This is a genomic window from Salinivibrio sp. IB872, from assembly GCF_001995345.1.
In the GTDB taxonomy this organism is placed as follows: domain Bacteria; phylum Pseudomonadota; class Gammaproteobacteria; order Enterobacterales; family Vibrionaceae; genus Salinivibrio; species Salinivibrio proteolyticus.
This window is the reverse complement of record NZ_MUFO01000006.1, coordinates 1-57,671: the sequence shown is the minus strand read 5'-3', so window position 1 is coordinate 57,671 and position 57,671 is coordinate 1. Positions and strand designations below refer to the sequence as shown.

At 51.1% G+C, this 57,671-nt stretch carries 55 protein-coding genes and 1 pseudogene (1 of these 56 running past the window's edge); 47 read left to right on the top strand and 9 right to left on the bottom strand.

Going from position 1 to position 57,671, the window contains the following annotated elements:
- The 26 genes from fliF to BZJ18_RS04410 all read left to right on the top strand — a co-directional run.
- Positions 1–1,304: the 3' portion of a flagellar basal-body MS-ring/collar protein FliF gene (gene fliF, locus BZJ18_RS04535; RefSeq protein ID WP_077455514.1), read on the top strand. Its footprint begins 475 nt before the window's first position; 1,304 of the gene's 1,779 nt are visible here — the last part of the coding sequence; its start codon lies off the left edge, out of view; it ends in the stop codon at positions 1,302–1,304.
- Positions 1,294–2,349, top strand: a complete 1,056-nt coding sequence (gene fliG, locus BZJ18_RS04530) for a flagellar motor switch protein FliG (RefSeq protein WP_077455513.1) — start codon at positions 1,294–1,296, stop codon at positions 2,347–2,349. Before fliF ends, fliG begins: the two co-directional genes overlap by 11 nt.
- A gap of 25 nt (positions 2,350–2,374) precedes the next feature.
- Positions 2,375–3,364 carry a flagellar assembly protein FliH gene (fliH, locus tag BZJ18_RS04525; RefSeq protein ID WP_077455512.1) on the top strand — a complete coding sequence of 330 codons (990 nt, stop codon included), beginning with the start codon at positions 2,375–2,377 and terminating at the stop codon, positions 3,362–3,364.
- On the top strand, positions 3,361–4,680 hold the full coding sequence (gene fliI, locus BZJ18_RS04520; protein WP_077455511.1) for a flagellar protein export ATPase FliI: 1,320 nt from the start codon (positions 3,361–3,363) through the stop codon (positions 4,678–4,680). Before fliH ends, fliI begins: the two co-directional genes overlap by 4 nt.
- A gap of 3 nt (positions 4,681–4,683) precedes the next feature.
- Entirely contained in the window at positions 4,684–5,133 is a 450-nt protein-coding gene (fliJ, locus tag BZJ18_RS04515; RefSeq protein ID WP_069587140.1) for a flagellar export protein FliJ, read from the top strand.
- A gap of 94 nt (positions 5,134–5,227) precedes the next feature.
- Positions 5,228–6,850, top strand: a complete 1,623-nt coding sequence (locus tag BZJ18_RS04510) for a flagellar hook-length control protein FliK (protein WP_077455510.1) — start codon at positions 5,228–5,230, stop codon at positions 6,848–6,850.
- A gap of 33 nt (positions 6,851–6,883) precedes the next feature.
- Positions 6,884–7,372, top strand: a complete 489-nt coding sequence (gene fliL, locus BZJ18_RS04505) for a flagellar basal body-associated protein FliL (RefSeq protein WP_077455509.1) — start codon at positions 6,884–6,886, stop codon at positions 7,370–7,372.
- A gap of 8 nt (positions 7,373–7,380) precedes the next feature.
- The gene (gene fliM, locus BZJ18_RS04500) at positions 7,381–8,466 is read left to right on the top strand and encodes a flagellar motor switch protein FliM (protein ID WP_077455508.1); all 1,086 of its coding nucleotides are present in this window, start codon (positions 7,381–7,383) and stop codon (positions 8,464–8,466) included.
- Positions 8,467–8,482: 16 nt separating this feature from the next.
- Complete coding sequence (fliN, locus tag BZJ18_RS04495) at positions 8,483–8,881, top strand: flagellar motor switch protein FliN (RefSeq protein ID WP_077455507.1); 399 nt, start codon at positions 8,483–8,485, stop codon at positions 8,879–8,881.
- An 8-nt stretch (positions 8,882–8,889) separates the two neighbouring features.
- Positions 8,890–9,273, top strand: coding sequence for a flagellar biosynthetic protein FliO (fliO, locus tag BZJ18_RS04490; protein WP_077455506.1), 384 nt, complete (start codon positions 8,890–8,892; stop codon positions 9,271–9,273).
- Positions 9,270–10,109 carry a flagellar type III secretion system pore protein FliP gene (gene fliP, locus BZJ18_RS04485; RefSeq protein WP_077455505.1) on the top strand — a complete coding sequence of 280 codons (840 nt, stop codon included), beginning with the start codon at positions 9,270–9,272 and terminating at the stop codon, positions 10,107–10,109. Before fliO ends, fliP begins: the two co-directional genes overlap by 4 nt.
- An 11-nt stretch (positions 10,110–10,120) precedes the next feature.
- The gene (gene fliQ, locus BZJ18_RS04480; protein ID WP_069587148.1) at positions 10,121–10,390 is read left to right on the top strand and encodes a flagellar biosynthesis protein FliQ; all 270 of its coding nucleotides are present in this window, start codon (positions 10,121–10,123) and stop codon (positions 10,388–10,390) included.
- Positions 10,391–10,399: 9 nt separating this feature from the next.
- Positions 10,400–11,188: a flagellar biosynthetic protein FliR gene (gene fliR, locus BZJ18_RS04475; protein WP_077455504.1), complete on the top strand. Its 789-nt coding sequence runs from the start codon at positions 10,400–10,402 to the stop codon at positions 11,186–11,188.
- Positions 11,188–12,324: a flagellar biosynthesis protein FlhB gene (gene flhB, locus BZJ18_RS04470; protein ID WP_077455503.1), complete on the top strand. Its 1,137-nt coding sequence runs from the start codon at positions 11,188–11,190 to the stop codon at positions 12,322–12,324. The genes fliR and flhB overlap by 1 nt, the downstream gene beginning before the upstream one ends.
- Positions 12,325–12,490: 166 nt before the next feature.
- The gene (gene flhA, locus BZJ18_RS04465; protein ID WP_077455502.1) at positions 12,491–14,596 is read left to right on the top strand and encodes a flagellar biosynthesis protein FlhA; all 2,106 of its coding nucleotides are present in this window, start codon (positions 12,491–12,493) and stop codon (positions 14,594–14,596) included.
- Positions 14,597–14,622: 26 nt separating this feature from the next.
- Positions 14,623–16,170 (top strand): flagellar biosynthesis protein FlhF, encoded by a 1,548-nt coding sequence (gene flhF / locus BZJ18_RS04460; protein ID WP_077455501.1) that lies wholly within the window; start codon positions 14,623–14,625, stop codon positions 16,168–16,170.
- Positions 16,163–17,050, top strand: coding sequence for a MinD/ParA family protein (locus tag BZJ18_RS04455; RefSeq protein ID WP_069587159.1), 888 nt, complete (start codon positions 16,163–16,165; stop codon positions 17,048–17,050). The genes flhF and BZJ18_RS04455 overlap by 8 nt, the downstream gene beginning before the upstream one ends.
- The gene (locus tag BZJ18_RS04450) at positions 17,043–17,768 is read left to right on the top strand and encodes an RNA polymerase sigma factor FliA (RefSeq protein ID WP_069587161.1); all 726 of its coding nucleotides are present in this window, start codon (positions 17,043–17,045) and stop codon (positions 17,766–17,768) included. The genes BZJ18_RS04455 and BZJ18_RS04450 overlap by 8 nt, the downstream gene beginning before the upstream one ends.
- A gap of 55 nt (positions 17,769–17,823) precedes the next feature.
- Positions 17,824–18,192, top strand: a complete 369-nt coding sequence (gene cheY, locus BZJ18_RS04445) for a chemotaxis response regulator CheY (protein ID WP_069587163.1) — start codon at positions 17,824–17,826, stop codon at positions 18,190–18,192.
- 30 nt (positions 18,193–18,222) lie between these two features.
- Complete coding sequence (locus BZJ18_RS04440; RefSeq protein WP_077455500.1) at positions 18,223–18,957, top strand: protein phosphatase CheZ; 735 nt, start codon at positions 18,223–18,225, stop codon at positions 18,955–18,957.
- Between the two features lie 9 nt (positions 18,958–18,966).
- Positions 18,967–21,177, top strand: a complete 2,211-nt coding sequence (locus BZJ18_RS04435) for a chemotaxis protein CheA (RefSeq protein ID WP_077455499.1) — start codon at positions 18,967–18,969, stop codon at positions 21,175–21,177.
- An 18-nt stretch (positions 21,178–21,195) separates the two neighbouring features.
- The gene (locus BZJ18_RS04430) at positions 21,196–22,329 is read left to right on the top strand and encodes a protein-glutamate methylesterase/protein-glutamine glutaminase (protein ID WP_077455498.1); all 1,134 of its coding nucleotides are present in this window, start codon (positions 21,196–21,198) and stop codon (positions 22,327–22,329) included.
- 10 nt (positions 22,330–22,339) lie between these two features.
- Positions 22,340–23,122, top strand: a complete 783-nt coding sequence (locus tag BZJ18_RS04425) for a ParA family protein (RefSeq protein WP_069587171.1) — start codon at positions 22,340–22,342, stop codon at positions 23,120–23,122.
- Positions 23,109–24,305: a chemotaxis protein CheW gene (locus BZJ18_RS04420; RefSeq protein WP_077455497.1), complete on the top strand. Its 1,197-nt coding sequence runs from the start codon at positions 23,109–23,111 to the stop codon at positions 24,303–24,305. Before BZJ18_RS04425 ends, BZJ18_RS04420 begins: the two co-directional genes overlap by 14 nt.
- Before the next feature lie 34 nt (positions 24,306–24,339).
- Entirely contained in the window at positions 24,340–24,828 is a 489-nt protein-coding gene (locus tag BZJ18_RS04415; protein ID WP_069587175.1) for a chemotaxis protein CheW, read from the top strand.
- Positions 24,828–25,262, top strand: coding sequence for a DUF2802 domain-containing protein (locus BZJ18_RS04410; RefSeq protein ID WP_077455496.1), 435 nt, complete (start codon positions 24,828–24,830; stop codon positions 25,260–25,262). The genes BZJ18_RS04415 and BZJ18_RS04410 overlap by 1 nt, the downstream gene beginning before the upstream one ends.
- Here BZJ18_RS04410 and BZJ18_RS04405 read toward each other — a convergent pair whose 3' ends face one another.
- The gene (locus tag BZJ18_RS04405) at positions 25,263–25,559 is read right to left on the bottom strand and encodes an EscU/YscU/HrcU family type III secretion system export apparatus switch protein (protein WP_077455495.1); all 297 of its coding nucleotides are present in this window, start codon (positions 25,557–25,559) and stop codon (positions 25,263–25,265) included.
- Between the two features lie 2 nt (positions 25,560–25,561).
- A complete protein-coding gene (locus BZJ18_RS04400; protein WP_077455494.1) occupies positions 25,562–26,362 on the bottom strand; it encodes a flagellar hook-length control protein FliK in 801 nt (266 codons plus the stop codon).
- Positions 26,363–26,483: 121 nt separating this feature from the next.
- On the opposite strand from BZJ18_RS04400, the gene ccmA reads away from it, so the two are divergent.
- The 10 genes from ccmA to BZJ18_RS04350 all read left to right on the top strand — a co-directional run bounded on the left by ccmA (position 26,484) and on the right by BZJ18_RS04350 (position 34,273).
- A complete protein-coding gene (gene ccmA, locus BZJ18_RS04395; protein ID WP_077455493.1) occupies positions 26,484–27,104 on the top strand; it encodes a cytochrome c biogenesis heme-transporting ATPase CcmA in 621 nt (206 codons plus the stop codon).
- Positions 27,101–27,769: a heme exporter protein CcmB gene (gene ccmB / locus BZJ18_RS04390; protein WP_077455492.1), complete on the top strand. Its 669-nt coding sequence runs from the start codon at positions 27,101–27,103 to the stop codon at positions 27,767–27,769. Before ccmA ends, ccmB begins: the two co-directional genes overlap by 4 nt.
- A gap of 28 nt (positions 27,770–27,797) precedes the next feature.
- Positions 27,798–28,535 (top strand): heme ABC transporter permease, encoded by a 738-nt coding sequence (locus tag BZJ18_RS04385; RefSeq protein WP_077455491.1) that lies wholly within the window; start codon positions 27,798–27,800, stop codon positions 28,533–28,535.
- A complete protein-coding gene (gene ccmD, locus BZJ18_RS04380) occupies positions 28,535–28,741 on the top strand; it encodes a heme exporter protein CcmD (RefSeq protein WP_077455490.1) in 207 nt (68 codons plus the stop codon). The genes BZJ18_RS04385 and ccmD overlap by 1 nt, the downstream gene beginning before the upstream one ends.
- A complete protein-coding gene (ccmE, locus tag BZJ18_RS04375) occupies positions 28,738–29,223 on the top strand; it encodes a cytochrome c maturation protein CcmE (protein ID WP_069587187.1) in 486 nt (161 codons plus the stop codon). The genes ccmD and ccmE overlap by 4 nt, the downstream gene beginning before the upstream one ends.
- The gene (locus tag BZJ18_RS04370) at positions 29,220–31,190 is read left to right on the top strand and encodes a heme lyase CcmF/NrfE family subunit (RefSeq protein WP_077455489.1); all 1,971 of its coding nucleotides are present in this window, start codon (positions 29,220–29,222) and stop codon (positions 31,188–31,190) included. Before ccmE ends, BZJ18_RS04370 begins: the two co-directional genes overlap by 4 nt.
- Positions 31,187–31,738: a DsbE family thiol:disulfide interchange protein gene (locus tag BZJ18_RS04365; RefSeq protein WP_077455488.1), complete on the top strand. Its 552-nt coding sequence runs from the start codon at positions 31,187–31,189 to the stop codon at positions 31,736–31,738. Before BZJ18_RS04370 ends, BZJ18_RS04365 begins: the two co-directional genes overlap by 4 nt.
- Positions 31,735–32,235 carry a cytochrome c-type biogenesis protein gene (locus BZJ18_RS04360; RefSeq protein ID WP_077455487.1) on the top strand — a complete coding sequence of 167 codons (501 nt, stop codon included), beginning with the start codon at positions 31,735–31,737 and terminating at the stop codon, positions 32,233–32,235. Before BZJ18_RS04365 ends, BZJ18_RS04360 begins: the two co-directional genes overlap by 4 nt.
- Positions 32,232–33,443 (top strand): c-type cytochrome biogenesis protein CcmI, encoded by a 1,212-nt coding sequence (gene ccmI / locus BZJ18_RS04355; protein WP_077455486.1) that lies wholly within the window; start codon positions 32,232–32,234, stop codon positions 33,441–33,443. Before BZJ18_RS04360 ends, ccmI begins: the two co-directional genes overlap by 4 nt.
- Positions 33,444–33,514: 71 nt before the next feature.
- A complete protein-coding gene (locus tag BZJ18_RS04350) occupies positions 33,515–34,273 on the top strand; it encodes an MlaA family lipoprotein (RefSeq protein ID WP_077455485.1) in 759 nt (252 codons plus the stop codon).
- An 83-nt stretch (positions 34,274–34,356) separates the two neighbouring features.
- Here BZJ18_RS04350 and BZJ18_RS04345 read toward each other — a convergent pair whose 3' ends face one another.
- From BZJ18_RS04345 to BZJ18_RS04335, 3 genes are all read right to left on the bottom strand, one after another.
- On the bottom strand, positions 34,357–35,670 hold the full coding sequence (locus tag BZJ18_RS04345) for an outer membrane protein transport protein (protein ID WP_077455484.1): 1,314 nt from the start codon (positions 35,668–35,670) through the stop codon (positions 34,357–34,359).
- Between the two features lie 278 nt (positions 35,671–35,948).
- On the bottom strand, positions 35,949–36,653 hold the full coding sequence (locus BZJ18_RS04340) for a DUF3379 family protein (protein WP_077455483.1): 705 nt from the start codon (positions 36,651–36,653) through the stop codon (positions 35,949–35,951).
- On the bottom strand, positions 36,640–37,158 hold the full coding sequence (locus BZJ18_RS04335; RefSeq protein ID WP_069587200.1) for a sigma-70 family RNA polymerase sigma factor: 519 nt from the start codon (positions 37,156–37,158) through the stop codon (positions 36,640–36,642). Before BZJ18_RS04335 ends, BZJ18_RS04340 begins: the two co-directional genes overlap by 14 nt.
- 485 nt (positions 37,159–37,643) lie before the next feature.
- On the opposite strand from BZJ18_RS04335, the gene fadI reads away from it, so the two are divergent.
- Both fadI and fadJ read left to right on the top strand, forming a co-directional pair.
- Complete coding sequence (gene fadI / locus BZJ18_RS04330) at positions 37,644–38,954, top strand: acetyl-CoA C-acyltransferase FadI (protein WP_077455482.1); 1,311 nt, start codon at positions 37,644–37,646, stop codon at positions 38,952–38,954.
- A complete protein-coding gene (gene fadJ / locus BZJ18_RS04325) occupies positions 38,954–41,083 on the top strand; it encodes a fatty acid oxidation complex subunit alpha FadJ (RefSeq protein ID WP_108743115.1) in 2,130 nt (709 codons plus the stop codon). The genes fadI and fadJ overlap by 1 nt, the downstream gene beginning before the upstream one ends.
- A 93-nt stretch (positions 41,084–41,176) precedes the next feature.
- Here fadJ and BZJ18_RS04320 read toward each other — a convergent pair whose 3' ends face one another.
- Entirely contained in the window at positions 41,177–43,954 is a 2,778-nt protein-coding gene (locus tag BZJ18_RS04320; RefSeq protein WP_077455480.1) for an insulinase family protein, read from the bottom strand.
- 144 nt (positions 43,955–44,098) lie between these two features.
- Here BZJ18_RS04320 and sixA point away from each other — a divergent pair, with 144 nt between their 5' ends.
- Positions 44,099–44,581 (top strand): phosphohistidine phosphatase SixA, encoded by a 483-nt coding sequence (sixA, locus tag BZJ18_RS04315; RefSeq protein ID WP_077455479.1) that lies wholly within the window; start codon positions 44,099–44,101, stop codon positions 44,579–44,581.
- 13 nt (positions 44,582–44,594) lie between these two features.
- Here the strand turns inward: sixA and smrB are convergent, their stop codons facing one another.
- A complete protein-coding gene (gene smrB, locus BZJ18_RS04310; RefSeq protein WP_069587210.1) occupies positions 44,595–45,125 on the bottom strand; it encodes an endonuclease SmrB in 531 nt (176 codons plus the stop codon).
- Positions 45,126–45,246: 121 nt separating this feature from the next.
- Here smrB and prmB point away from each other — a divergent pair, with 121 nt between their 5' ends.
- Both prmB and aroC read left to right on the top strand, forming a co-directional pair.
- Complete coding sequence (prmB, locus tag BZJ18_RS04305; RefSeq protein ID WP_077455546.1) at positions 45,247–46,179, top strand: 50S ribosomal protein L3 N(5)-glutamine methyltransferase; 933 nt, start codon at positions 45,247–45,249, stop codon at positions 46,177–46,179.
- A 167-nt stretch (positions 46,180–46,346) separates the two neighbouring features.
- Positions 46,347–47,420 carry a chorismate synthase gene (aroC, locus tag BZJ18_RS04300; RefSeq protein WP_077455478.1) on the top strand — a complete coding sequence of 358 codons (1,074 nt, stop codon included), beginning with the start codon at positions 46,347–46,349 and terminating at the stop codon, positions 47,418–47,420.
- A 57-nt stretch (positions 47,421–47,477) separates the two neighbouring features.
- On the opposite strand, the gene BZJ18_RS04295 is transcribed toward aroC, so the two are convergent.
- The gene (locus BZJ18_RS04295; RefSeq protein ID WP_069587214.1) at positions 47,478–48,101 is read right to left on the bottom strand and encodes a trimeric intracellular cation channel family protein; all 624 of its coding nucleotides are present in this window, start codon (positions 48,099–48,101) and stop codon (positions 47,478–47,480) included.
- A gap of 201 nt (positions 48,102–48,302) precedes the next feature.
- Between BZJ18_RS04295 and BZJ18_RS04290 the strand changes: the two genes are divergently transcribed.
- On the top strand, positions 48,303–48,854 hold the full coding sequence (locus BZJ18_RS04290; protein ID WP_077455477.1) for an elongation factor P hydroxylase: 552 nt from the start codon (positions 48,303–48,305) through the stop codon (positions 48,852–48,854).
- Positions 48,855–48,864: 10 nt separating this feature from the next.
- Positions 48,865–49,140, top strand: a complete 276-nt coding sequence (locus BZJ18_RS04285; protein WP_069587231.1) for a YfcL family protein — start codon at positions 48,865–48,867, stop codon at positions 49,138–49,140.
- 86 nt (positions 49,141–49,226) lie between these two features.
- On the opposite strand, the gene mnmC is transcribed toward BZJ18_RS04285, so the two are convergent.
- The gene (gene mnmC, locus BZJ18_RS04280; protein ID WP_077455476.1) at positions 49,227–51,227 is read right to left on the bottom strand and encodes a bifunctional tRNA (5-methylaminomethyl-2-thiouridine)(34)-methyltransferase MnmD/FAD-dependent 5-carboxymethylaminomethyl-2-thiouridine(34) oxidoreductase MnmC; all 2,001 of its coding nucleotides are present in this window, start codon (positions 51,225–51,227) and stop codon (positions 49,227–49,229) included.
- Positions 51,228–51,346: 119 nt separating this feature from the next.
- Here mnmC and fabB point away from each other — a divergent pair, with 119 nt between their 5' ends.
- The 4 genes and pseudogenes from fabB to BZJ18_RS04260 form a co-directional block, all read left to right on the top strand.
- Positions 51,347–52,561, top strand: a complete 1,215-nt coding sequence (gene fabB / locus BZJ18_RS04275; protein WP_069587218.1) for a beta-ketoacyl-ACP synthase I — start codon at positions 51,347–51,349, stop codon at positions 52,559–52,561.
- A 256-nt stretch (positions 52,562–52,817) separates the two neighbouring features.
- A pseudogene (locus BZJ18_RS04270) lies at positions 52,818–53,977 on the top strand (4-phosphoerythronate dehydrogenase).
- Positions 53,974–54,987: an aspartate-semialdehyde dehydrogenase gene (locus tag BZJ18_RS04265; RefSeq protein ID WP_077455475.1), complete on the top strand. Its 1,014-nt coding sequence runs from the start codon at positions 53,974–53,976 to the stop codon at positions 54,985–54,987. Before BZJ18_RS04270 ends, BZJ18_RS04265 begins: the two are co-directional and overlap by 4 nt.
- 263 nt (positions 54,988–55,250) lie before the next feature.
- On the top strand, positions 55,251–57,671 hold a 2,421-nt coding region (locus tag BZJ18_RS04260; protein WP_338013061.1), incomplete at its 3' end, for a FimV/HubP family polar landmark protein.

Below are 57,671 nucleotides of genomic sequence, written 5' to 3'. Positions count from 1 at the left end.
AACGCTTAAAACTGAGCCGCGAACGTCAACTTGCCGCCGCGATTGAAGAAGTTCGTCATGTCCGCAAAGCGCGAGTGCTGCTGGCGATGCCAAAGCAAAGCGTATTTGTGCGCCACAATCAAGAAGCCTCAGCGACCGTATTTCTTACGCTTGGCGGCGCGAATACACTCGGACAAGAAGAGGTGGACTCGATTGTCGATATGGTTGCCTCTGCCGTCCCATCCCTGAAACCGACCCGTGTAACGGTAACCGATCAGCATGGACGTTTGTTGAACTCGGGGAGTGAAGATCCTGCCACGGCAGCACGCCGCAAAGAATATGAGCTTGAGCGTAAGCAAGAGCGCCAGTTACGCGACAAAATCGATTCTATTCTCATCCCAGTATTGGGTTTGGGTAACTATACCTCGCAAGTCGATGTGTCGATGGACTTTAGTTCGTTAGAAGAAACCCAAAAGCAATTTAATCCCAATACGCCCGCCACGCGCAGTGAGTATACCCGTGAAGACTACAATAGTAGTGATATGGTCGCAGGGATCCCCGGGGCGTTAAGTAACCAGCCACCGGCGGATGCATCGATTCCCGAAGACGTTCAAGATTTGAAAAATGGTGGTGCAGGAGACACGGGCTCGGTCAGTCGCGAAGCCACGCGAAACTTTGAATTGGACACCACCATCCGTCACCGTCGTGCACAGTCTGGCATTATTGACCGCCAAACCGTCTCGGTCGCGGTCAACTTTAAGCAAAGTGTGGATCCGGAAACTGGTGATGTGGTGAAAACGCCACTGACCGATGATGAAATCGCAAAAATTCGTCGTTTGTTGATGGGCGGGGTCGGTTTCAGTGAAGCGCGTGGGGACGTGATTGAAGTCATTGCGGTGCCCTTTGTTGAGCCTGAACAAGATATGGCGATGGATGTGCCAATTTGGGAGCATCCAAACTTCAACGACTGGGTGCGCTGGATGGCGGCGGCATTGGTAATTATCGTGGTTATTTTGGTGCTTATCCGCCCAGCCATGAAAAAGCTGTTGTACCCAGCGCTCGACGAAGATGGCAACACCGTGGGGCCCAATGGCGAGATCTTGGGACCCGATGGCTTACCCATCTCTCCTGACGGTGATGACATTGGCCTGATTGGCTCGGAGCTTGATGGCTCAAGTAACTTTGCGATGTCTTCATCGGATGTGTCCTTGCCAAACTTACACAAAGATGAAGACTTGTTGAAAGCGGTGCGGGCATTGGTGGCGAACGAGCCAGACCTTGCTGCACAAGCTGTGAAGAACWGGGTAATGCAAGATGGCAAATGAAGTCGCGACAACCGGTGGTGAAGAGCAACCGGGTACCAGCTTTGATGTCAACTCGTTGAGTGGCATTGAAAAGGCAGCAATTTTGTTGTTGAGCCTGAGTGAGCAAGATGCGGCGAGTATTATTCGCCACCTTGAGCCAAAGCAGGTGCAACGCGTCGGTGCGGCCATGACCTCAATGACTGACCTTAACTCTGATAAAGTGGCCGCTGTTCACCGCGCCTTTCTCGAGGAAATCCAAAAATACACCTCAATCGGGATGGGCAGTGAAGACTTTGTCCGTAATGCACTGGTGGCTGCGTTGGGTGAAGACAAAGCCAACAACTTGGTCGATCAGATTTTGCTTGGCAGTGGCTCGAAAGGCTTGGATTCACTCAAGTGGATGGATCCGCGTCAAGTGGCGAGCATCATTATCAACGAGCACCCGCAGATACAGACCATTGTACTTTCGTATCTCGACCCCGAGCATTCCGCAGAGATCCTCTCACAGTTTGTTGAACGTGACCGGTTAGATCTGATGATGCGGATTGCCAACCTCGAAGAAGTTCAGCCTGCTGCATTGCACGAGTTGAATGAAATCATGGAGAAACAGTTCGCTGGCCAAGCGGGGGCGCAAGCTGCCAAAATTGGTGGCTTAAAGGCCGCAGCCGAGATCATGAACTACATGGATAACAGTATTGAAGGCGTGTTGATGGACTCGATTCGCGATCAAGACGAAGAGATGGCCTCGCAAATCCAAGATCTGATGTTCGTATTCGACAACCTTATCGATGTCGACGATCGCGGTATTCAAACCATGCTGCGTGACGTGCCGCAAGAAGTCTTGCAAAAAGCACTCAAAGGTGCGGAAGATAATCTGCGTGAGAAAATCTACCGCAACATGTCTCAGCGTGCGGCAGAAATGCTGCAAGACGATATCGAAGCCATGGGACCGATCCGTGTCTCAGATGTAGAAGGGGCTCAGAAAGAGATCCTGTCAATCGCGCGCCGTCTCGCGGATGCGGGTGAAATCATGCTTACGGGTGGCGGCGGCGACGAGTTCGTTTAGGCCATTCACGTATCAGAGGTAAATCATGAGCCTAGATAAGCGTCGTGGCTACATTCGTGCTGACGAAGCACAGACTGAAACCATTGATCGTTGGGAACTGCCTCCTTACGGCGACAAGCAGTCTTTACCCAAAGAAACCGCACTCAACTATGACCCGAGTTGGGAGCCGGAGCCTGAACCGGAGCCCGAAGAGTCGGAGCTGGCGCCTGAACCTTTAACCGCGGACGCGCTCGAAGCGATTCGCCAACAAGGCTACGACGAGGGCCATGAAGAGGGCAAGCAGCTTGGTCATCGTGAGGGGTTAGAAGCGGGCCTTGAAGAGGGACGCGAGAAAGGCCACGAAGAAGGTAAAAAAGCAGGCTTTGACGAAGGCGTTGCCGCTGGGCAAGCGCTAATAGAGGAGCGCTGCCAGCATCTAGATAGAATTTTAAATCAGCTTACGCACCCGCTCGAAAAGGTCAATGAAGATGTCGAGCAGCAGTTGCTATTGATGGTGCAAGCGTTGACCAAATCTCTGATTGGCGTCGAAGTGCAGACCAATCCGCATGTGATCTTACAAACCTTACGCGCCGCTATCGAAGCACTGCCGATTGCTGATCACCCCGTTACTGTATCCCTACACCCAGATGATCACGCGGTAGTCAGTGATGCATACGGGCCAGATACCCTTGCCGCGCGCGATTGGACATTACAATCCGAGCCAGCACTGTCTCGTGGCGATGTGCACGTAAAAGCGAAAGACTCGGTGGTGGATTACCGTCTTGCCGAGCGTGTCGACACCTTGTTGCGAGAGTTTCATGGTAAAAACCAAGCACGCCCGTCGGACGCTGCGCACCAACAAACGGATCCTGTGACAGAATCTGAGCAAACCATGCGTGATCACGCGCAACAGGAGGCGGACGCACCGCAAGAGCATGCGTCGTCAGCGCTAGACTCTCAAGCTAGCTCACAGGATGAGCAAGTACCTTCGGCTGAGCAAAACGAATCCGTGGATCAGGACAAAGGTGAGTCATGAGTGCATTGGCAGAGCGACTCAAGCACTGGCAAGTTGATAATCTCGCCCCCAAACCCGTCGCATCGGGGAAATTGGTCCGTATGGTGGGATTGACACTCGAAGCCATTGGCTGTCGCGCGCCGATTGGCTCTGTCTGCTCGGTCGATACCCTTAATGGCACCATTGAGGCCGAAGTGGTTGGTTTTGCCGGTGAGCTACTTTATCTGATGCCCAATGAGCAAGTGTCTGGTGTGCTTCCCGGTGCACGTGTGACGCCGCTGGCAGAGCGAGGCCATTTGGCGGTGGGGATGGAATTACTCGGCCGAGTGATCGACGGCATGGGCAATCCTTTGGATGGAAAGGGCGATATCTATACCGATAAGCGTGCTAGCTTAGAAGGGACGCCAATCAACCCCTTGGCGCGCCAGCCGATTCGTGAACCCTTGGATGTGGGTATTAAGGCGATTAATGGCCTTTTAACCGTCGGGAAAGGGCAACGTATCGGCTTGTTTGCTGGCTCGGGGGTGGGTAAGTCCGTGACGCTTGGTATGATGACACGTGGCACGACCGCACAAGTGGTTGTGGTGGGGCTCATTGGCGAGCGCGGTCGTGAAGTCAAAGAGTTTATTGACGATATTCTCGGTGAGGAAGGACGCGCACGCGCCGTGGTGGTTGCAGCCCCTGCCGATGCGTCACCACTGATGCGTCTAAAAGGGTGCCAAACTGCGTTGACCATTGCCGAATACTTTCGCGATCTAGGGCTCGATGTGCTCTTGCTGATGGATTCTCTGACCCGTTTTGCGCAAGCGCAGCGTGAAATCGCTTTATCGGTTGGCGAGCCACCAGCTACCAAAGGGTATCCGCCATCAGTTTTTGCGCGTTTGCCTTCGTTGGTTGAACGTGCCGGTAATGGCGCGATTGGGCAAGGTTCGATTACAGCGTTTTTCACTGTACTCACTGAAGGCGATGACTTACAAGATCCGATTGCTGATGCTGCCCGCGCCATTCTTGACGGGCATATCGTGTTATCGCGCGAGTTAGCTGACAGTGGGCATTATCCTGCGATTGATGTTGAGCGTTCGGTCAGCCGAGTGATGCCAAACATCACCAGTGAAGAGCAAATCCTGATGTCTAAAGCGGTGCGGCAAGTGTTGTCCGTTTGCCGAAAAAATCAAGACTTGGTCTCGATTGGCGCGTACAAGCCAGGCTCAGATGCAGCGGTTGACCAAGCATTTAGTATTAAGCCGCGATTGGATGGGTATTTGCAGCAAGGTATGAAAGAAGTGGTTCCCTATGATATGTGCGTCAACATGTTACGCTCAACCTTGCAGGGATAATCGATGGCTGATCATGCACTGACACTACTGTTGGATAAAGCCCAAGAAGATGAAAAGCAGGCGCAGCTTGCCGTTGTCGCGGCGCAGCAATCTTTAGATAATTATTATCGCCAGCTTGAGCAAATCGAGCAGTACCGCTTGGAGTATTGTCGGCAAATGAGTGATCGCGGCCAGCAAGGTTTATCGGCCAGTGCATTTGGCCACTTAAACAAATTCATTGTCCAGCTGGATGAAACCCTGGCAAAACAGCGAGATGCAGAACATCAGTTTAAAGAGCATCTCGATAACTGCCAACAAACCTGGCATCAAGCGCGGCAGTATCGGCAATCGATAGAGTGGCTAATTGAAAAGCGTGAACGTGAGCAAGCGGAGCGAGAACGCTATCAAGAGCAGCGCCAAATGGATGAAATGGCAGCGATTATTGCTCGCCGTCGTCCTTCCCCCTTCTCTTAATCTCATAATGGCGCGATAATTGCTTTGTCATTACCACGACGAGCGAGTATTCGCCTCGCGAACAGGTGGTTTACACGGTAATGATGAGAGACCTATGACGCAGTCTAACCTGACGCTTTCTAATTTATCTGCCAACATCGCGCCAACGCCAAGCGAGGGTCAGCCTTTAGCTGGACAAGCTAAGGTGTCGCCAGAAGCGGGCTTTTTAGCGACATTACGCCAAACGCTTCAGCAAGATGGCGCGGAGGGCGAGTTGCCCATTGAGCTGATGGCGGATGGCAAAACCTTACTGGTTGATGGCCAAATGATCGATGCAGAGGCCATGCTGGCCGATGGCATGTTCAGTGAAGCAGAAATGGCCCAAATTGCCGATATGACCGCGATGGAGGAAGGGGAGGCACTGCTTGCACGCTTAAATCAAGCTGCCGCCACGCTCAATGGCAAAGATTTGCCTATCAAAGCGGGTAGTGAATTAATGGCCAATGCTGACAACATGACAGAGGCCGACAAAGAGGCTTTAAACGAAAAAGCGCTGAACGAAAAAGCGTTAGCATCATTGCAAGAACAGGTGCACGAGGACTCCCAAGCACAAAAGGTCTCGCGAGAAGCATTACTAGAGACGTTGTCACGGCAGCTTCCTGATGATGTCGATCCAGAACAGGCGCTGGCGCAACTGTCGCCCGATCAGTTGGCAGCATTGGTAGCGCAAGTGAGAGCTAATCAACAGGCGCGCAGCGAGGCCAGCCTCAGCAGTGACAAACAAGGGATGGCATCTGCGCAGTCAGACAAAGCGATAAAGCTCGCGTCGGCATCGATCCCTTGGGCCGAGGCCAAAGCCGGCGCGGATGAAACGGAAAAAAAAGGTAAAGAGTCGGTTGTTGCTAAAGATGTCGCCGCAGCGTTGGCGGCCCGTTCGGCAGACAATCTGGACAAGCAGCGTCAAGCTAATCAAGCGACTTATCAGCTGCATACCGGTGATGGGGAGAGTAACAGTAAATCCTCTTCATCATTGACCGTCCAATTAGGACAGGCGGGCGCGAATGCGTTAGCCAGTCAGCAGGCGCAAGCGGCAGGGTTGAGTAAAGCTGCGCTAAAAGCCATGACTGATAAGGCGGCTAACGCGGATAAAGCAGCGGGAGTGGATGGCGGTGGATCGACACGCTCCGATACACTGATGCAGCAGTTAGCGAATAGTTTAGGGACACCATCGGCGCAAGCATCTACCGCGCGTCAAGATATGCAAGCGGCACAAAATGCTCAAGCCCCCTTACCCATGGGACAAACACCAGCAGACGCGGGCGCGGCACTCAGCGAACGCGTGAATGTAATGCTGTCGAAAAATTTGAAACAGGTTGATATTCGCCTTGATCCACCTGAATTAGGTCGGATGCAAATTAAGCTAGGTATCAACAATGACCAAGCGACTGTGCATATCACTGTCGCGAACCATCAAGCTCGCGATCTCGTTGAACAAGCGATGCCGCGTTTGCGTGAAATGTTACAGCAGCAAGGGCTACAATTAGCTCAAGGTTCAGTTCAACAGCAAGACAGTGGTGCCCAACAAATGGCATCGGGTCAGCAGCAACAAGGTGGCACTGGCCAATCGAGTGGGCCCGCATCCGGAATATCGGGGCTCGATGACGGTGTTGACGAGGTGTTAACTAGCCAAACCATACAGGTTTCACACAGCGATAGAGCGGTTGACTATTACGCTTGATGTCGATGAACAGACGAGGAGCATAGAAGAGCTATGGCCGATGACAATCCGGGTGCCCCTGAAGGTGGAAAGAAAAAACTGATCATCATCATTGCCGCGGCAGTGTTACTTCTGGCCGTCGCGGGTGGCGCGGTATTTTTCTTTTTGTCAGGCGATGATGGTGGTCAAGATGATATTGTGCTTGAAGAGCAAGCGATGTCACTGCCAGCGATTTATGTCACCTTACCGCGCCCGTTTGTGTTCAATGTGACGGGCGACGAGCAGCAACGTCTCGTTCAAGTAAAGGCTCAGCTGCTGGTACGGGGCAATGAAATGGAAGCGCTTGCCAAAGAAAATTTACCTTTGGTGGAGCACGCGCTGCTGAATACCTTTGGGGCAGCAACCGCCGAGCAATTGCGTACACCGCAAGGCCAACTCGAAGTGAGGCGGCAAGCGGCCGAGAATGTGCGTGCGGCCTTGATTAAAGTAACCGGTGACCCTGTGGTAGAACGGGTCCTGTTTACTGGTTTTGTGATGCAATAGGTGATGACGTGACCGACCTACTCAGCCAAGACGAAATTGATGCGCTCCTCCACGGTGTTGATGACGTCGAAGACGATGATAACGAGCCCGAAGCCGGCGAAGGCGGTGCGGTAGGATTTGATTTCTCTTCGCAAGACCGTATTGTGCGCGGTCGCATGCCGACGCTTGAACTTATCAATGAGCGCTTTGCGCGTCACATGCGCATTAGTTTGTTTAACATGCTGCGTAAAACCGCCGAAGTATCGATCAACGGCGTGCAGATGATGAAATTTGGCGAGTACCAAAACACGCTCTATGTCCCGACGAGCTTAAACATGGTGCGTTTCCGGCCATTAAAAGGGACCGGGCTTATCACCATGGAAGCACGATTAGTCTTCATCTTGGTGGAAAACTTCTTTGGTGGCGACGGGCGTTTTCATGCTCGGATTGAAGGGCGTGAATTTACTCCGACCGAGCGACGAGTGATTCAAATGCTGCTCAAGCTCGTGTTTGAAGATTATAAAGACGCGTGGGCGCCGGTGATGGAAGTGGCCTTTGAATACCTCGACTCAGAGGTAAACCCGGCGATGGCCAACATCGTTAGCCCGACAGAAGTGATTGTGGTGTGCTCGTTCCATATCGAGCTTGACGGCGGCGGTGGCGATTGCCACATGGTTATGCCGTACTCCATGCTAGAGCCGATTCGCGAGTTGCTAGATGCGGGGGTCCAAAGTGACAAAATGGACACGGATGTACGCTGGAGTAAAGCATTACGCGATGAAATCTTGGACGTTAATGTCGAGCTCAGCGCCAAGCTGTTAGACACCACGCTGTCATTACGCGATTTGATGGAGTTGCAAAAGGGGGACGTGATCCCTGTCGATATGCCAGACGCGTGTACTGTCTTTATTGAAGATTTACCGACCTATCGTGCCAAAATGGGTCAATCTAACGATAAGCTAGCACTCAAAATCGTTGAAAAATTGAAACGGCCAGATATGGCTAAATCAGATATTTCACTGCTTCACGACAAGCCGGAATTGCTTGACGACTTAGAAAAAGATTTACCAATTGATGGTAAAGGTGGCAGTGATACCAGTAATCAAAACCAGTAAACAGGGGTGAGACGTCATGGATCAAAATGATGTAGATGATGACTGGGCTGCCGCCCTGGCCGAACAGTCAGAAGTGGAAGGCTCTGATGAAGTGCAAGCGGCACCATTAGAAGAGCTGACGGACGACAGTGAACAGAAAATTGGCCCAGAAGAGCAACGCAAGCTGGATGCCATTCTCGATATCCCTGTGAGCATATCGATGGAAGTCGGGCGCACACAAATAAATATTCGTAATTTGCTGCAATTAAACCAAGGCTCTGTGGTCGAGCTAGATCGATTGGCAGGGGAATCGCTTGATGTGCTGGTGAATGGCACCTTAATTGCGCATGGCGAAGTGGTTGTGGTGAACGATAAGTTTGGTATTCGGTTGACGGATGTGATCAGCCAGACTGAGCGAATTAAGAAGTTACGATAAGGAAAATCATGCGTCGGCTTTTGGGAGGCTTGTTGTTTGCGCCGCTGCCTGTATGGGCCGCGGCGCCTGATATTAGTATCGCGACCATGTTGGTATCACTGACATTGGTGCTTGCGCTTATTTTTGCGCTGGCGTGGTTATTGAGACGATTAAAGTTGCCTGGCATGGCTGGGCAAGCCAACGGCATTCGTATCATCAGCCAACTGGCCGTTGGGCAAAAAGAGCGTATTTTAGTGGTCGATATCAATGGCGAGCAGCTTGTGATCGGCGTGACAGCCACCAATATTCGGTTGCTAAAAGCGCTGGATTCGCCCATGCCGACGTCGTCAAATGCGCCAGCACCGAATACGGGATTTGCTGAGCAACTCGGCCAACTGTTGAATCGAAAATGACTATCAAAACGTTACTTGCGGCTTGGCTTTTTGTGTGGGTGTCACTGTTTTCACCTGCCACATTTGCCCAACAAGAAGCAACGCCAGCACAAGAAACCATTACCACCGAATCGATTGATGAGGCCGGTGAGGCAGTGCGACTGCAGACAAGTCGCAACACCGGAGGCGGGATCCCTGCCGTGACGATGCGCGTCAATCCTGATGGCAGTGAAGACTACTCGGTGACATTGCAGATCCTTGCTCTGATGACCGCGCTGGGGTTTTTGCCCGCCATCGTGATTTTGATGACCTCATTCACCCGAATTGTGGTGGTGATGGCGATTTTGCGGCAGGCAATGGGACTTCAGCAAACACCGTCAAACCAAGTCATCATCGGGATCGCTTTGTTCTTGACACTGTTTATTATGTCACCGGTGATCGATCGCATGAACACGGACGCCATTCAACCCTACATCAATGAGCAAATAACGGCGCGAGACGCCTTTGACCGTGTGCAAGTACCGTTACGCGAGTTTATGTTGCGACAGACACGCGTCAAAGATCTTGAGACCTTTGTTAACATGTCGGGTGCGCAAGTCAGTGAGCCAGAGCAAGTCCCGATGACGGTACTCATCCCTGCGTTTGTGACTTCAGAGCTGAAAACGGCTTTCCAAATTGGCTTTATGCTATTTTTGCCGTTTTTGGTGATTGATTTGGTGGTGGCATCTGTCTTGATGGCAATGGGTATGATGATGCTTTCGCCGATGATCGTCTCCTTGCCATTTAAGCTAATGCTGTTTGTCTTGGTTGATGGGTGGAACCTCATTCTTTCTACCTTAGCGGGTAGTTTTGGCTAAAGGAGGCAATGATGGCCCCGGAAGCGTTTGTTGAATTATTTCAAGATGCCTTGTATTTGGTGCTACTGCTGGTGTCAGCGATTGTGGTACCCGGATTGTTGGTTGGCTTGATTGTGGCGATTTTCCAAGCGGCAACCTCAATCAACGAGCAAACACTGAGCTTTTTACCGCGTTTGATCGCCACTTTTGTGGCCCTGATGTTTTTCGGCCATTGGATGACGCGTATGTTGATGGAGTACTTCTACCGCTTGGTGGAAGAGATCCCGACCCTGCTTTACTAGGGCGACGGCATGGAATATCCCGCCTCTGTTATTTTGTCGTGGATGGCCAATTACTTTTGGCCGTTCACTCGCATCTCCTCGATGATGATGGCGATGACGTTCTTCGGCGCGCGCTTTGTGCCAGTGCGCATTCGCTTATATCTGTCGCTGGCGATTACCTTTGCGGTAATGCCAGCACTCCCAGCGGTGCCAGAAGAGATTGAATTAGTGTCCTTTGCGGGGTTTGTGGTGTTGGCACAGCAAATCGTGATTGGCGTTGCCATGGGGATGGTCACGCAATTTATTACGCAAACCTTTGTGGTGTTGGGGCAAATCCTCGGTATGCAATCCAGTTTAGGTTTCGCCTCTATGGTGGACCCCGCCAATGGTCAAAATACCCCCTTGCTAGGGCAATTCTATTTATTCTTGGCAGTCATGCTCTTTCTTGCCACCGATGGGCATTTGCAGATGCTTAATTTGGTGGTCATGAGTTTTAAAACGCTTCCCATTGGCGAGATGATTGGTGCGGCTGATTACCGCAGCCTTGCGGATTGGTTCGGTATTATGTTCCAGGTCGCGTTAAGCATGTCATTGGCGGGCATTATTGCGCTCTTGATTGTCAACTTGTCGTTCGGGGTCATGACGCGCGCCGCTCCCCAACTGAATATTTTCTCTCTTGGCTTTGCATTTGCATTGTTGATGGGCTTGCTGATCAGTTGGTATTTACTGTTCGGTATTTTGACGCATTACGATAACCACTGGCAGACTGGGCTTAACCAAGTTTGCTCTTTGATTCGCATTAACTGTGAGCCTAACTGATGGCAGAGAGTGACGGCCAAGAAAGAACAGAAGACGCCACACCCCGAAGGCGGGAGCAGGCGCGGGAGAAAGGCCAAGTACCGCGCTCAAGAGAACTGGCATCCGTCGCTGTCCTGATATTAGGGGCGGTGAGCTTGATGTGGTTTGGGCAATCGCTCGGGGAAGCGTTAATGGCGCTCATGAAGCGGCTTTTTACGTTGTCGCGCGCAGAAGTCTTTGATACCTCTGAGTTAATGCTGGTGGTGGTCGGCGAGCTATTACACCTTATCCTCCCGCTTGGACTGGTGCTGTTACTGCTGTTTTTTTCCGGTCTCGCGGGGTCGGCAGGCCTTGGTGGGATCAGCTTCTCGTGGGAAGCGGCGCGCCCTAAGTTATCCAAAATGAGCCCCATCGCTGGGGTGAAGCGTATGTTTGGCACCCAAGGCTTGGTTGAGCTATTAAAATCGATTCTTAAAGTCTTGCTGGTTGGGGGCGTGGCAAGTTATTTGGTGTATATCAATCTCCAAGACTTCTTCGAACTGACGATTGAAACCTTCCCGCAAAACCTCTATCACGCGATGGATATTCTGCTTAACTTCGTGTTGTTGGTATGTTGCTCACTGTTGATTGTGGTTGCGATTGATGTGCCGTTTCAGATATGGCAGCACAATGAGCAACTAAAAATGACCAAACAAGAAGTGAAGGACGAGTACAAAGAAACCGAGGGTCGCCCTGAAGTCAAAGGTCGAATTCGCATGTTGCAGCGTGAAATGGCGCAACGACGAATGATGGCAGAAGTGCCACAAGCCGATGTCGTGGTGACTAACCCCGAGCACTACTCGGTTGCACTTCGGTATAACAGTGACATGGATAGCGCACCTGTGGTGGTGGCAAAAGGCTCTGACTTTACGGCATTGAAAATTCGTGAGATTGCCGCTGAGCATGATGTAGCGATTGTCCCTGCACCGCCGTTAGCGCGAGCACTGTACTTTAGCACAGAACTTGAGCAACAAATTCCAGATGGTTTATTTACGGCGGTTGCACAGGTACTGGCGTATGTTTTCCAGCTCAAGCAATACAAAAAAGGGCGAGGCCGTCGGCCGACGCGCCCAGAAGACGCTTATTTGCCGATTCCGCCAGATTTGCGCCACGACTAGCACTCTTTTGTCCTTTGGGTTGCGTGTTTTTGTCTGAGAAGTGACAAAATGCTGACACTTTCGGGGTTGTTTGTTGGCGCAAATATTGCTTTCTCCACTTCCTCTTATGTTTGACGAGCGCGTCGCTTTTTCCGCCGTTCACCTATCATGGATTTGAGCTTGTAACATGCTAAAAGCCAAGTGGCAGCTGCCATTCTCAGACAAAGTTCCTTACCACCGCTTGCGTGCGATGCCCGCGGTTGGGGCACCCATTCTAGTACTAGCCACCCTCGCGATGGTGGTATTGCCCGTTCCGCCCATGCTGTTGGACTTGATGTTCTCGTTCAACATTGCCTTGTCGCTGGTGGTTTTGCTCGTCACGATTTATACCCGTCGTCCACTTGATTTTGCCGCGTTTCCCACGGTGTTGTTGATAGCGACCTTACTACGCTTGGCGTTGAATGTTGCGTCGACTCGGGTGGTGTTGCTCTATGGCCATGAAGGGCCGGATGCCGCGGGTCAGGTGATCGGCGCGTTTGGTTCGGTGGTGATCGGGGGCAACTATGCCGTTGGTCTGGTGGTGTTCCTTATCCTGATGATCATCAACTTTATGGTAGTGACCAAGGGTGCCGGACGGATTTCGGAAGTGAGTGCTCGCTTTACCTTGGATGCCTTGCCTGGTAAGCAAATGGCCATTGATGCCGACTTAAATGCTGGGCTTATCGATCAAGAACAAGCGCGGACGCGTCGTCAAGAAGTGACCAAAGAAGCGGACTTCTACGGCTCTATGGATGGTGCGTCTAAGTTCGTTAAAGGGGATGCGATCGCCGGTATCCTGATCCTGTTGATTAACATTGTCGGTGGCCTGTCTATCGGGATGGGACAGCACGATCTCCCGTTCTCTGATGCGATTGAAGTCTATACCTTGCTGACCATTGGTGACGGCTTGGTGGCACAAATCCCGTCACTCTTGCTGTCAATTGGTGCCGCCATTATGGTGACGCGTCAAAATACTGATGAAGACATGGGACAGCAAGTTGTCTTCCAACTGTTTSATAACCCACGCGCGCTGATGATTGCTACTGGTATTCTTACCGTGATGGGTATTGTGCCGGGCATGCCTCACATCCCATTCCTGCTGTTAGCGATTATTTGTGGAGGCTTGGCCTATTGGAAATACCAGCAGTATCACAAAGCACAACAAAAAGCAGATGAGCCTGAGCAGCCAGAGACGGCGCCTATCACACCGAAAGAGTTGTCATGGGATGATGTGCAACCTGTGGATGTGATTGGTCTCGAAGTGGGTTATCGCCTAATCCCCATGGTGGATAGAGATCAAGGCGGTGAACTACTTGACCGGGTCAAAGGCGTGCGTAAAAAACTCTCTCAAGACTTTGGCTTCCTCATTCCGCCGGTGCATATTCGCGATAATCTGGAGTTACCGCCGCATAACTACCGGATAACCCTGATGGGCGTCGCGGTGGGCGAAGCGGAAGTCCGTCCAGAGCATGAACTTGCTATTAATCCAGGACAAGTGTTTGGTCCGATTGAAGGCGAGCCGACGCAAGATCCCGCATTTGGACTCGAAGCGGTTTGGATTGAGCCGAGCCAACGCGAACACGCTCAGGCGTTAGGATATACGGTGGTCGACTCAGCCACCGTATTGGCGACCCACCTGAGTCAAATGCTGACCAATAACGCCGAGCGTTTATTGGGTCACGAAGAGGCGCAAAATCTTGTCGATATGCTAGGTAAACAAGTGCCGCGTTTGGTGGAGGGACTGATCCCTGACCAAATCCCACTGAGTGTATTGGTGAAGGTATTGCAAAACTTGCTCAGTGAGGCGATTCCTATTCGAGATATCCGCACTATCGTTCAGACCATGGCCGAGTACGCTGGAAAGAGTCAAGATCCCGACATTCTCACCGCAGCGGTTCGGATTGCGCTGCGTCGACTGATCGTGCAGGAAATCAATGGTATTGCGCCAGAACTGCCAGTCATTACGTTAGTGCCTGAGCTGGAACAGATGTTGCATAAAACCATGCAGGCCTCCGGTGGTGAGTCGACAGGCATTGAGCCTGGGTTAGCAGAACGTCTGCAATCATCATTAGCCGAGGCAACGCAGCAGCAAGAGCTGCAAGGCGAGCCCGCCGTGTTGCTAACGTCTGGCGTGCTTCGAGCGACCTTAGCGAAATTTGTGAAGAATACCATTCCGACGCTACGTGTCTTGTCATATCAAGAAGTGCCGGATGAGAAACAAATTCGTATCGTCAATGCGGTCGGTAATAATTAATACCGTTTTTTGAGTAGGGCAGAGCTTTGAAAATCAAACGTTTTTTTGCTAAAGACATGCGTACTGCACTTGGCCAAGTCAAAGAAGAGCTCGGTGCGGATGCGGTGATCATGTCTAACAAAAAAGTGACTGGTGGTGTGGAAATTGTTGCTGCCGTCGATGCCGATACAGATCCTGTTCCTGCCAAGCCGCAGCCACAGGCTCATGCACAAGAGCAGGCGGCGCAGGCATACTCAAATGCACACCGCCAGCTCGCTGACGACAAGGTCCAATTGCGCCAACGCCAACAAGCGGCGCCGCGCAATCAGCGACCGCCCCGTTTTTCGGCCATGCTCGATGAATATCGAGATAAATCAGGCCCAGCAGACCGTGCGCCTCAAAACGAAGCCGACTCCCTGTCTGCGTTGTTGCAACGACAACAAAAACAGTCATCTCGCCCCGACCCTCAACGTCATTCGAATTCGAGAGAACCTGAGCGGCCTGCCGCATTGGGGCGAGGTTATGAACCTCGTCGCGAGTTGAAGAGCAATGGTCGTGGCAGTTGGCAAGATGCAGGGCGCCAGCATCAACAGCCGGGTAGCAAGCCTAAACTGGATCCTTCCCGGTTCGAAGCGCGCCAGTCGCAATCGTCCAATGAAGAGATTGAAGCGATGCGCCAAGAAATGGCCTCCATTCGTAGCCTACTTGAACATCAGCTGTCAGGCTTGATGTGGCAAGAGGTTGAACGTAGAGAGCCGCTGCGTGCCATGCTGATTAAACGCTTGGAGCGCATGGGGTTATCGTCTGACCTATCGGATCAGCTCGCGTGTTATATCCCAGAAGACACGCCTCCCACTGAAGCTTGGCAAGCGCTGCTTGATTTGGTCGCTGACCAAATCATCACCGTGGATGAAAACATGCTTGAAACAGGCGGCGTGATTGCGCTTTTGGGCCCCACCGGAGTAGGAAAAACTACCACGATCGCCAAGCTTGCGGCCCGTGCCGCCATGGACTTTGGCCCTGAAGAAATCGCGTTAGTCACCACAGATACGTTTCGTATCGGGGCGCATGAACAACTTGCGACCTATGGGCGTATTCTTGGCTGTCCGGTCAAGGTGGCTAAAGATGCCGATGAACTGGCCGACATCCTTTATCAACTGCGTCATAGACGTTTGATATTGCTTGATACTGCCGGAATGGGTCAGCGCGATCTGCGCCTTTCAGAGCAGCTCGATACATTAATGCAAAACAGCGGTTCGCATATCCGCAGCTTGCTGGTTTTGCCTGCGACGTCCCAACGTCGCGTATTACAAGAAACCATTGAACATTTTCGTCGTATTCCTTTGTCCGGCTGCGTGCTGACAAAGCTGGACGAATCTCTAAGCCTCGGTGAGCTGTTGTGTGTCACCATCGAAAATGCCCTGCCTGTTGCTTACTTAGCTGACGGGCAACGTGTGCCGGAAGATATCCGCCAAGCGACAGGACACTTCCTCGTGTCAAAAGCCAGCGAAATGCTGGAATCAGGCGCGGATCAGCACAATCACTTCTGGAGCAGTGATGTCCCAGAGTCGAATGGGGCGGACTTTTATGATTGAGACAACCATGCAAGATCAAGCAAGCGGCCTTCGCCGTCTAACCAACCCCTCACGAACTAAAGTCATTACAGTGACTGGCGGTAAAGGTGGTGTGGGGAAAACAAATGTCACCCTAGGAATGGCGGCCTCTATGGCGCGCCAAGGCAAAAAAGTCATGGTGCTTGATGCAGACCTTGGCTTGGCGAATGTCGATGTGTTGCTCGGATTACGAGCCGGCAAGAACTTGTCTCACGTCCTTCAAGGTGTTTGTGATCTGAAAGACATCATCATTGAAGGGCCGCACGGTATGAAAATCGTGCCAGCATCGTCTGGAATGCAAGGCATGACCGAGCTAACTCCGGCGCAACATGCTGGTTTGATTCGCGCTTTTGGTACACTCGAGGAAGAGGTTGATGTACTCTTAGTAGATACTGCTGCGGGGATCTCTGATATGGTACTGAGCTTTTCGCGTGCAGCGCAAGATGTGGTGGTCGTGGTGTGCGATGAGCCCACGTCAATCACTGATGCCTATGCTCTGATCAAGATTTTAAGCCGTGAACATGGCGTGAATCGATTTAAAATCGTGGCAAATATGGTCAGAAGCTACCGTGAAGGGCGAGATTTGTTCACAAAATTAACGCGAGTCACTGAAAGGTTTCTAAATGCTAATCTAGAATTAGTGGCATGTGTTCCTGTGGATGAAAGAGTGAGGCAAGCAGTGAGAAAACAGAAAGTTGTTATCGACGCATTTCCTCGCTCGCCAGCGTCGTTGGCTTTAAACGCTCTGGCGAATAAAGCACTGACGTGGCCAGTACCGCGTAACCCTGGTGGTCATCTGGAGTTTTTTGTTGAGCGTTTGCTGATCAAAAATGATGACGCAGGAGAGTTAATTCGTGAATAAAGCGCTCACCTATAGTCGCACGGGTGATAATGGCCAAGGGGTACTCGAACGATACTCAACATTGGTCAAACGGATAGCACACCACTTAATGGGGCGCTTGCCGCCGAGTGTACAAGTCGAAGATTTAATTCAAGCAGGCATGATAGGTTTGCTTGAAGCGCAGCAAAATTATGATCCGAGTAAGGGCGCAAGTTTTGAAACCTATGCCGGTATTCGGATTCGCGGTGCTATGCTGGATGATATGCGCCGTGGTGACTGGGTGCCACGCTCGGTCCACAAAGCAAGTAGGACAATCAGTGATGCGATAGCCTCACTGGAAAAGGAATTAGGCCGTGATCCCACGGATGTAGAAGTGGCACAACGGCTTGATATGAGCCTAGATCAGTATCATCAGGCACTGAATGACGTTAACTGTGGCCGATTAATCGGCATGGACGACTTAGGTGTCTCCGAAGATGCATTTACAACCGACAGTCATCGCAACGACAATCTTCCCTTTCAGGATGTTGCGGAGGATAATTTCAAAGCGGCATTGGCCGCGGCGATAAAAAGTCTTCCCGAAAGAGAAGCACTGGTGCTATCTCTTTATTATGATGAGGAATTAAACCTCAAAGAGATAGGGGCAGTGATTGGGGTGAGTGAATCCCGGGTCTGTCAGATTCAGAGTCAGGCCACGCAACGATTGAGAGCCAAGCTTTCCGCTTGGCATAGTGAGTAAGTAACAGTTTCGACAATAAAACGAGACCTCACCGGAGGCAACCTTGGATAAAAACATGAAAATTCTCGTTGTTGATGATTTTTCAACAATGCGCCGTATCGTAAAGAATCTTCTTCGTGACTTAGGTTTCAACAATACCGTTGAAGCGGATGACGGCTTAACAGCGCTGCCAATCCTCAAAAAGGGCGGTATTGATTTTGTCGTGACCGATTGGAATATGCCTGGGATGCAGGGAATCGATTTGCTCAAAGAGATCCGAAAGGATGACTCGCTGAAGCATCTCCCTGTACTGATGATCACTGCCGAAGCGAAGCGTGAGCAGATTGTTGAAGCTGCGCAAGCAGGCGTGAACGGTTATATCGTAAAACCTTTTACTGCTGCCACACTGAAAGAGAAGCTCGATAAAATTTTCGAGCGCATGTAATTAGCAAGCGCACAGTAAAAGGTAATCGTCATGATCAATCTGGACCAAGCGAAACAATTGGTCGCGTATCTTGAGAGTGGAGAGCAAGATAACGCTAATGCGCTTCTCGCTGATATCGCGAAAGAGGCGCGAGACCCACTGTTTAATGAAGTGGGCAAACTCACCCGCCAATTACACGACTCTATCTCCAACTTTCGCTTGGATCCCAGAATTGGTGATTTGGCGACTGTCGATATTCCTGACGCTCGCGATCGCCTCACTTATGTGATGGAGAAAACCGAGCTTGCGGCCAACCGCACCATGGATGCGGTTGAACGTACCATGCCTATTGCCAGTGAGTTGCAAGATAATTTGCAAGCGGTTAGGCCGAATTGGAACAGCTTGATGCGGGGTGAAATCGCCCTGGATGAGTTTAAAAGCCTTTGCCACAACATCGACGAGTTGTTGACCCAGGTGGAAGGCGGAGCGACAGAGCTTCACGGCCATTTGACCGATATTTTGATGGCTCAAGATTTTCAAGATCTCACCGGCCAAGTGATTCGACGTATTATCGAACTTGTGCAAGAAGTTGAACAACAACTCGTCGAAATTCTGACTGCATTCGGCATGGAAAATGACGAGACGGCGGGAGAAGCGCCGTCTCAACAAGAAGATACCGTTGACAAGTCAGCGCCGGAAGGACCGATTATTCATCCTGAAGAGCGTGATGACGTGGTCCACAGCCAGGATGATGTCGATGACTTATTATCGAGTTTGGGTTTTTAGAGGTGCGCTATGAGCTTTGAAATGGATGAAGAAATCCTTCAGGACTTTTTGATTGAAGCGGGAGAAATCCTTGAGCAGCTGTCTGAACAGCTGGTCGACTTGGAGCGTGCCCCTGATGATTCAGACTTGCTGAATGCCATCTTCCGTGGCTTCCACACCGTAAAAGGCGGGGCTGGCTTTTTGGGCCTTAATGCGCTGGTTGACACATGTCACGGTGCGGAAAATGTCTTTGATACGCTGCGTAACCATGGTCGAGAGTTGACCTCAGATGTGATGGACACCATTTTGCAAGCGTTGGATACCATCAATGATCAATTCTCAGCGGTTCAAAGTAGTGAAGAGCCGACAGCGGCCTCGCCTGAGTTGCTAGAGGCGCTGCACCGCTATGCGAAACCTGCCAGTGCAGACGAGCAAGCGGTTGAGCCAGAGCCGGAGCCGGAGCCAGAGCCAGAACCAACGCCTGAGCCAGAACCTGAGCCTACCCCAGAACCGGAAGCTTCAGCATCGGGTGATGACGCGATCAGTGGTGATTCAGTGGATGAGATCACTCAAGATGAATTTGATCGCTTACTCGATCAACTGCATGGCGAAGGGAAAGCGCCAACAGCAGGCGGTGGYGATAGTCAAGATAAGCCCGATGTGGTTGCAGATACTGAGGCCGACAGCGGTGATATCACCGATGACGAATTCGAGAAACTGCTAGACGATTTACACGGTGCGGGTAAAGGCCCCGCGGCAAATAGCAACGACACACCGGAGCAGTCCGCTCCTGAAAAAGCGCCTGCGAGTGGCGGTGGTGATGAATTCATCGATGATGATGAATTCGAAAAACTGCTCGATGATTTACATGGGAAAGGAAAAGGGCCCGCAGTGGGCGATACGCCGCCAGCAGCGGCAAAAGCAGAAGCGCCTAAAGCCGAACCTAAACCTGAGCCCAAGCCAGAACCCAAAAAAGCGGAACCTGCTAAACCCAGTGCGCCTGCTAAGGCGGGAGCCGGCAATAAAGCCCCGGCTGCGCCAGAAAAAGCACCTGAGAAAAAGCCGCCAGCTGCGCCACAGCAGGAGCAGACAGTTCGCGTTAATACCTCAACACTTGATGCCATCATGAACATGGTGGGCGAATTGGTTCTGGTGCGTAACCGCTTGGTGAGTTTAGGGCAAAGTAGTAACAACGAGAGCATGTCCAAAGCGGTCACTAACCTCGATGTGGTCACCGCCGATCTTCAAGGCGCGGTCATGAAAACGCGAATGCAGCCAATCAAAAAAGTTTTTGGCCGCTTTCCACGCGTGGTACGTGATTTAGCACGTAGCTTGAAGAAAGAAATCGTCCTTGAGATGAAAGGCGAAGAGACCGACTTGGATAAAAACTTGGTCGAGGCATTGGCCGATCCCATGGTTCACTTGGTGCGTAACTCGGTTGACCACGGCATTGAAATGCCAGATGCGCGTGAAAAGGCGGGTAAGCCACGGGTGGGTACCATCACCTTGAAAGCGTCGCAAGAAGGTGACCATATTCTGCTGACTATCGAAGACGATGGTGGCGGTATGGATGCGGAGAAACTGAAAGGCATCGCGGTCGATCGTGGCGTTTTAGATGCGGATGCTGCGGCACGACTGACTAACAGTGAAGCGTATAACCTGATTTTCGCGCCCGGTTTCTCGACCAAAACCGAGATTTCAGATATCTCCGGACGTGGTGTTGGCATGGACGTGGTGAAAACGGGAATCACCAAACTCAACGGTTCGATTAACATCGATTCTGAATTGGGACGCGGTACCATTATTGAAATCAAGGTTCCGCTAACGTTGGCTATTCTCCCGACATTAATGGTGGGCGTCGGTGATAATCCGTTTGCGTTCCCACTGTCGAACGTCAGTGAAATTATCAGTTTAGATATGTCACGTACCAATACGGTCGATGGGCAGCTTACCTTGATTGTTCGAGATAAAGCCATCCCTATCTTCTTCTTACAAGATTGGTTGTGTAAAGGTCAGTCTGATATCGATAAAACCAAGGGCCATGTGGTGATTGTGCAAATTGCTCATCAACGCATTGCGTTTGTGGTGGACACCTTGTTCGGCCAAGAAGAAGTGGTCATCAAGCCGCTAGATGAACTTCTACAAGGGACTCCCGGTATGGCAGGGGCAACCATCACAAGTGATGGACACATTGCTCTTATCCTCGATGTGCCCAACCTGCTAAAACATTACGCGGGTTAATTTGAGAAAAGGAAGCGCATGGCAGTGAAAGTTCTGGTGGTGGATGATTCAAGTTTCTTCCGCCGCCGCGTCAGCGAGATTATTAACGGCGACCCTAGGCTGGAAGTGATTGATACCGCGGTGAATGGTAAAGAAGCGGTAGAGAAGGTTGCTCAGCTCAAACCTGACGTCGTGACCATGGATATTGAGATGCCTGTTCTAGATGGCATCTCAGCGGTACGTCAAATCATGGACCAAACGCCGACGCCAATCTTGATGTTTTCATCTCTGACTCATGAAGGCGCAAAAGCAACCCTTGATGCGCTCGAAGCGGGAGCTTTGGATTTCTTACCCAAGAAATTTGAGGATATTGCGCGCAATCGTGATGAAGCGACCAGTTTACTTCAACAGCGTGTCCTCGAAATTGCGCGCAAGCGCTCTTTCTTGCGTCGTCCTAGTAAACCAGCACCGAGTGCGACAACAGGACAAACGGCCTCACCTGCGGGCGGCGCACGTGCGCCCGTCCGTCCTGCGGCGCCAAGCCCAGCCCCTGCGGCAAAGTCAAAGGCGCCTGCGCGATTTACCTCAAGCGGTAAGCGTTATCAACTCGTGGCGATCGGCACATCGACTGGTGGACCAGTCGCACTGCAAAAAGTGCTGACCAAGCTTCCCGCCAACTTTCCATTACCGATTGTGCTTATCCAACACATGCCAGCAACATTTACGGCAGCGTTTGCACAGCGTTTGAATGGGTTGAGTCAGATTACAGTTACCGAAGCCAAAGACGGTGATGCATTAAAGCCGGGCCATGCTTATTTGGCGCCGGGTGGCATGCAGATGATGATAGATGGCCGACCGGGCGCAGCGCGCTTGAAAATTTTAGATGGCGGTGAGCGCATGAACTATAAGCCTTGTGTCGATGTGACCTTTGGCTCGGCGGCCAAAGTCTATGGTGACAAGGTCCTTTCGATGGTGTTGACAGGCATGGGGGCAGATGGCCGAGAAGGCGCACGAATGCTGAAGAGCGCAGGCTCTACCATTTGGGCACAAGACGAAGAAAGCTGTGTCGTTTACGGTATGCCTCAAGCGGTGGCTAAAGCGGGTATTTCATCGGAGGATTTACCGCTCGATCGTATCGCAGAGCGTATTCTGGTTGAGCTGAATTTAAAATAAGGAGTGGGGCTTGATAGTCTGGAGTATCGCCAACCAAAAAGGCGGTGTCGGTAAGACAACCACCACAGTGACACTGGCCGGTTTAATTAGCGAACGAAAAAAGCGCGTTCTGCTGGTGGACACGGACCCGCACGCCTCCTTGTCGACCTATCTAAATTTTGACTCTGAGCAGTTGCCTGCGAGCTTATTCGATCTTTTTCAGCTGCAAACCGTGAATAAAGAAACGGTGAAGCCACTGATTGTGCGCACCCAGTTCGACAACATGGACTTGATTCCCGCGCATATGTCCCTTGCGACACTAGACCGAGTGATGGGCAATCGCGGTGGGATGGGGTTAGTGCTTAAAAAGGCGCTCGATTCACTGGCTGATGAGTACGATTATGTCCTCATTGATTGCCCGCCTATACTGGGGGTAATGATGGTGAATGCATTGGCAGCGAGTCACCGTGTGTTGATCCCAGTACAAACAGAATTTTTGGCAATGAAAGGGTTAGAGCGTATGATGCGCACCCTGCAGATCATGCAGAAGTCGCGAACCTCTAATTTTAACCTAACGATCATACCGACCATGTATGACAAGCGAACTCGCGCATCGTTAGAAACATTGCAAGAGCTTAAAGTGCGTTATAGCGATCAGGTTTGGGCATCGGCGGTGCCCATCGATACCAAATTCCGCGATGCGAGCCTAAAACATATGCCCGCGTCGTTTTATGCAAAAAATTGCCGTGGCGTTTTTGCCTACAAGACACTGTTAACGTATTTGGAGCGACTGGAGCAGGATGAACAAGCATAATGCCCTATCCAGTGGTCAGGCGCTCGATGACTATTTTGAAGCCTTACTGGATGACTTAGACGAGACCCGTGCACCTCAGCAAGATGCCGTTTCTGAAGATAGCGTGCGTCAGTCAGACAGTGAACCAAGTTGGCAGAAAACGGCGACGCCACTTGACCCAGATTATCAGCTTGAGCCTCAGCCTAAGCTTGCCCCTGATGAGACCGACGTTGAGCCGGTGGCATTTGCTGAACCAGAACGCGATCTCGCTGAGGTTGAGCGCTTGCTGGCGCAACTGAAAGTGGATGAAGAAGCCGAACTGGCGCAAGCCGAAGCGGAGGTTGAGCCTCAAGTAGAAACGGCGACTGAAACAGACACCCCTGATGTGGATACAGTGGTTGAGCCTGACCTTGAGGTTACCACTGAGACAGACATTGAGAGCGACACAGAGGTGGCAACCGAGACGTTGCTGGATGAGCCTATCGTGGACACCGAGGTGACCGAAGAGGTTGCGGTTGAAACCGAGCAGGCACAGGCAATCGATCTTGATGCTGAAATGATGGTTGAGCCCCAGACCGATCTGGAGGCGGATATTGCCACTGATGCCGAGCTTGACACTGAAGTGGATCTTGAAACCGAGGTAGATCTTGAAACCGAGGTGGAAGCCGAGCAAACAGTCGATGTCGAGTCAGCAGTGGAGCCAGAGACCCAAGCTGGAGAGGACCTGCCGCCAACCCAATGGGAAAATGTGGAAACCGCCTCTGAGTTTCAGGTGTTATTTTTTGAGAGTATGGGCGTGACCTATGCGGTGCCGCTCGCGGAGTTAGGCGGGATCCACCAATTGGGAGATTGCAATCACTTGATTGGTCGTCCTGACTGGTATCTGGGTTTGCAGACAGAAAAACACCAACAGCTTGATGTGGTCGATACCGCCCGTTGGGTGATGCCAGAAAAACTGGCAGATAATAGCCACAGAGATGACTATAATTACATAGTATTACTGGGTGATAGTAAGTGGGGACTGGCCTGTAATCGCTTATTGGGCACTCAGGCATTAAGTGGTAAAGCAATTCGCTGGCGCAAGCAAGCCGGAAAGCGGCCTTGGTTGGCGGGTATGGTCAAAGAAAAAATGTGTGCCCTGATCCATGTTCAAGCATTTATTGCTATGTTAAATCAGGGGATTGACGCCAAAGCGATGGCGTAATGATAAATTGCACAGCGCGTAAAGAGGAAAATCAATGTCTCAGGTAGCTGAAGTTCAAAAAGAAGGCGTCAATGACGAGGTATTGCAGTGGGTCACTTTTCAGCTCGAAGAAGAGACCTACGGCATCAACGTCATGCAGGTGCGAGAAGTGTTGCGCTACACCGAAATCGCTCCAGTTCCCGGCGCACCCGACTATGTGTTAGGGATTATCAACCTGCGTGGTAACGTGGTAACCGTCATCGACACTCGCTCTCGATTTGGTTTGATGCCAGGCGAAGTCACCGACAATACCCGTGTAATCGTGATTGAAGCGGAAACACAAGTGATCGGTATCATGGTCGACAGTGTGGCTGAGGTGGTGTACCTAAAAACCTCAGAAATTGACACCACACCAAGTGTCGGTACAGAAGAAAGCGCCAAATTTATCCAAGGCGTAAGCAACCGCAATGGCGACTTGCTAATCCTCGTTGATCTCAACAAACTGTTGACCGACGAAGAATGGAATGAAATGGCAATGCTGTAATGGTTGCGCTGTTATTGACTTGGTTACCTGTCGCAGTGACGGTGGTTTTTGCCATCGTCGCTTTGTCGCGTTTGCGGATTGAGAGACGCGCCAGAGAGCGACTTGAAAACAAGTTGCAGGCCATGGAAACGGTGTTGAAAAGTGCGCGTCAGCGCCACGACAGCCTTGCCAAACAGTTCAATGAGCTGCGTGCGGGCAGTATGGGCATGGGACAAAAACTGGCAGACATTGCTACAAATGTTGACGAGTTACTGGAAAAGCAGGTGGAACTTGAAATGCAAGATCCAGGCAGTCGCCTTTACAGTCGTGCTAGCAAAATGGTTGATCTCGGTGCCGATCTCGATGAGCTGATGCATGAGTGTGATTTGCCCAAAGCCGAGGCTGAGTTGCTACTTAGTCTACGCAAACGCCAAGCCGCCAATCAACAACGATAGTTAGACTTTAGTGTTGATGGGCTTAGGTCCCTGCCATCCGGGTGGGGTTTTTCCTTCTAATACCCAGGCATAAGCAATCAATTCTGCAACCACGCGGTATAAATTGGGTGGAATCGCTTCGCCAACCTCTAGGCGTTCTAGCCATTTAAGCAAATTCTCATCTTTGTGGATCAAACAGCCTTGGTCGGACAGTGCCTCAATGAGGGCATCTGCCAATTCATTGACTGCCTTTGCTTTGACGCTGGGCGCTTGATAGCCGTCATACCCTAGCGCAATGGCTCGTTTTGTTTTTTTCATGATCACACCTTTATCGATAAGCCTGCACGACGTGTATCTTGCTCGGGCGGCTGGCTGTCATGGTGAGGGTTGATGGCGATGTCGAGCGGGATGTGTTGCGAAGCCAAGCGCTCTTCTAGCCAAGGCAATGTTGCTTGTATTCGTCGTTTTAGCGCGTCCGTCGGCGCCGTTAGCAGTAAGCTTCCTCCTTTTCCCTCAAGGTTTACGTCTGCGCGGACATACTGCTTGCCCACAGGTAGATATAAACGTATCTGCCACTGTTGCTTCTCTGGCTTCGCCTTTTTTTCTGACTGATGCCGTTTAACATGTACCCGTACCGGAGGCTTCTCTGGTTCGGCAAATGGGAACACCCATTGCCACTCGCCACTCCGTGCAGACTCTGAGACGCGCTGTTCGGCCATCAGACGTAATACGCCGATAAAGGGATCCGCGTCTTCGTTACGATTTAGCCATTGACGCAATAGGGTTGTTAATGGTTTGTCGGCAGGGCGATGCGTCAGCCATTGCATCAGTGTCTCAGGATCGAGAGGCTGGTGGCTTTTGCTACCGGGGAGTGTCCACAGCGCCAGTAACGACTGCATCATGGCTTGAGTGGCAGGGGGCTGATTCTTTATCGCATTCAATACCGCAGGGAAGAGATGAAGTTGTGCCAGTGTGTCAGATAGCGGTGTCGAGCTGTCCGGCGTTAACAGGGTAAATTGGGCATTGGCAAGCAAAGACGCGTCAAGTTTTTGGGCAAGTGCCGGTGCCGATATTGGTGGTTTAAACACCAATTGTTGAGGGGACGTTGTTCCGATCTTCATGGTTTCTCACAATTATTTACGCGAGTCACACTTTGCAACCCTGTGGTAACTAACAGTCATTTTGACCAATGTGGTACTATGCGTCCAATTTTGTAACACAAAGCAGGATGCAACATTTGTCATGTTGGAAGTGAAACAGCTTTGCTGTGTTCGTGATGACCGAGTGTTGTTTGATGCGCTGACATTCTCTCTTTCTCCCGGCGACCTTGTACAAATTGAAGGCCCAAATGGGGCGGGTAAAACCACCTTGTTGCGGATTATCGCGGGGCTGGGACTCGCAGATAGTGGAGAAGTCTGTTGGCAGCAACAGGCGATTACCCAGCAAAGAGATGAATTTTATCGTCACTTACTGTTCTTGGGGCACACCACAGGGGTTAAGCGCGAACTCACCGCGTTCGAAAACCTCTCGTACTACATGAAAATGCATGGCCGAGACGATCAAGCGGCTATTTGGCAAGCGCTGGCCAAAGTCGGTTTAGCGGGACGAGAAGATATTCCTGCCGCACAGTTGTCTGCGGGACAAAATCGCCGTATTGCGCTCGCGCGTCTTTGGTTGAGCAGCCACCGTAAACTGTGGGTGCTTGATGAGCCGCTAACCGCGATCGATAAGCAAGGAGTGCAGGTTCTCGAGTCGGTATTTGAGCGTCATGTCGAGCAAGGCGGGATGGTGCTTTTCACCACTCACCAAGATATGTTTGTCGGCCACCCGTTACTGCAACGTATCCGTCTGGGGGCCCTATGATCAATACGATGTGGCTGATTATCCGCCGAGAATTGAAAGTGGCCTTCCGACAACCATCGGATAGCTTAAATCCGCTGTGGTTCTTTATCATAGTGATCACCCTTTTCCCTCTTGGCGTGGGGCCAGGTGCAAATTTGTTACAGGAGATTGCGCCAGGGGTAATTTGGGTTGCAGCGCTGCTGTCAGCCTTGCTATCTCTAGAGCGTCTTTTTCGTGATGACTATCTGGATGGCTCGCTTGAGCAAATGATGCTGATGCCGGTGCCGTTGCCTCTGGTGGTGATGGCAAAGGTCATCGCACACTGGTTACTGACGGGGCTACCGCTGTTGGTAGTCAGTCCGCTATTGGCGTTATTGCTATCTTTGGACTGGAACAGTTACCAAGCTGTCGTGATGACTCTGTTGTTAGGGACCCCAACCCTGAGTTTTGTTGGGGCGATAGGTGTAGCGTTAACGGTTGGATTACGTAAAGGCGGCGTGCTGTTGAGCCTATTGATCCTACCTTTGTACATTCCAGTACTGATTTTCGCGACATCTGCCATCGATATGGCAAGTTTTGGCGCCAACATTAGTGGGCAGTTGGCTATTCTCGGTGCTTTGCTCGCGGGATCCGTGACCCTAGCACCCTTTGCTATCGCCGCAGCATTGCGTGTGAGCGTGAATTAATAATTAATCAGGAAGTAGAGCAATTGTCATGTGGAAGTGGCTTCACCCTTACGCAAAATCGGAAAATAGTTATCGTTTATGTGGGAAACTCATCCCATGGTTTGCGGTGCTCGCCGGGCTGAGCTTAGTCATTGGTTGTATTTGGGGCTTGGCGTTCGCGCCTGCTGATTACCAACAAGGCGATAGTTTTCGCATCATTTATATTCACGTGCCCGCGGCCATTTGGTCAATGGGCGCCTATCTGTCGATGGCCATTGCAGCCTTTATTGGGCGAGTCTGGCAACTCAAAATGGCAGACTGGGCGGTGGGCGCGATTGCTCCTGTTGGTGCCGTCTTTACCTTTATCGCCTTGATCACTGGCGCTATTTGGGGCAAGCCCATGTGGGGAGCTTGGTGGGTATGGGATGCGAGGCTCACCTCAGAATTGATCCTGCTTTTCCTCTACATCGGTGTCATGGCGCTGTATAACGCGTTCGATGATGCGCGTATGGCAGCCCAAGCGGCGGGAATATTGGCGATGGTGGGGGTGATTAACCTGCCGATCATTCATTTCTCTGTCGAGTGGTGGAACACCTTGCATCAGGGCGCCACGATTACCAAATTTGCCCGTCCGTCAATTGATCCAGACATGCTCTGGCCATTACTGGTTTGCTTGGTTGGGTTTGCTAGCTTTTTTGCCACGTTGACCTTAATGGGGCTGCGTAATCAGATCGTGTTGCGTGAGTCGCACCGCCCTTGGGTGCGGGCCTTGGTGGAGGACAAATAATGCATTTTGATAGCATGAGTGCTTTTTTGGCGATGGGAGGTTATGCCGGTTACGTGTGGAGTGCGTTTGGCATCACCGCATTGGCATTAGTTGCACTGGTTATTGGTTACCATCGTACCCATAAGAAACGGCTTGAAGCCGTCAAAAAACAAATTGCGCGAGAAAAACGCATTAAAGATGCCCAAGCACTGGAGAACACCTTATGACCCCTCGTCGTAAAAAAAGGCTTTGGATCACGCTTGCCTTATTGGTGGGTGTATCAACCACAATGGGGCTAGTGCTTTATGCACTGAACCAAAATATGGACTTGTTCTATACGCCAACCGAAATTGTTCAAGGTAAGCCGGATGGCAGTAAACCTCAGGTTGGACAACGACTTCGCATTGGCGGCATGGTCGTAGAAGGGTCGGTTAAACGCGATCAAGAGTCGCTGCAAATTCAATTTGATGTCGCTGATGTTGGCCCTGCTGTTACCGTTACGTACGAGGGTATCTTGCCGGATTTGTTCCGCGAAGGGCAGGGGATTGTCGCGCAAGGTGTGCTGGTTGATTCGCGTACGGTGAAAGCCAGTGAAGTGCTGGCGAAGCATGATGAAGAATACATGCCACCAGAGATTGCTGAAGCGATGCAAAAAAGCCATCAACCGCTCGAATACACTGACCAACAAAAGCAAGGTAGTCAATTATGATTGTTGAGCTGGGGCATTTTGCGCTGATCCTCGCCTTGGGATTAGCGCTGTTATTGAGTTTTTATCCCCTTTATGGGGCCAGCCAAGGCCATGAAGGTATGATGAAAATGGCACGGCCTTTATCGGTCGCCATGTTCGCCATGTTGCTCTTTTCATTCATCGCATTAAGTTGGGCGTTTTATACCAATGATTTCACCGTTGCCTATGTGGCAAGCAACTCCAACAGTGCATTACCCTGGTACTATCGGCTGACCGCTGTTTGGGGCGCCCATGAAGGCTCTTTGTTACTTTGGGTGTTAATTCAAGCCTTGTGGACCGTCGCGGTAGCGGTGTTTAGTCGCGGGATGCCACTGTCTTCCATTGCGCGTGTACTCGCAGTGATGGGGATGATCTCGGTCGGTTTTTTGCTGTTTATTATTTTGACCTCTAACCCTTTCGATCGCACCTTGCCTTACTTTCCTGTTGATGGTCGCGATTTGAATCCGCTTCTGCAAGATCCCGGTTTAATTGTTCATCCCCCAATCCTCTACATGGGCTATGTAGGCTTTTCGGTGGCATTTGCCTTTGCGATTGGGTCTTTAATTGCTGGCCGGTTAGATACGGCCTGGGCGCGCTGGTCGCGCCCTTGGACAACGGCGGCCTGGTTGTTCTTAACCCTGGGGATTGCGTTGGGCTCTTGGTGGGCGTACTACGAACTTGGCTGGGGCGGCTGGTGGTTTTGGGATCCGGTAGAGAACGCGTCGTTTATGCCTTGGCTTGCGGGAACGGCATTAATGCATTCCCTAGCAGTGACGGAAAAGCGCGGCACCTTTAAAGCATGGACCGTTTTACTCGCCATCGCAGCGTTCTCATTGAGCTTACTGGGCACCTTCTTGGTGCGCTCTGGCGTGCTTGTATCTGTTCACTCGTTCGCGTCAGACCCTGCGCGCGGGCTATTCATTTTAGGCTTTTTGGTTGTCGTTATTGGCGGGTCTCTGCTGCTTTATGCCTTACGGGCATCGGAAGTGCGGGTACGAACGAAAGTGTCACTCATCTCACGTGAAAATGCGCTACTCGTCAATAACACCCTGTTGATGACTGGGTTAGTGGTTGTCTTGATTGGTACCTTGTTACCCTTGGTACACAAGCAACTCGGATTAGGGTCGGTCTCGATTGGTGAGCCCTTCTTCAATTTTCTATTCGCATGGTTGATGTTGCCTTTTGCCTTCTTCCTTGGCATCGGGCCTCTGATCCGCTGGAAGCGAGACAAGCTGAGTACCCTCGCTAAACCGATGTGGATAAGCGGTCTTACTTCGGTTGTATTTGGGGTGGCGACCATTGCCCTCCTCGCAGACAGCTTCAAAGCGATGGCGGCAATGGGCATCACTATGGCCGCGTGGATCACCCTTCTTCACGGCTATGAGCTTTATATTCGTGCGACCCACCGACATGCCTTTATGGTTGGGATCCGTAAGCTCGGCCGCAGTCACTGGGCGATGGTCCTCGGCCATATTGGTCTTGCCATCACCATCATTGGGGTCGCAATGGTCGAAAATTACGATATCGAACGTGATGTGAAGATGGCGTCGGGGAGCAGTGTCACGTTAGAAGGTTATACCTTTAACTTCACCGATTTGTCTCACAAAGACGGCCCTAACTACGATGGCTTTGTGGCGTCGTTCGATGTCTATCGCGGCGAGCGTTTTATTAATCACCTTGAAGCGGAGAAGCGTTTTTATCGTGTTCAGCGTTCAATGATGACCGAAGCTACCATCGATCGCGGCTTAACGCGCGATCTTTACATTGCCATGGGGGAAGAACTTCCTGATGGCTCTTGGGCGATGCGTCTTTACTACAAGCCCTTTGTGCGTTGGATTTGGTTTGGCGCCATTGTCATGGCGGTGGGTGGCGCTTTGGCGATCAGTGATAAACGCTATCGCTTCCGTCGCCAGACCAAATCGACTCACGTGAAGGAGGCGCGGGCATGAGAAAAGGGTTGCTGTTTTTACCGCTGGTGATCTTTGCCGCCTTGGCGTTCTTTTTTGTTTCGCAATTGGAAAAGAATGCCCAAGGGGACGATCCCACCAAACTGGAGTCGGTGTTGGTCGGACAGCCTGTGCCTGAGTTTCGTCTTGAAGATCTGAAAACGCCAGACAAAGCCTACGATCAGGCCATTTTTAACGGCGAGCCTTTATTGCTGAATGTTTGGGCAACCTGGTGCCCGACTTGTTACGCTGAGCACCAATTCTTGAACAAATTGGCGTCGCAAGGCGTGAAGATCATCGGCCTTAATTACAAAGATGATCGTGCGAAGGCAGTAAAATGGCTAGATAACCTAGGCAATCCCTATCAGATCAGCTTGTATGACGGCGATGGGATGTTAGGGCTTGATCTGGGCGTGTACGGTGCGCCTGAAACCTTCCTCATTGATGCCAATGGCATCATCCAATATCGTCATGTGGGTGACGTGAATGCCTCCAATTGGGCGCAGACCTTAGGTCCGATGTATCAGTCACTCAAGGAGGAGGTGCAATGAAACGATTCGCCTTACTGTGCGTGCTATGGATGAGTGCGGCATTTGCATTGGCCAATGCTATTGATGTCTATGAATTTGATTCGCCAGAGCAAGAAGCGCGTTTCAGAGCCCTGACCCATGAGTTGCGTTGTCCTAAGTGTCAAAACAACAGCATCGCTGACTCTAATGCAGAGTTAGCGCAAGATCTGCGTCAAAAGGTACATCAAATGCTTCAGCAAGGGCGCAGTGATGAAGAGATCTTAAGCTTTATGGTGGCACGCTACGGTAACTTCGTGAGGTACAACCCACCTCTGACGGCATCTACTTTGATCTTATGGTTGGCGCCAGCACTGGTATTGGCGTCGGGTATCGGTGTGGTGATTGTGCGCAGCCGTCGCCATAAACAGGCTGAACAGGCCACGCTGAGTGAGGGTGAACAGCAACGCTTGCAGGATTTGTTAGCGTCGTCAGACGATTCAGAACAGGCAGATAATAATCATAACAAGGAGCCCAAATGATGGAGTTTTGGAGTGCCACCTTGGTGCTGTTTATTCTTGGTGCAGTGATGTTTCTGTGGCCGTTATGGCAAAAAAAAGACCATGATCATCAAGCAAGCCGAGATGCTCTGAACAAAGCCTTTTATTTTGATCGTGTGAACGAAATTAAGGCGGAAAGTGCGGAAGGCTTGATTGAGAACGAGCAAGATCTCACCCAAGATTTACAGCAATCGTTACTGGACGATATTCCGGAAAAGGAAAAAGCACGACAAGCGCGCCATTTGCGTTTATCACCCATGCAGTGGATTCCTGGATTGATTGTGTTGGCGGTGGTGAGTTTTGGCTTATATGGCGTCAAAGGCAGTGCTAACCAAGTGGCTGATTGGCAGGCCACTGCGGAAAACTTACCAGCGCTGTCTAAGAAGCTTTTAAATAATGATCAGCCCATGTCACAGCAGGAGATGCAAGATCTGACCTTAGCGCTTCGTACCCGTTTGCAGTATGAGCCAGATGACAGCACCGGTTGGTTGCTATTAGGTCGTATTGGCCTTGCTAATCGCGACAGGGAGACGGCCAAAGGCGCGATGGAAAAAGCCTACGCGTTATCACCCTCTCGTCCCGAAATTCAGATAGGGTTGGCGCAAGCCTTATTGTTTGCCGGATCGGAAGTCGACAGTGGCCGTGCAGAAACGTTACTAAGATCGGTAGTGAGTGACGACCCGTTTAACTTGCAAGCCATGTCGTTACTGGCCTATCAAGCGTTTGAGCAAAGCCGATTTAATGATGCGATTGCGACGTGGAAAGCGATGAAAACCTTGATTGGTCCTGATGACCCACGTAACGAAACACTGGATCAATCGATCGCGCGCGCTCAGTTGGCTCTTAACGCCGCGCAAGGAGCGGCGGTAGAGGTGAAGGTGAGCCTTGGCGAGGATGTCACCCTCCCTGACAATGGGGTACTTATCGTGTCTGCCCATGAGTCGGCGCAAGCGGCTATGCCGTTGGCGGCAAAGCGCTTACCGCTTTCTAAGTTTCCGGTAACCGTTCGCTTGTCTGATACCGACAGCTTAAATCCCAATCGTGCGCTATCTTCTCCAGAGACGTTAGTGATCAAGGCGCGCATTGACGCGGATGGCAATGTTGCTACTAAAAACGGTGATTGGGTAGGAAGCAGTCAGCCGGTTAAAATCGGTCAAGCAGCAAGCGTGACAATCGACAAACAGCAATAATCACGACAAAATAGACTTCTTTGCGTAAAAGGCTGGGCTTGCCCAGCCTTACTATTAGGGAAATGAATTTGATGTGGAAACGTCTTTGTTTGATAGCGGTCGTGCTCGGTTTGCTATCTGGGTGTGCTTCGCGGCCCGAAGGTGCTGAGTCCCATCCTGAAGACCCGTTAGAAGGGTTTAACCGTGCGATGTGGACTGTCAACTATGATTACTTAGACCCTTACGTTGCACGGCCTGTTTCTATCGCCTACGTCGATTATGTTCCCAGTCCAATGCGGACCGGTATTTCGAACTTTTTAGGCAACCTTGAAGAGCCTGCGAGCTTTTTAAACAGCTTATTGATGTTGGAAGGGGAGAAAGCTGTCACTCACTTCAACCGTTTCTGGATCAATACCTTGTTTGGGCTCGGTGGCATTATTGATATTGCCTCGGATGCGGATATTCAGAAATACGATCAGCGCGAATTTGGTGACGCGATGGGGCATTATGATGTTGGCCACGGCGCCTATTTGATGCTACCAGGGTATGGGCCAACGTCTGTGCGAGAAGGCGCAGGGGAGTTTGTCGACGGTTTGTATCCGCCACTTGCCTTGCTGACTTTGCCGCAATCGGTACTGAAGTGGATGTTCGAGGGGATGGAGTCACGTGCTGCACTCGTCTCACAGGAATCGCAGTTGGATAACTCGCCAGACCCTTACGCTTTCGCGCGAGAAGCCTATTTGCAAAACCGTTTGTATCGCGCGAAAGGCGATGAGGCGCTGAAAGAACAACCTGCGCTCAACGATGAGTTCTTGGATGATTTTATCGATGACATTGACGCCGCGCCGTAAATCTTCATAAGCCGCTTGCGCGAAAAGGGATAAAAAACACCACGGCCAAAACCGTGGTGTTTGTATTTCGTCAAATCAAAATATTAAAAACGGTAGCTAGCTTGCACACCCAGCAGCCACACGTTACCTGTGGTTTCACCTTCAAATGCACCAAAATTGGCTTCCGCATTTTGTTCCGATTCGGAGTTGATTCCATCACGAGCTTCTTTGACTGGCGCGTCTTTGGCAAAGATATAGGTAAACGCCGCATCCAGGGTGAGCTTAGACGTCACGTCATAGCCGGCACCCACGCTTAACCAGGTACGGTCAGTTTCTGGGATGGTCAGGGTACGGTTTTTGTCGCTCACTGCTGAGGTATCGTAGGCAATGCCTGAACGTAGCGTCAGTTTTTGATCCCACTGATAAGTGGTGCCGATGGCAAAGCGATAGTTATCCTCCCAGTTTTCCACTTTCACCTCTTGAGCGCCATTGAGGTATGGGATATCGGCTTCTAACTTGTCAAAGCTGCTCCACTCGGTCCAATTAAGGCTGGTGTGTACTGCCCACTGTTCAGTTATTTGATGCAGCGAAGAGAACTCCGCAGTAGCGGGGAGGGTGAGATCCATGCTACCGCTATAGGTCGACTTTGTTGGTTGCTTCAGAATCACTCCTGCAACTTTATCAAAGCTTTTTCCTTCCGCGTGACCTTCAAGTGTTAGCTCGACTTCAGAACGATAGTTAAAACCGATGCGGTTATTGTCGTTAATGTCATAGGCAACACCGAGTTGCCAACCCCAGGCACGGTCATCCCCTTCCATATATTTTAAAGTTGATCCTGCCGGAATAGGTTTGATAGAGCCCGTTGTGTTCGCTTGCGCTCCAATACTGCCTTCACCCAACACATAGCGAAGGCCGGCGCCGACGCGCAATTGCTCGGTGGCTTTCCACGCAAGGTTTGGATTGATTTCAAACGTAGTGACGGCCGCTTCATTACCAAACTGGGTACCGGTAAAGTCATTGCCCAAATCGGTTTCCATGCCAAAGTTGGTGGCGAGAGCTAGGCCGGCGGTAAAGCGATCGTCGATTTGATGGGCAAAATAGAAATTAGGGATCACGGCATCATGGGCAACATCATTGGTTGAGGTTTGACCGTGCTGAGAGTTTTCGCCATCAATATCGACATTTGGGTTGACGTAAATGCCGCCGGCAGAAACTTGGGTGTCTGCTAGATAGCTCAACAAGGCTGGGTTACGAAACTGGGCGCTGGCGTTATCGGCCATTGCGGCTTCACCAGCAAATGCGCGGCCTAGGCCCGTTGCGGAGGTTTCGGCTAATTGAAAACCTGCACTGTACGCGGAGGTTGAAAGAGAGCCCAATGCCGCAGCGACGGCGAGATAAACGATCTTATTATTTTTCATCGGCTTACTTGTTCGCTATAAAAGGGGACGCTTAGCCTAAACTCTCTTGAGGTTAAATCAATTTTCCTGTCGTATATGGCAAGTAAAACAGAATAAAAATCTATTTTTAATTTTTAAACTAGTTCTTATTACTAATTTTAGTGGTTGGTTAGTTAGCGATGATCAGTATTTCAGCGTACATCTGTGTACACGCGTGTTCGCTAAAAAGGGACGGGCCGACCGCTATCAACGAGTGGAGCGTGAGAGAAAAGCGGCGAGTATGATCGCCGCGTATTTTGTTATATCGCTTGAGGGTGCAAATGGCTTTGCAGTTGCTGGGCAAGCGGTGACAATGTCTCGTTCGCTTCACCGACGACAATGACGCTCGCATCATGAGCCGGCAGGCTTACCGACATCATATTACCATCACGCTGCTGGGCAGGAGATTGACTGGACATGGGAACCACAAAAACCGTATAGGCCTGCCCATCAGTTTCCATCACCATATGCAGCGCATGTTGGTCACCAAAACTGCAATGGTTGATATAGGTGACTTGGCCGGGGAGCTGGGTGAAGGCTTTGCCGAAAGGACGTAACTTAGCGTTAACCTGTTGAATGCTGGCATTTTCATTAACACCCTCGATAAAGGCATGTTCATGATAGTAGTGTGCCAAGGCAACACGGTTGATATCCACGCTACCCAATCCCCAGTTAAATTGCCCCAAAGCTATCCCAAATACAAACGCAATCGATGCGGCGATCGCCAGATGCCAGCGAGGTCGCTTCGTCTGAGCAGCGACATGGGATGTTTGTGCAAATACGATTTTATCCGCCAAATCCTCAGGCACATCGACCCGCAAGGCTTGGTCGATTTTACTGTCGAGATCGGCAATATCGTCGGCATACTGTTGATGGCTTGCTGACGCTGACTTATGTGCTTGGATATCTGGATCTGTGGTATGCGGATCAGCCAGAAGACGGCGACGGAATTCAAGATCGTCCATAGTGTTTGCCTCCCGGGTTGGCGTTGGTATCGAGTGCTTCTTTGAGTTGCGCTCTTGCTCTGAATAAACGTGTCATCACCGTGTTTTTATTTAAATCAAGGATCTGAGCGATTTCATCGCCACTAAACCCCGCGATCACTTGCAGCACTAGCGGCTCTCGGTACTCAGGGGCGAGGGCTGCGATTTGACGGTGTAACCAGCGCTGCTCCATCGAGGCTTCTTCACTTGGGCGAGTATTATCGACCAACTCTCCCTCTTCGACCTCGACGGTATCGAACTGTTTGCGTTCGAAACGTCGCGCATTTTCTCGGCGTAAAATAGTAATAAGCCAGGCTTTTGCGGCTTTATCATCGTGCAAACTGTCCAGTGCTCGCCATGCGCGCAAACAGGTTTCTTGCACTAAGTCTTCCGCGATATGCGGGTCTTTCGCTAGCCAGAAAGCATAACGATAGAGGTCACGGTGCCAAGCGCGCACCAGTGCCTCATAACGGGCTTGTCGGTTCATACCTGACTCGACCTTATAAGGTGACGATTAATTTCATACTGACCGTGAAAAGTGTCATTAAATTTCATCTTTTCACGAAAAGCGGCGTAACTTTGATCTGTTTCAATATAGCGTACTCACAAGTCGGTAAAGTGAACCCTGTCGTTATCGGCCATGTGTCGACACTCGTGAGGTTGAGTGAACGGCGTTTCCTTTTTGAATGATATGACTTTCTGTTCGGATCTGGGTGCGGGGAAAAGCACTGCACACTTCCCAGATTATCGTTTTGCTTTCCAATCTTTTTTGGGGCTCACGCTAGCGTGTAGCCCCTTTTTTTATTGCGTATTTTCTTTTCAATCCTCTGAAAATAAATCACTGTGATCAGCCTAGGCGCTGAATTGTGCGCCTGTTGGCAATCTTACCAATCAATTAAAACGGATGTTTTAAGCTGGTAACATTTTAGTTACACTCGTGGTCAGACCTGTAGAACATCCTAAGGAGCAGTGATGACGTCTCAGCAACACCTTAAAACCAGCAAGGGCGATCGTATCGCCATTGTGTCTGGGCTGCGCACGCCATTTGCCCGCCAGTCAACCGCCTACACAGATGTCCCCGCGGTTGACCTCGGAAAAATGGTGGTTCAAGAAATGCTCAATCGCAGTGCGATTTCGCCGAAAGACATCGATCAAGTCGTGTTTGGTCAAGTGGTACTAATGCCGGAAGCCCCAAACATTGCCCGTGAAATTGTATTGGGGACAGGTATGGACATCCATACTGACGCCTATAGTGTCACACGTGCTTGTGCGACCAGTTTTCAAGCGGTGGTAAATGTTGCTGAGAGCATGATCGCGGGCAACATCGAAGTGGGTATTGCTGGGGGCGCGGACTCGTCGTCCGTACTGCCCATTGGTGTGAGCAAGAAGTTAGCACGCACTCTTTTGGACTTGAGTAAAGCCAAAACCATGAGCAAGCGTTTGAAGCTGCTCAGTAAGCTTTCGGTGAAAGATCTGGCACCTGTCCCACCTGCGGTAGCGGAATATTCAACCGGCCTAAGCATGGGGCAAACCGCAGAGCAAATGGCAAAGTCACATCAAATTAGCCGCCAAGAACAAGATGCCTTAGCGCTACGCTCGCACCAACTGGCGAGCAAAGCGTGGGACGAAGGCTTGCTCAGTGATGAGGTGATGACGGCGTATCCTGAGCCTTACAAAGCGTGGATTGCACAAGATAACAACTTACGCCCGCAATCCACTCTTGAGGATTACGCGAAACTGCGTCCGGCTTTTGACCGCAAGCATGGCTCGGTCACCGCGGCAAACAGTACGCCGCTCACTGATGGTGCCGCTGCGGTATTGATGATGCCAGAAAGTCGCGCCAAAGCACTGGGACTCGAGGTATTGGGCTATATCCGCTCGTATGCATTCTCTGCCATTGGGGTGCAAAAAGACATGCTGATGGGACCGTCTTACGCGACGCCGCTTGCGCTCGATCGTGCCGGTATTTCACTGTCCGATTTAACCTTGATCGATATGCACGAGGCCTTTGCGGCACAAACCCTCTCGAATGTAAAAATGTTTGCATCCGAGACGTTTGCACGTGAGCACCTTAATCGTGACCGCGCGATTGGCGAAATTGATATGGATAAATTTAACGTCTTGGGGGGCTCGATTGCATACGGCCACCCATTTGCGGCAACCGGTGCCCGTATGATCACCCAAACACTGCGTGAACTGAAACGTCGTGGCGGCGGACTGGCCCTTAACACCGCATGTGCCGCAGGTGGCCTTGGCGCAGCAATGATTTTGGAGGCGGAATAATGACAGTCGAAAACCATCAAGCCTTTACGTTACATATCGCTGACAACCAAGTCGCTTGGCTAAAAGTGGATGTTCCCGGAGAAAGCATGAATACCCTACAGGCAAGCTTTGTCGAAGGGGTCTCCGAGGTACTGGATCAACTGGAAAACAACACTAATATCAAGGGGCTTGTGATCCATTCTGGCAAGCCTGATAACTTTATTGCCGGTGCGGATGTGCGCATGCTCGATGCGTGTGAAACAGCTGAACAAGCCGCAGAGATTGCCGCACAAGGACAAACGCTGTTTGCACGTATTGAGAAGCTGCCCTTCCATGTTGTAGCTGCAATCCATGGCCCATGTTTGGGGGGCGGATTGGAGCTCGCGTTGGCGTGTCATAGCCGTGTCGCGACCGATTGGGACAAAACCCGACTCGGGCTGCCAGAAGTGCAACTGGGGTTATTACCCGGCTCGGGCGGTACGCAGCGACTGCCACGTCTGATTGGTGTGCCAAATGCGCTAGATATGATTCTAACCGGCAAACAACTGCGAGCAAAAAAAGCGAAAAAGCTCGGCGTGATTGATGACTGTGTTCCGCATACCGTATTGCTGGATGTGGCAGAAGCCTTGGCGCAAAAATCAAAGCCCAAGCGCCCGCGTAGCTGGCAAAGCTGGATGCTCAGCGGTAATGCGGTGGGTCGTAACTTTGTCTTTGACCAAGCAGGAAAGAAAACTCGCGCGAAAACACGGGGGAACTATCCTGCTGCGGATGCGATTCTTGCGGTGGTGAAAAAGGGGTTAGATAAAGGCATCCAAGCAGGTCTTGAAGAGGAAGCGCGCCGTTTTGGTGAATTGGTGATGACCAGCGAGTCCAAAGCGTTGCGTAGCATTTTCTTTGCGACCACGGCAATGAAAAAAGAAAACGGTGCAGATGCTGAGCCGGGCGAGATTAAACGGATTGGCGTCTTAGGTGGCGGCTTGATGGGCGCCGGGATTGCCCATGTGTCAGTCGCAAAAGCCGGCTATCCTGTCCGAGTGAAGGATGTCAGTGAAGACGGCATCTTAAACGCGCTTCGCTACAGCTACAATTTGCTCAACAAAAAGCGCAAGCGTAAGCAGATCAGTAAAGCGGAACTGCAAGCGACCATGATGCAACTGTCTGGCGATACGCAAGCGACCACCTTGTCGAATGCAGATGTGGTGATTGAAGCGGTGTTTGAAGATTTATCACTCAAGCATCGTATGGTCGAGGAAATGGAGTCAATCACAGGAAACGAGGCAATTTTTGCCACCAATACCTCGTCATTGCCTATTCACCAAATAGCTCAAGGCAGCCAGCGCCCGGAGAACATTGTGGGCTTGCATTACTTTAGCCCGGTGGAAAAAATGCCGCTGGTGGAAGTCATCCCGCATACAGGTACCAGTGAGAAGACCATTTCGACTGTGGTAAAACTGGCTCGTCAACAAGGTAAAACGCCTATCGTGGTTGGTGACAGTGCGGGCTTTTATGTCAATCGTATTCTAGCGCCCTATATGAACGAAGCGGCGCGAGTGTTATTGGCTGGCGAAAGCATTGAGCATATCGACAATGCTTTACTCGACTTCGGTTTCCCAGTTGGTCCGATCACCCTATTGGATGAAGTCGGAATCGATATTGGGGCTAAGATTGCGCCCATTTTGACTCAAGAGCTGGGTGAGCGTTTTGAAGCGCCAGATGTGTTTGATGTGTTGCTGAACGACGACCGAAAAGGGCGTAAAACAGGCAAAGGATTTTACTTATACGATACGGGCAAAAAAGGCAGCAAGGGCAAACAGGCCGATAAAAAAGTGTACAGCCTGCTCAATATCAAGCTGAATCCAACGCTCTCTGGCCATGACATCGCACAGCGATGTGCGCTGATGATGCTCAATGAAGCGGCGCGTTGTTTGGATGAAGGGGTGATCCGCTCTGCCCGTGATGGTGATATCGGTGCGATTTTCGGCATTGGGTTCCCTCCTTTCCTAGGTGGCCCTTTCCGCTATATGGACCAAGTGGGAATAGAGCGCATTGTGAGCTTGCTGCAATCTCATCAAGACCGTTATGGGGACCGTTTTGCACCGTGCGAGCGTTTGGTGATGATGGCAAAAGAAGGGCAACAGTTTTATCCCTGAGCTCGGCGTGTCACCTGAATCGAAAGGGCAGCGTTACGCTGCCCTTTTTATAGTGGCCTGACAAAGGACCACTGTGGTTTCGCAGTGACGCGCTTATTCTTCGCTACGGCCACAAATGGCGCGAAATGCGTCAATATCGCGAATAGGGTGCGCACCGTCTAATGCGGCATGTTCACGGTGCTCGCTGCCGCAGCTATGCATGACAAGCCTATCCGCGGTTCGCGGTTTGAGACGATTAACCACAAAACGCACCATGTCGGCTCGGGTTAGCGACTCCATGGCCTCGGCCACCTGTTCACGGCGTTCGTAGTGATAGTCTTTATTGCCGATACTGATCCAATAGCGCTGCGCGCGAGCGCGCAGGTTATTATCTGGCTCGCGAATTTGCGCTAACAGGCTTTGCTTACTGCTTTGCCAGCGCGCTTCGCTCATTTCCAGCAAGATCATAAATAGCGCATTGAGGAAGTCATCCACGGCGGCCATCAGTTGGTTAGGGCCTGCCATTGGCGATTGGACATAAAAGATCAGCCCTGGGTGGCGATTTAACGGTAAATTGCCAGCGCCTACCATATATCCCAATTGTTGGCGCGTGCGCAACTCGTTAAAAAAGGTGGCTGACATCAGATGATTGGCAAGCGTGTAGGTGGCGACCGCTTCGGAGGAAGTGTCTGGACTTTGGTAGTACACCAACAACGCCGACTCCGCATGATCGAGTGCTAGCTCATAGCTCACGGTGCCGCAGTCGTCTAATAGGGTCAGCGGCCGGACCGATTCTTGATAGGTTTGGTCGTCTACCCGCAGCGCATCTTTAACGGTTTCGGCCAAGGCCTTCGCTTGGTGACGGTGCCAGTTGCCGTAGACAAACATATCCACATGCAGCGTGGCGAACATGGCCTCAACGAACTCGGGTAAATCGGCGAGCGTGACGGTGTCGAGCGCGTCGAGTAAGGCTTGATAGGGTGGGTTATTGGGCTGCAATATCCCCGTCATGCTGTTATATAGCTGACTTAATGGCTTATTTTTGGCCCCGTTCTCCCAATTACGCTTAAGTTGGCTTTTGATCACTTCAAAGCGTTCGGGCTTAAAGTTGCGCCGTGAAAAGGTGTCGAGGATCAAGGCCAACAGCAGCGGCTGTTTATCATTAAAGCCACTGATGTTTAGTGTAACGCCACCTTGATGGGCATATAAGTTGTAATTAATGCCTGCAATTTCTGCTTGGTAGGCATGTTCGTTTAGCGCTTCAAGTAGCATTTCGACGCTCAAGCGCGTCATGACAATGTTTTTGACGCTAGCGACGGCATGCGGACTGTCAATGGCAATGTAGACATGCCCTTTGGGCACCCGAAAGTGAGGCTCTTGACCATGCCAGAGCCGGAACCCTGGCAGCTCTTCTATCAATATCGGCGTATCGCTCGCATCATCTTCAAGCGGCAAGGGACGCAGCGCATCGGCAATGTAGGGATTCGGATCGGGTAACGTCAGCGCAGGAGAAATATAGGTGGTGCGCCATTTCTCACRCTGCTTTTCGCTAAAGTGCTTCACCGCGTAGGGGGTGTCATACCATTTGGCTAGTTTGTCGTATTTAAAGCCTTTGGCAACCAAGGTTACCCTGAGGTTATCGACCGTCATTTGCTGCAGCATGGCTTGGATTTGGGCGTGGTCAAATCCGGCCATCATGTAATCCCCGTATACCACCTCAATCGGGTCATAATGCTGCATATTCATCACCAGCTGACTCACTGTATCAATCGGGCGCAGCGGCTCTTGATAGTAAAACGCAAGCTCTTGGACTTGGCGTTTTTCTTGGTAACGCCACGCTTCCACACCGTATTGGCGGATAAGCTGAATGGCTTGAAACACATAGGTGATAATGTCGTCGAGCTTGCTCAAGCCCAGTTCGGTGAGTGCAAGGCTTAAGGTAAACTCACGGAAATCTTTGCCACTGATGCCACCGCCTGCAGAGAGGGTATTGATGTAGCCTTTGCTTTTGAGCAGAGACATTAAGCTACCAGGACCTTCGTAGCCGAGAAGGTGGGCGATGTAAGATAGAGGTTTCGTGCGGTATTGATATTCGCTTTCGGGCAGTGAGAACGCGAGGGTTAACTTGCGTACCTCTTTAAGTGGCTCCACGGTGACCCACTGGCGTCGCTGTGCGGCACTAATCAGTGGTTCATGGATGCGCAGTGGCGAATAGTCGTGATTGATAATGGCACTAAAATGCTGCTGTGCCATCGCTTCTAGCTCATCAAGCGACTGTGGGCCCGTGACGGCTAACGTCATCAGGTTAGCGCTGTAATTGGCGTGATAAAACGCAATCAGATCGTCTCGCACCGACTGACCCGCTCTGTCTGCTAAGGTCTCCAAGCTTCCGACTGAGAATTTTGCGAAAGGGTGAGCAGGATTAATGGTTTCTTTATGGACTTGATAGATGCGTCGCACATCGTCGTTGAGCTTCATGCGATATTCAGCATCCACGGACTGACGCTCTTTATCGACAGCATCGGCATCAAAGCGAGGCGAAATAAAAAACGCGCTGAAGCGGTCGAGAGCCGCGCGGAATTGGCTGGGGCGAATATCGAAAAAGAAGGTGGTGTTTTCAGTCCCTGTCCACGCGTTATTATGGCCACCATGCTGGCTAATAAAGCGCTGAAAGTCACCTGCTAGCGGATACGCATCCGTGCCCAAAAACAGCATATGCTCGAGAAAGTGTGCCAAGCCTTCTCGGTCGGCTGGGTCATGAAAATGGCCCACATTAACAGATAAGGCTGCCGCGCTGCGGTGTGCCGCAGGATCGGAGACTGCCAAAACGCGGAGTGCGTTGGGCAGGGTGAAATAACGGTAGCGCTTATTGTCATTTGGGCTAACATGCACAGGCAACTCGATATCGTTTAAACAAGTTATGCCTCAATTATGACTACCAGTGACCTGAGTCGCAAACCTCTTCTTTGGTCTTTTGCGATATACATTGGTAGCATGCGGCTAAATCACAGATAACTGTTGTGAGTATTTCTGGCTATGAAACTGATCATAATGCGTCATGGGGAAGCACAAGCGTTTGCTGCAAGCGATAGCGAACGCGGTTTGACCGCGAATGGCGAGCGACAAAGTGAGCAAATGGCAGCTTGGCTCAGTCAACATTTGGCTGGCGAGACGATCGATAAAGTGTTGGTAAGTCCTTACTTACGTGCCCAGCAAACATGGCAAGTCTGTGCGCCGCACCTTCCTGCCCGTGAGGTTGCCACTGAGCCAGACATCACGCCTTATGGTCAGAGCGACCAAGTTTATACCTATCTGCTAGCCATGTTTGACGTAGAAGCACCGAATGTCGTCCTCGTGGTATCTCATTTGCCGCTGGTGGGCTATTTGACCAACGAGTGGTTGCAAAATGGTCAGCCGCCAATGTTCTCGACGTCAGCCATGGCAGTACTTGATATCGATGGTCAAAACGATACGGCCGAGCTTATTGCAATGATGTCACCGCGCGAGCTACAAGGCTAAACCGGCTCGGGAGCTAGCGGTCGGAAACGTCGATTAACACCAAGAGTGCACCATTACCGCCGAACTCTAGTGGGGCCTGATGAAATGCCAACACATCCGGATGCTGTGCGAGCCACAGCGGGATTTTTTCTTTGAGGATCCCTTTGCCGATGCCGTGCATGACACTGGCACACTGGACGCCGTCTTTGACACAGGCAGCCAGCATCGCGCCGAGTTCACGTTTTGCTTCCATCTGTGTCATGCCATGTAAATCTAAATAGATATCGGGCACATAGACGCCACGACGCAAGCGCTTCACCTCATATTTTGAGACGCCTTGGCGGGCGTATTGCATAGGGCCGGATTCACTGAGTAAAGGCTCAAACTCATCAGAAAAGTAAAAGGCATGATCGCGGCTTTGTTGCTCGAATCGCTGCTGTTTGCGCGGTTTGCTCGTCTGGCGTTGTGGCGGGTTTATGGTATCCTGCTCCAACTTTTTTGCGCCTTTGACGGCATCACGGAATAATGCAAAATCCTCTTCCGTTATTGATGGTTTTTTGCTCATAAAAAACTGTCCCCGAGGTGATAATCTGAATTGTACATTCAGCCAGCTCAAAATGCTGCTTATTGTACTGACCTCGCGTCAAAGGGCGACCCTAAATTGCATGAAGCCGATGGAGGCCAATGTGGATACGATTTTTACTGAAGAAGTGGTCAGCGAATTACATACGCTGCAAGACATGCTGCGCTGGACAGTTAGTCGTTTCAATGCGGCAGGGCTGTTTTACGGTCATGGCACAGACAATGCTTGGGACGAGGCGGTGCAGCTTGTGCTTCCTACCTTATATCTTCCTGTCGATGTCCCGTCTGAGACGCGTTTTTCGCGCCTGACCACCAGTGAAAAACATCGTATTGTTGAGCGTGTCATTGCACGGATTAACGATAAAACCCCTGTTGCGTACTTGACCAACAAAGCCTATTTCTGTGGCCTCGAGTTTTTTGTTGACGAGCGCGTCTTGGTGCCACGTTCACCGATTGGTGAGCTGATCCAACAAGAGTTTGCCGGTATTTTACCGCATGCCCCAAGCCGCATTATGGACCTATGCACCGGCAGTGGCTGTATTGCCATTGCATGCGCCTATGCTTTCCCTGAGGCCGAAGTCGATGCGGTTGATATTTCTACCGATGCGTTGGAAGTGACCGAAATCAACATTCAAGATCACGGCTTGGAAGAGCAAGTGATCCCGCTGCGTTCTGATTTACTAAAAGACGTCCCGCAAGATAAGTACGATTTGATTGTTAGCAATCCTCCGTACGTGGATGCAGAAGACATGGCTGACCTGCCTGACGAGTTCCGCCATGAGCCTGAATTAGGGCTGGCTGCCGGGACGGATGGATTAAAACTGGTTCGTCGTATCCTAGCCAATGCTCCGGATTACCTCACCGACGATGGTGTACTGATCTGTGAAGTGGGTAACTCGATGGTGCACATGCAAGAGCAATATGGCCACCTACCGTTGCATTGGATCGAATTCGAAAACGGCGGTCATGGCGTGTTCATGATCTCGCGTCAGGATTTGGTTGCCTGTGCTGAGGAATTTGCGCTTTATCGCGACTAGTCACACGTGCTTCGCATACTTTTCTAGCCAGCCTTTGTGCTGGCTTTTTTTATTTTGGCACTGACGACCAGAGGTGGATTTTTTTTGCGTCTTTGACTGCTTTGTGGTTAATTGCTAACAAAGTACGCAAAAACACAACAATGCCCATCAGGCAAACAGAGGAAGGCATGGCAGGCAACACGATTGGACAAATTTTTCGCGTGACGACGTTTGGAGAAAGCCACGGTATCGCACTGGGCGCGATTATTGACGGCTGCCCCCCAGGGTTGGCGCTGACGGAAGCGGACATGCAGCATGATCTTGACCGTCGTCGCCCCGGCACATCGAAATACACCACACAGCGTCGCGAGCCTGACGCTGTTAATATTCTCTCCGGTGTGTTTGAGGGCAAAACCACGGGGACATCGATCGGCTTGATGATCGAAAATACCGACCAGCGCTCAAAAGATTATTCCAAAATCAAAGATGTGTTTCGTCCCGGCCATGCAGATTTTACTTACCATCATAAATACGGCATCCGCGATTACCGCGGCGGTGGTCGTTCGTCAGCGCGTGAAACCGCGATGCGTGTTGCCGCCGGGGCGGTGGCTAAAAAATACCTAGCCCAAGTCCACGGTATTCAAGTCCGTGCCTACTTGGCGCAGATGGGCGACGTGACCATAGACACAGTCGATTGGGCGCAAGTTGAGCAAAATCCTTTCTTCTGTCCTGACCCAAATAAACTCGATGAGTTAGACTCACTTATCCGTCAGCTCAAAAAAGACGGCGACTCGATCGGTGCGAAACTGACCGTAGTGGCGGAAAACCTGCCGGTAGGCTTAGGGGAGCCGGTGTTTGACCGTTTAGATGCTGATATCGCCCACGCACTGATGGGGATCAATGCGGTGAAAGGGGTCGAGATTGGCGATGGTTTTGATGTGGTAACCCAGCGCGGCAGTGAGCATCGTGATGAAATTCATCCTGACGGCTTTGCCTCAAACCATGCCGGTGGCATTCTGGGGGGAATTTCTTCAGGCCAGCCGCTGGTTGCCCATTTAGCGCTCAAGCCGACGTCTAGCATTACGGTGCCGGGAAAAAGCATTGATATTCACGGGGAGTCCGCGGATGTGGTTACCCGAGGCCGTCATGATCCTTGTGTAGGGATCCGCGCGGTACCGATTGCTGAAGCCATGGTGGCGATTGTGCTTATGGACCATTTGCTGCGTCATCGTGGCCAAATGGGGGCGAACCCCAGCATATAGTTTTTGATTCAGTCGATTTCCCCAAAAAACCGCACCCAGTTGTGCGGTTTTTTATGATCAGTGCAGCGATGAAGGCGCTTCAAAGCGAAAAACCGGTAACGACCAACCAAAGCGAAGGGCGGCCATTCTAAACCCAAAGCCAATCACTAAACTGGCAACTGTCGCAATCAGTTCACCGACATCGAGACGAATCAAGCTAAAGTAAAGCGCACCGGTGACAAAGGCGACCAAGGCATATAGCTCTTTATGCAAGACCATCGGCGATTGACGACAGATTAAGTCACGCAATAGCCCGCCAAAAATACCGGTTATCAGAGATGAAACCATGCAAATCAGAGGATGTAGCCCCATATCCATCGCAACGCGGCAGCCAATAATACTGAAGGCGGCAAGGCCCAGTGCATCTAGGGTGACAAACAGTTTATAATTGCGTGCAACCCAGCTGGCAATCCACGGGGTAATCAAGCCTGCGACGCAAGTAATTACGAGAAAATGCGGGTTAGCAACCCAAGTGAGAGGGTAGTGGCCAAAAAGAATATCGCGGACTGTTCCGCCACCGATAGCGGTGGCGCTGGCGACAAACATCACCCCAAACCAGTCCATGTGTTTTCTGCCTGCGCAGAGCGCGCCTGTCATGGCTTCCGCGGTAATGCCGATGACATAAAGCGTCAATAACAACATACAACCCGACACCTTATACTGAGATTAGAAATTGACGCGCATTGTAGTGGCCTTAACGGCCTCACACAATCAAATTTGTGATGAGGAACAAATAAAAAAGAGTGTTTAGATTGAAAGGCTTAGCTAATAGAGATGCTACTTTTTATCGCTAAAAATGTCTTTTTTGTTACTGATTGATATTTAATCCTATTAAAGTGCTGTATGACCCACGATTATCACGACTTAATTCGGCTTTTTAACCAAACATTTCTTAGCACGTTCAATACTGAACTCTTACTGGGCGGCGATGAACCCATTTATCGGCCCGCGGATGCAACGTACCCATATCATCGGGTGATTTTTGCGCGCGGTTTTTTTGCTTCTGCGTTACATGAAATTGCACATTGGACCATTGCCGGCGAGAAACGCCGTCAATTGGAAGACTATGGCTATTGGTATCACCCCGATGGCCGTGATGCTGACACGCAAGCCGCCTTTGAGGCCGTGGAAGTGAAGCCACAAGCGATTGAGTGGATACTGTCTGCAAGCTGTGGGTTTCGTTTTCAAGTCAGTTGCGACAATTTAAGCGGTGTCGAGCCAGATCGCCATGCGTTTACTGCCAAAGTGCGTCAGCAAGTGATGGACTACCTGAGCGAAGACAGCACAAGCCCCGCATTACCCGTGCGTGCTAAGCAGTTTTCTGATACCTTGCGAGGCTTTTACGGCATTGCCCCGTTAACGCCCAACGATTTTGCATTGCCCGAGTCAGGCTAAGAGAGACATGATGATCCAAGACTACGAAGAACGTATTTTGACCTTGATTGATGAGATGGTAGAAACCGCCTCTGATGATGAGTTATTTGCCAGTGGTTATTTACGTGGCCATGTGTCTCTTGCCGCTGCAGACTGCGAACTGGAAGGTCTTGATGACGTTGCTTCGCTCAAAGCGCGTGTGGATGCCAGCCTTAATGACAATGCCAGTGAATTGTCTCCCGGCGATCAACGTTTGGTGGGCGCATTGTGGGACTTGCTGCAGCAACAAGTAGAAAAAGACCAATAGTCTTCGCCGCTGAGCGCATGAAATAAGCGGCGCCGACAGTAAACAGCCATCGTCGAGACGATGGCTGTTTTGTCTCGTAACTGTGGTTACAAGGCTTTACCTTTTAACAGCTTACGCACCCACATTCGCCCTGGATGCAGGCTGTCGAGCACCGTTTGTGGTAATGGCAAAGGCTCATCACACAATTGTGCGGCGAGTATTTCCGCGGCAAGCGGCGCAGACGTAAGACCTCGTGACCCCAAGCCGAGTAAGCAAAATAGCCCCGGATAGACAGGCACGGAGCCTGCTTTTTCTTTGTCCTTTTGCAGATTTTGGTACGCGGTAACCAGTGCGTGATAGTCGCAAACATTGCCCACAAACGGGAGGTGATCGCGACTGGCGCAGCGTACGCCCACACGTCCTTCTTTTGCAACTGGCACGGCACGCGCCCAGTCGGTATCAATACAACCGGTGAGACGCTGTTGGTTCTCGGTTTGCTCGTCAGCTTGGAAAGTGAGATCGGCATTATTCCGGCTGTAACTGGCCCCCAAGCAATGCTCTCCTGCTTGATTGACCGGCGTTAAATAGCCTTCGAAACACAGCACTGTATTGAGTTGACGCAGCTCAGCATTGGTGGGGACATGGCTCACTTGACCTCGCACCGGATAAACAGGAATCGGCTGTGTTTGGCCAAATTGGGCGGATTGGTGGCCATTTGCGATTACGACATTATGATGCCAAACCTCACCAAGTGCTGTACTAAGCGTCCAGCCATTGTCGGCTTGCCTCAGTGCATCCACGTGGCAATCAAAATGTGCGCGCAGTTGTCCGCTCGCGATAGCCGCATCAATCACAGCGGCCGTAAATTGTTGTGGGCTCATCCACCCACCCAATGGATAAAATACGCCTGCATGACCGGTTTCTAGGCCGACCGTCTCAGCCACATCTGCATTATCGATTGGCGTGACGAGTGTGTCTGGAAAGTCACCCTTGGTCATTTTAGCCAGCTTGGTCGCACTTTTCTCATCGTAACCCAGTTGCGTCACGCCACACCATTGGTGTTCAAACGCGATCCCTTGCTCGTGTTGTTGTTCAACAAACTGGCGAGCAAACAAAAACGCAGGAGCAAAAAATTGGCTTAAATTGTCGTTGTTGCCATTTAAAAGTGGATAAATGGCGCCTTGGCGGTTACCTGATGCCCCCGCCGCAGGGTGCGAGTCTTGGCTATAGAGGGTGACGCGTTTTCCGCGTTGAAGTAATGCCGTGATCAATGCGGCACTGGCAATCCCTCCGCCAATCACCGCGATATCATCTGCCGATATCGCGGGAGTCCGTGCGTACCATGGTTGAAAGCTGGTCGCCGTTTTCCGCGTGGGTAATCGGCCTGCCAGCATTTCGCGTTTGTGGCCAAACCCTTTCACCTTTTTCATGTCAAAACCGGCAGCTAACAGACCACGACGGACAAAACCAGCGGCGGTAAAGGTGGCGCAAGTACACTGCTCACGGGCAAGCCTAGCCATGCCATCGAATAAATCTTGATTCCACATCTCCGGGTTTTTGCTCGGGGCAAAACCGTCGAGATACCAAGCATCGACAATCCCTGCTGCGCCAGTCGGCACTTGTGGTAACCAATCTTTAATATCACCAAACCACAAATCGAGTGTAATCTGACCTTGTGCCAGCACGATCCGTTGACAGCCCGCCAAAGGGACAGGGTAGTGAGAGCGAAGCTGCTCTGCATACGGGGCAAGCTCAGGCCAAGCTTGATGCGCACGGTCAAGATCTTCTACGGTCAGAGGGTATTTTTCGAAACTGATAAAGTGCAGTTGCGTGACCGCCGCATCGGGTTGGGCTTGGCGGAACTGCGCAAAGGCGTGCCAGGTCGCGAGAAAGTTTAATCCGGTGCCGAAACCGGTTTCCGCGATCACAAAGCGGGGCGATGAGTGGGTCTCCCAGCGGGTGGGGAGTTGGTTTTGAGCCAAAAACACATAGCGGGTTTCGGCGAGGCCGTCAGCGTTAGAAAAATACACATCGTCAAACTGGTCGGCGACCGGTGTGCCAGTGTCGTTCCAACTGATTTGCGCATGTTTAATTGAGGGAGAGCTCACAAATGCCTCATACAAAAATGTCGTAAAAGCGAAATTGTACTGACTGAAAGGAAAGCTGACCACTTATCAGCTTTAAAAACGCTATCATCCACTGCGAAATTAACGTCTAGGAAAGAATCATGAAACGAGCTGTCATTACAGGCATGGGGATTGTTTCCAGTATTGGTAACAACGTCAAAGAAGTGCTGGAGTCGCTCAAAGCGGGAAAATCTGGCATTAACTTCTCTCAGCAGTTTGCCGATATGAAACTGCGCAGTAACGTTTGGGGTGACCTCAAACTGAACCCCGCCGACCATATCGACCGCAAAAAAATGCGCTTTATGGGTGACGCGGCTGGCTTTGCTTATCTTGCCATGGAGCAAGCAATTGAACACGCAGGTCTTGCACCTGAACACGTCTCTAATGAACGGACCGGCCTTGTCGCAGGCTCAGGCGGTGCGTCTTCTGTTAACCAAGTAGCCGCGGTCGATATTCTTCGAGAAAAAGGGGTTAAACGCGTTGGCCCTTACATGGTGCCCCGCACTATGTCCTCGACGGTCTCTGCGTGCTTGGCCACCCCATTTCAAATTAAAGGGGTGAACTACACCATGAGCTCTGCCTGTGCGACGTCGGCACACTGTATCGGTCATGCACTTGAGCTCATCCAATTGGGTAAGCAAGATATCGTATTTGCGGGTGGCGGCGAAGAGCTTGATTGGTCATTGACCATGATGTTTGATGCCATGGGTGCGTTATCAACGAAATACAATGACGATCCACAAAAAGCCTCACGGACCTATGATGCAGACCGCGATGGGTTTGTTATCTCTGGCGGTGGCGGCATGTTGGTGGTCGAAGAGCTTGAGCATGCATTGGCGCGTGGCGCGACCATCTACGGTGAAATCGTCGGTTATGGTGCGACTTCTGACGGCTACGACATGGTTGCCCCGTCAGGCGAAGGCGCTATCCGCTGTATGAAGATGGCGATGCAAGATGTGGACGGCGACGTGGATTATATCAACACCCACGGTACATCCACGCCAGTCGGTGATGTCAAAGAGCTTGGCGCGATCCAAGAAGTTTTCGCAGGTAAGAGCCCAGCGATTTCAGCGACCAAAGCCATGACGGGCCACGCATTAGGCGCGGCAGGTGTGCATGAAGCCATTTATTCGACGTTGATGCTGGAGCATGGCTTTGTGGCGCCAAGTATTAACATCGAACAACTCGATCCTGCTGCAGAAGGGTTGGATATTGTCACTACACCGCGTGAGCAAGCACTGACGCGAGTGATGTCGAACAGCTTTGGCTTCGGTGGCACCAATGCGACCTTGGTGATCGAAAAATATCGCGGTTAATCCGCCCCTCGTTTTCCAGGTTTGCAGAGCAATTCTGCCATCAGACGCGGGCTATTATCGTTGAGAGCCGTTAATAGTCTTTTCAGGTCCTGGATTTACCCGGCTTCGGCCGGGTTTTTTTATGCCGGTTCCTGCYATCGATAATTCCACCGTCCCCCGTTGAGCAAGGGTGTTTTCTTGTGACGAGCCAGATACAATATTGCCTTCGCATTTTGCATCCGATACGCGGTGCACCGACTCACACAGGACGTTGAACGTGAAAATTGTTGTAGACGAAAACATGCCTTATGCCCAAGCCTTGTTTAGCCAATTGGGTGAGGTCGTGGCATTACCCGGACGCGCAATCAGCGCGGCGGATTTGATTGATGCTGATGCATTAATGGTAAGAAGNGAAGTGTGACACAAGTGAATCATGCCCTAGTCAAAGGCGCGTCTCGGTTACGTTTTGTCGGCTCTGCCACCGCGGGTGAAGATCATCTTGATTTTAACGCCCTGCATGCACAAGGTATTCACGCGACGGCTGCGCCCGGCTGCAACAAAGTTGGGGTTGCTGAGTACGTGATCAGCGCGCTGCTTGTCTTGGCCCAACAACAAGGATTCTCGATTACAGACCGGACGGTCGGTATTGTGGGAGTCGGGCACGTGGGCAGTTATCTAGCCGAACGCCTTGATGCGCTGGGGATAAAAACGGTGTTGTGCGATCCACCTCGTCAAGATGCCGGTGATCCACGTCCAATGGTTGATATTGATACACTTATTGCATCGTGTGATGTAGTGACTTTTCACACACCATTAACGCGCGATGGCCAATACCCCACTTACCATTTGATGAACGCAGCACGTTTAGCGGCATTGGGCGCGGGCAGTATATTGATTAATGCGGCGCGCGGCCCTGTGGTTGACAATCAGGCCTTGAGTGCACGACTTGATCAAGGCGACATGGATGCGGTGCTTGATGTGTATGAGCATGAACCCGAGGTTGATCTGGACCTCATGGATAAGCTGACCTTTGCCACGCCGCATATTGCAGGCTATGGCTTAGAAGGAAAAGCGCGCGGCACTACCATGGTGTTTAACGCACTGTGTGAACACCTTGGCCTGCCTCATCGTGCCCACGCCAGTGACTTGCTACCGACCGCCCCCATCCCTCATGTGACGCTTGCCCAGCCATGGCAACAAAGCGATCTAATGGCATTGACACAATTGGTCTACGATATTCGTCGGGACGACAGTGATTTTCGTCGCGCAATGCATGGCGCTGGGGACAATAAACCCGCACAACGTACAGCCTTTGACCAATTACGAAAAAATTACTGGGATCGACGTGAGTACAGTGCGATCACAGTAGCCGGACAGACGGATTTCGGGTTACAGTCGCTGGCTAAGCTCGGCTTTAGTATTGAGGAGCAAGCATGACACAAGCATTTGACGTTGCGGTTTTAGGCGCAACAGGCGCGGTTGGACGCGCGATTATTGATAGCCTAGAAGAGCGCGACTTTCCGATTGGGACACTGCACCTGCTCGCCAGTGAGCGCAGTGAAGGAGAAACCATCAAATTCAAAGGCGAAAGCCTACGTGTTCAAAACGTAGAGAAGTTTGATTGGACCCAAGTGCAAATCGGCCTGTTTTCAGCCGGCGCACAAGCATCTGCGCAGTGGGCGCCGATAGCGGCAGACGCAGGTGTTGTCGTGATTGATAACACCTCCCAGTTCCGTTATGACTTTGATGTCCCTCTTGTGGTCCCCGAAGTGAACCCGGCCGCGATTGGCGATTTTCGTAACCGCAATATCATCGCTAACCCCAATTGTTCCACCATCCAAATGCTGGTGGCGTTGAAACCGATTTATGATGCAGTGGGAATCGAGCGTATTAACGTGTCGACCTATCAATCTGTCTCGGGTTCCGGTAAGTCGGGCATCGACGAACTTGCCGGACAAACGGTAAAACTGCTCAATAGTCAAGACGCTGAACCAGCGCTATATAGCAAACAGATCGCGTTTAATTGTTTGCCGCAGATCGATCAGTTTATGGACAATGGCTACACCAAAGAAGAAATGAAAATGGTGTGGGAAACGCAGAAGATCTTTGCCGATGAAATGATTGGCGTGAACCCTACCTGCGTGCGTGTTCCTGTTTTCTATGGCCATGCCGAAGCGGTGCATATTGAATGCCGTCAACCAATTGACGCTACAGAAGCGGTGGCAATCTTGAGCCAACATGAACATATCGAAGTGTTCGAGGGGGAGGACTACCCGACGCAAGTGAAAGAGGGCACTGGCACTGACAAGGTGTTAGTGGGTCGGATCCGCAATGATATTAGCCACCCGAATGGCTTAAACCTTTGGGTCGTGGCGGATAACGTTCGAAAAGGGGCTGCAACGAACTCAGTGCAGATTGCGGAACTGCTGGTGCGCGATTACTTGTAAAATTGCCACAGCGTTTATCGCAACGATGGCAAGACGCCATGATACCCTGTCATCATTGACAGGGTATTTTTTTAGGCACTATTTTTGCTTTGAACTCGGTGTGTCGCGGCAAATTGCCGGTAATCGTAAAGGTAAAACTGAGGCCGAGCGCCCACAGTTTGATCGCACAACACACTTTTATATCATCAAACTACAGTTTTTAGCATGGCTTCCGATATAGTTAGATATTTAGTGAGGCCATTTCTGCCATAAGGGGTGCGGGTGTGTCCGACGCACAGCAAAGTGAACAGTCTTCTCATCGTAAAACGTGTATGACTACTGGAAAGTTCAGTCAGCGTCTTGCTGTCTTGCTAGCCATGATCGCGTTTATTGTCTTCAGTTTTTCTACTGTTTCTGTGGAAGCGGCGATTCGTATTCTTGGACCGCAGGATGAAATGACCACTGAGGCGCAATCAGTGCCGCAACCAGTGAATACGCCGACACCGCAGCGTTATGGACCAATCGGGGCGAATGAAACCTTGTGGTCTATTGCCACGCAAATGCGGCCGAATAACCAAGTCAGTGTTTATCAAACCTTGGGAGCGATTTTTCGCTTAAATCCGAATGCATTTGCGGATAACAATATCCATAGTTTGCAGCCTGGCAGTAACTTATTAATGCCCACCTTGGCGCAAATTCAGCGTGAAAGCACTAACGATGTTGTTGCGCGCCTCGAAATCGACCAAGCGAGAAAGCAAGCACAGGCAACCCCGCAAACGCCACTTAGCACCCAAGTGAGCGCACCTCGTGAACCTCAGCAACCGGCTGCCTCTCGTCCTGAAGCAACGCTTCCTTCACCAGACACTGAAGAGTCCGATGCATCTTCGATGGCGGAGTCGTCAAGCGATGACATGTCACCACAGCCACAAGTGGTTGAGAATTTGCAGTCGCAATTGCAAGCATCTGATCAAGAAATGACGCGCTTGGTAGAAAGTAACCATGTGCTCAAAGTCCGCTTATCGGAAGTTCAACACGAGCTTTCTGCGCTGAAAGAGCAAGTGGGCAATGATGCTGAATTGAACCAAGAAATCCGCGCGTTCTTAGAGCAACAACGCCAAGCGAAAGTCGCAAAAGAAACCCAGCCGCCATCAGCGGTGGAGTCATTGATGGATAGCCCGTTATTGCTGGCTATGCTAGCGATTCTGCCTGGCGCTGCGATTGCGGGGGCGATTTTCTTCTTCCTCTCGCGTCGTAAAAAGCAAGAGGATGACGTCGAAGAGCCAGCGGCGCTCGATCATGATGAGATTGAAGATGATATGCCGGTTATCATGGTGCCTGATCCTGAAGAGGAAGAAGCGAATGAGGAGCCGCAGGATGATGAGTTAGAAATTGCCGACGACTTTGGTAGCGATGAAGACCAAATGTTCGGTGATGACACGGATCTCGACGATCTTGATTTGGATGATGACCTCGATGATATGTCGGGTAATGAGTCGAGCGTGGCACCCAATGGGGATGATGCTATTGGTCTGGAGGACATGGAGCGAGCGCTGGATGAGCTAGCGGAGGCTCCCCCAGAAGAGACGCCTGAACCATCGGTCGAAGAAGAGTCGACCCCAGAAGAGTCAGACGCTGCCCCTGAAGAAGAAATGAGTGCGGATGAAGCACTGGCTGCAGAATGGGCAAAATCACTCGAAGAAGATAATGGCGGCGATGTTGATGATATCGACGCCCTGTTAGCCGGCGAACAAGGTGAGGGTGCTGACCAGCCGGAAGAAGCAACATCAGACACAGACAAGGCTGCTGAGGAGCCAGAAGACGCACCAAATGATGCCTTGTTTGACAAGGTTCTCGAAGACGAGCCTGAGCTTGACCTTAGCCAAGACATTGATCTATCGGATGACGATAGCGACGATGACGACCTATCCCTCGATAACACCACCGAGTTGCTCGATGAATTGGTTGGTGATGAAGAAGAGACTAATGACGAGGCTTGGATCAACGATGACGATGATGATATCGACGAGTTTGATGAGAGCAGTGACGCACTGTTAGACGAAGTGCTGGATAAAGATGATCCTCACCTTGAAGACTCGGATGCGCTGCTTGAAGAAGTGGTAGGGGATGATGATATCGATCCACTGGCTGAGGACGATGATCCGGCACTTTGGGGGGAAGACGACACCGATCCGAATGAAGCTGAACTAGAGCACTTGCTTTATGACAGCGACGATGGTGATGAGACTGATATCGAAAATGATATACCAGAGCCAGACAGTGACGATGATCTAGATACTGAGCCAGCGGGTGATGAAACTGCGGATACAGATGAAGCCGCGGAAGATGCCAGCGAAGATGAGGCGCCAACAGAAGATGGCGACGATGATCTAGACGCTGAGTCAGCAGATGATAAAACTGCGGATACAGATGAAGCCGCGGAAGATGCCAGCGAAGATGAGGCGCCAACAGAAGATGGCGACGATGATCTAGACGCTGAGTCAGCAGATGATAAAACTGCGGATGCRGATGAAGCCGCAGAGGATGCTAGCGAAGACGAGGCGCCAGCAGAAGGCGGCGACGATGATCTAGACGCTGAGTCAGCAGATGATAAAACTGCGGATGCAGATGAAGCCGCAGAGGATGCTAGCGAAGACGAGGCGCCAGCAGAAGGCGGCGACGATGTTCTAGATACCGAGCTAGCGGAT

Excerpts from the sequence above, each read along its gene's own strand:
- fliG (WP_077455513.1), top strand. The coding sequence starts at position 1,294 with ATGGCAAATGAAGTCGCGACAACCGGTGGTGAAGAGCAACCGGGTACC.
- fliH (WP_077455512.1), top strand. The coding sequence starts at position 2,375 with ATGAGCCTAGATAAGCGTCGTGGCTACATTCGTGCTGACGAAGCACAG.
- fliI (WP_077455511.1), top strand. The coding sequence starts at position 3,361 with ATGAGTGCATTGGCAGAGCGACTCAAGCACTGGCAAGTTGATAATCTC.
- fliJ (WP_069587140.1), top strand. The coding sequence starts at position 4,684 with ATGGCTGATCATGCACTGACACTACTGTTGGATAAAGCCCAAGAAGAT.
- BZJ18_RS04510 (WP_077455510.1), top strand. The coding sequence starts at position 5,228 with ATGACGCAGTCTAACCTGACGCTTTCTAATTTATCTGCCAACATCGCG.
- fliL (WP_077455509.1), top strand. The coding sequence starts at position 6,884 with ATGGCCGATGACAATCCGGGTGCCCCTGAAGGTGGAAAGAAAAAACTG.
- fliN (WP_077455507.1), top strand. The coding sequence starts at position 8,483 with ATGGATCAAAATGATGTAGATGATGACTGGGCTGCCGCCCTGGCCGAA.
- fliO (WP_077455506.1), top strand. The coding sequence starts at position 8,890 with ATGCGTCGGCTTTTGGGAGGCTTGTTGTTTGCGCCGCTGCCTGTATGG.
- fliP (WP_077455505.1), top strand. The coding sequence starts at position 9,270 with ATGACTATCAAAACGTTACTTGCGGCTTGGCTTTTTGTGTGGGTGTCA.
- fliQ (WP_069587148.1), top strand. The coding sequence starts at position 10,121 with ATGGCCCCGGAAGCGTTTGTTGAATTATTTCAAGATGCCTTGTATTTG.
- fliR (WP_077455504.1), top strand. The coding sequence starts at position 10,400 with ATGGAATATCCCGCCTCTGTTATTTTGTCGTGGATGGCCAATTACTTT.
- flhB (WP_077455503.1), top strand. The coding sequence starts at position 11,188 with ATGGCAGAGAGTGACGGCCAAGAAAGAACAGAAGACGCCACACCCCGA.
- BZJ18_RS04455 (WP_069587159.1), top strand. The coding sequence starts at position 16,163 with ATGATTGAGACAACCATGCAAGATCAAGCAAGCGGCCTTCGCCGTCTA.
- cheY (WP_069587163.1), top strand. The coding sequence starts at position 17,824 with ATGAAAATTCTCGTTGTTGATGATTTTTCAACAATGCGCCGTATCGTA.
- BZJ18_RS04440 (WP_077455500.1), top strand. The coding sequence starts at position 18,223 with ATGATCAATCTGGACCAAGCGAAACAATTGGTCGCGTATCTTGAGAGT.
- BZJ18_RS04430 (WP_077455498.1), top strand. The coding sequence starts at position 21,196 with ATGGCAGTGAAAGTTCTGGTGGTGGATGATTCAAGTTTCTTCCGCCGC.
- BZJ18_RS04420 (WP_077455497.1), top strand. The coding sequence starts at position 23,109 with ATGAACAAGCATAATGCCCTATCCAGTGGTCAGGCGCTCGATGACTAT.
- BZJ18_RS04415 (WP_069587175.1), top strand. The coding sequence starts at position 24,340 with ATGTCTCAGGTAGCTGAAGTTCAAAAAGAAGGCGTCAATGACGAGGTA.
- BZJ18_RS04410 (WP_077455496.1), top strand. The coding sequence starts at position 24,828 with ATGGTTGCGCTGTTATTGACTTGGTTACCTGTCGCAGTGACGGTGGTT.
- BZJ18_RS04405 (WP_077455495.1), bottom strand. The coding sequence starts at position 25,559 with ATGAAAAAAACAAAACGAGCCATTGCGCTAGGGTATGACGGCTATCAA.
- BZJ18_RS04400 (WP_077455494.1), bottom strand. The coding sequence starts at position 26,362 with ATGAAGATCGGAACAACGTCCCCTCAACAATTGGTGTTTAAACCACCA.
- ccmA (WP_077455493.1), top strand. The coding sequence starts at position 26,484 with ATGTTGGAAGTGAAACAGCTTTGCTGTGTTCGTGATGACCGAGTGTTG.
- ccmB (WP_077455492.1), top strand. The coding sequence starts at position 27,101 with ATGATCAATACGATGTGGCTGATTATCCGCCGAGAATTGAAAGTGGCC.
- BZJ18_RS04385 (WP_077455491.1), top strand. The coding sequence starts at position 27,798 with ATGTGGAAGTGGCTTCACCCTTACGCAAAATCGGAAAATAGTTATCGT.
- ccmD (WP_077455490.1), top strand. The coding sequence starts at position 28,535 with ATGCATTTTGATAGCATGAGTGCTTTTTTGGCGATGGGAGGTTATGCC.
- ccmE (WP_069587187.1), top strand. The coding sequence starts at position 28,738 with ATGACCCCTCGTCGTAAAAAAAGGCTTTGGATCACGCTTGCCTTATTG.
- BZJ18_RS04370 (WP_077455489.1), top strand. The coding sequence starts at position 29,220 with ATGATTGTTGAGCTGGGGCATTTTGCGCTGATCCTCGCCTTGGGATTA.
- BZJ18_RS04365 (WP_077455488.1), top strand. The coding sequence starts at position 31,187 with ATGAGAAAAGGGTTGCTGTTTTTACCGCTGGTGATCTTTGCCGCCTTG.
- BZJ18_RS04360 (WP_077455487.1), top strand. The coding sequence starts at position 31,735 with ATGAAACGATTCGCCTTACTGTGCGTGCTATGGATGAGTGCGGCATTT.
- ccmI (WP_077455486.1), top strand. The coding sequence starts at position 32,232 with ATGATGGAGTTTTGGAGTGCCACCTTGGTGCTGTTTATTCTTGGTGCA.
- BZJ18_RS04350 (WP_077455485.1), top strand. The coding sequence starts at position 33,515 with ATGTGGAAACGTCTTTGTTTGATAGCGGTCGTGCTCGGTTTGCTATCT.
- BZJ18_RS04345 (WP_077455484.1), bottom strand. The coding sequence starts at position 35,670 with ATGAAAAATAATAAGATCGTTTATCTCGCCGTCGCTGCGGCATTGGGC.
- BZJ18_RS04340 (WP_077455483.1), bottom strand. The coding sequence starts at position 36,653 with ATGGACGATCTTGAATTCCGTCGCCGTCTTCTGGCTGATCCGCATACC.
- BZJ18_RS04335 (WP_069587200.1), bottom strand. The coding sequence starts at position 37,158 with ATGAACCGACAAGCCCGTTATGAGGCACTGGTGCGCGCTTGGCACCGT.
- fadI (WP_077455482.1), top strand. The coding sequence starts at position 37,644 with ATGACGTCTCAGCAACACCTTAAAACCAGCAAGGGCGATCGTATCGCC.
- fadJ (WP_108743115.1), top strand. The coding sequence starts at position 38,954 with ATGACAGTCGAAAACCATCAAGCCTTTACGTTACATATCGCTGACAAC.
- sixA (WP_077455479.1), top strand. The coding sequence starts at position 44,099 with ATGAAACTGATCATAATGCGTCATGGGGAAGCACAAGCGTTTGCTGCA.
- smrB (WP_069587210.1), bottom strand. The coding sequence starts at position 45,125 with ATGAGCAAAAAACCATCAATAACGGAAGAGGATTTTGCATTATTCCGT.
- aroC (WP_077455478.1), top strand. The coding sequence starts at position 46,347 with ATGGCAGGCAACACGATTGGACAAATTTTTCGCGTGACGACGTTTGGA.
- BZJ18_RS04295 (WP_069587214.1), bottom strand. The coding sequence starts at position 48,101 with ATGTTGTTATTGACGCTTTATGTCATCGGCATTACCGCGGAAGCCATG.
- BZJ18_RS04290 (WP_077455477.1), top strand. The coding sequence starts at position 48,303 with ATGACCCACGATTATCACGACTTAATTCGGCTTTTTAACCAAACATTT.
- BZJ18_RS04285 (WP_069587231.1), top strand. The coding sequence starts at position 48,865 with ATGATCCAAGACTACGAAGAACGTATTTTGACCTTGATTGATGAGATG.
- fabB (WP_069587218.1), top strand. The coding sequence starts at position 51,347 with ATGAAACGAGCTGTCATTACAGGCATGGGGATTGTTTCCAGTATTGGT.
- BZJ18_RS04265 (WP_077455475.1), top strand. The coding sequence starts at position 53,974 with ATGACACAAGCATTTGACGTTGCGGTTTTAGGCGCAACAGGCGCGGTT.